The organism is Burkholderia thailandensis E264, assembly GCF_000012365.1.
GTDB lineage: Bacteria > Pseudomonadota > Gammaproteobacteria > Burkholderiales > Burkholderiaceae > Burkholderia > Burkholderia thailandensis.
Window position 1 is genome coordinate 2,695,842 of the sequence record NC_007650.1, and the last position, 57,028, is coordinate 2,752,869.

The following is a 57,028-nucleotide window of genomic DNA, read 5'->3' on the forward strand; positions in this document are numbered from 1 at the left end:
GCCGAGTCGACGGAAAACCGGCGCGCGCGTTCGCCTCGGACGCGGCCGGCCGTCGGCCGTGCCGGCCGCGTCGCCGCCGCTACGCCTTCCGCGCGTATGCGATCCGCTCGATCGGCATGCACACCAGCGTGCGGCCCGTCGGCGCGATGTAGCGCCGCGCAAGCGCGACCGGCTCGGGATGCCGCCCCAGACGCCGGGGAATCGCCGCTCCGCCTTCGCCGCCATCCCCCGATGAAATAAAGGACGGAACACCGCGCGCGCCTGCCGGATCACGGAGACGTCGGAACTTCGGCCTCGGAAACGCAACCCAAGGAATGGAAGCGTTGAAATTTCGCCGCGCATCGAACCGATGTGCGCCGCGGCAATATCGTTCGGCATGCCGGATCGGCCGAGGCAGCTTTTCATGAACCATCGTTGCGCCACGGGGCCACGTCTCCTTCCATACGCGCGCCTGCTGTGCGTCGCCGCCGGCGCGTCGCTGGCGGGCATCTCCGCATTCGTGCCTCAAACTGCGCGTGCGGAGTCCGCCGCGGCGGCCGCATCGAACGCGTTCGCGCCGGCCGGCGCCGCGTCGTCGAAATTCGCGTCCGCGGCGCAATCGCGCGACGCATCGTCGCGCATCGGGAGCGAGGCGAGCGCGCCCGCCTCGCCGGCGTCCGCCGCCTCCGCGCCGCCGCATGCATCGAACGCGCAAGCGAGCGCGCCCCGCGCGCTGGCCGCCCCTCGACTGCCGCCGCTGACCGAGGCGGAAGCGGCGGACGTGACGCGTCGCGCGCTCGCGCTGCGCACGGCGTTCGCGCAGGAAGTCACGCGGCGGCTGAACGTGCCCGCCGCCGAACGACGCGCGTACGGCGTGCGCCTGCAGCAGACGCTCGACGCGAACGACGTGGGCGAACTCGCGCGTGAATACGTCGTGCTCGTCGACCGCGCGCCGAACGTGCAGGCGGCATTCATCTACTTCCGCACGACGCGCGACAACGCATGGCGGATGATCGGCGCATCGCCCGTCGCGACCGGCCTGCCCGGCCAATACGATCACTTCGTGACCCCGCTCGGCGTGTTCGAACACACGCCGGAGAACATGGATTTCCGCGCGGAAGGCACGATCAACGAGAACGGCATTCGCGGCTACGGCCAGCGCGACATGCGCATCTACGATTTCGGCTGGACCGATGCCACGCGCGGCTGGGGCAAGGGCGGCGTTTCGCAGATGCGCTTCCAGATGCATGCGACCGATCCCGACTATCTCGAGCCGCTGCTCGGCATTCGCCATTCGAAGGGATGCGTGCGGATTCCGGCGTCGCTGAACGTGTTCCTGGATCAGCACGGAATCCTCGACGCCGAATACGAAGCGCGCGCGGCCGCCGGCGATCCGCCGTGGGTGTTGCGCGTGCACCGGCAAGTCACGCCGTGGGCGGGCCGCTATCTCGTCGTCGTCGATTCGCAGCGCAAGACGCGCCCCGCATGGTCGCCCGCGCCGGGCAAGAAGGCGAGGGCGAAGTTGCCCAAGGGCGGCGACACGGCGGATTGAGCCGTGCATGCGCCGACGGCGATCGGCAAGACCGGCGCGCAACCGAAAGCGGCGGCAAGCGCCCGCTCCGCGCAGCGGCACGGCGCAACGCGGCGCAATGAGGCACGACGCGACGCCGCGCGAAACCCAGCGCAAGCCGCCCCAACCCGACGCAACCGAATGCGACGGACAACGCGTCGCGCGGACGCCGCGCCCCGGCGCGCGCTAGAATGACCGCTCCGGCCCAGTCCTTCCGCTGTCCGCCCGCCATGTCCGTCACCGGTCTCGATCACTACAATCTGCGCGCGCCCGGCCCGCTTCTCGATACGCTGCGCGACTTCTACGTCGACGTCGTCGGCTTGCGGCTCGGCGAACGTCCGCCGTTCCGCAGCCACGGCTATTGGCTGTACGCGGGCGCGCAGGCCGTGCTGCATCTGTCGCAGGCCGGCCCCGACGAGTCGCGCGTCGCGAACGTCGCGAACACGTTCGATCACGTCGCGTTCTCGTGCGACGATCTGCCGGGCACGATCGCGCGCCTGCGGCAATTCGGCGTCCGGTACTCGAGCGCCGAGGTGCCGCTGACCCGCCAGCGCCAACTGTTCTTCGACGATCCGGCGGGCAACGGCATCGAATTGAATTTCGCGGCGAACGCCGAGGGCTGAAGCGCGCAAGCGCGAGCGGCGGACGAACGCGCACGCCGCCCGAGCGGTGCATGCGCGCCCAAAGCGCATATCGCGCGCAGGCGGCTGCCCTCCATCGCCGCACGATCGCGCACGCCGCCCCGGCGTCTGTCTTGTTCGGGAATATGCTTGTCATCAAACAAGCTAAAAGCGCGCGACATCGGCTTCTATAATCGGCCGACACCTTCACGAAGTCACGAAAGCAAACCGACCGGAGACCCATCATGACCGAACCTGCATCCGCATCCGCCGACTGGCGCCTCGAAACCCTCGCCGTGCACGGCGGCTATCGCCCCGATCCGACGACGCGCGCCGCCGCGGTGCCGATCTATCAGACAGTCGCGTTCGCGTTCGACGACACGCAGCACGGCGCGGACCTGTTCGATCTGAAGGTCCAGGGCAACATCTATTCGCGGATCATGAATCCGACCAACGACGTGCTGGAGCAGCGCGTCGCGGCGCTCGAAGGCGGCGTCGGCGCGCTCGCGCTCGCGTCGGGCCAGGCGGCCGTCACCTATTCGATCCTGACGATCGCCGAGGCGGGCGACAACATCGTGTCGTCGAGCACGCTGTACGGCGGCACCTACAACCTGTTCGCGCACACGCTGCCGCAATACGGGATCTCGACGCGCTTCGCCGATCCGCGCGATCCGGCCGCGTTCGATGCGCTGATCGATGCGCGCACGAAGGCGATCTTCGCGGAATCGGTCGGCAATCCGCTCGGCAACATCACCGACATCGCCGCGCTCGCCGACGTCGCGCATCGCCACGGCCTGCCGCTCATCGTCGACAACACCGTGCCGACGCCTTACCTGCTGCGCCCGTTCGAGCACGGCGCGGACATCGTCGTTCATTCGCTGACGAAGTATCTCGGCGGGCACGGCACGAGCCTCGGCGGCGCGATCGTCGATTCGGGCAAGTTCCCGTGGGCGCGGCACGCCGACCGCTTCCGGCGGCTGAACGAGCCCGACGTCAGCTATCACGGCGTCGTCTACACCGAGGCGTTCGGCGACGCCGCGTACATCGGCCGCGCGCGCGTCGTCCCGCTGCGCAACACGGGCGCGGCGATCTCGCCGTTCAACGCGTTCCAGATCCTGCTGGGCATCGAGACGCTCGCGCTGCGCATCGATCGCATCAGCGAGAACGCGCTGAAGATCGCGCAACATCTCGCGCGGCACGAAAAGGTCGAATGGGTCGATTATTCCGGACTGCAGAATCATCCGGATCACGCACTTGTCGAGCGCTACCTGTCGGGCCGCGCGCCGGGCATCCTGACGTTCGGCGTGAAAGGCGGGCGCGCGGCGGGCGCCGCGTTCCAGGACGCGCTGCAGCTTTTCACGCGGCTCGTCAACATCGGCGACGCGAAGTCGCTCGCGACGCACCCCGCTTCGACGACGCACCGCCAACTGTCGCCGGAAGAGCTCGCGAAAGCGGGCGTGAAGGAAGAGACGGTGCGGCTGTCGATCGGCATCGAGCACATCGACGATCTGCTCGCCGATCTCGATCAGGCACTCGCGAAAGTCTGAACGGCATCGTGATCGGGTGATCGGGCGCCCGATCACGGCGCGGTGCGCACAGCGAATCGTCGAATCGTCGCGCCGCACTCCCGCGACGCATCGCCGACGCGCGCATCACGCGGCCCGCATCACGTGAAGCGAGCACAAGGCCGTGCGTCGCGAACCGCCGGCGTGCGGCTGCTTTCACCGCCTTCGGGCCGCCAACTTCGCGCAGCCAACCCCGACGCGCGGCCTTCGAGCCGCCGTCAGTCACTCTGCATCCTGAACGCCTGGCGATACCGCTTCGGCGACGTGCCGACGATTCGCGCGAAGCGCTCGCGAAACGCGCTCGCCGAACCGAACCCCGCCTCGGTCGCGATCTGCTCGACGGATAGCGACGTCGTCTCGAGCAATTGCTGCGCACGCCTCACGCGCGCGGTCTGCAGCCACTGCAACGGCGACGTGCCGGTCTGTTCCTGGAAACGGCGCGTGAGCGTGCGAACGCTCATCGCGCTCTGCCGCGCGATCGCGTCGAGCGTCAACGGCTCGCGCAAATTGCGTTGCAGCCATTCCATCAATGCGCGCAGCGTCGACGTGTGCTGCGGCGGCTCGCCCGCGATGAACTGCGCCTGCCCGCCGTCGCGCACGAGCGGCGTCACCGCGAGCCGCGCGGCGTCGGCCGCCACCGCGGCGCCGTAGTCGCACCGGATCATGTGCAGACAAAGATCGAGCCCGGCGGACGCGCCGGCCGACGTCAGCACTTGCCCGTTGTCGATGAACAGCACGTTCGCATCGACCGACACGTGCGGATGGCGGCGCGCGAGCTCGGCCGCGCCCAGCCAGTGCGTGGTCGCGCGCAGACCGTCGAGCAGCCCTGCTTGCGCGAGCACGAACGCGCCGCTGCAAATCGACGCGATCCGGCAACCGCGCGACGCCGCCTCGCGCAGCGCCGCGATGACGCGCGGCGAAACCGGCGCGAGCGGATCGGCGACGCCGGGCACGACGACCGTATCGGCGTCCCGCAGCCCGTCGAGACCGAACGCAGTGCGCACGTCGAACAGATCGCCGCGGGCGCACCGCCGCTCGCCGCACACCCGCACGCGATAGGGCGCGTCGACGTTCGGCACGCGCACGCGCGCGAAGGTATCGCACGCGACGCCGAGATCGAACGGCACGACGCCGTTCAGCACAAGCACGCCGACGCTATGCATGATGATTTCCGCTGGCCGGAATCCGTTGAAAGATGGCATTCTAGCCAATGGCTCCGGTCGCATCCACTCGCGACAATAGGCGCTCTTCGGTTGGAGATCGACATGACGATGGATGACGACACATCATTGCGCGTATTACAGGTTCTTTCGGTTCTCGAAGCGACGACGCTCGTCGCGCTCGTCTGCATCGCAGTGCCGCTCAAGCATCTGGCCGGCTATCCGATTGCGGTATCGATCATGGGGCCGTTGCACGGCGTCGCGTTCGTGCTGTATCTGTGGGCGGTCATCGCCACGACGTCGAGCGGACTCTGGCGCGCGGCCGATGCATGGCGCCTCGTCGCGACGGCGATGGTGCCGTTCGCCGGCTTCGCCAATTCGGGGTGGATCGCACGCAAGCGGAGCGCGCGATGATCTATCTGCTGCTGAAGGCGGTGCACGTCGCGTCGATCACCGTGTTCGTCGGCGGGTTGCTGGTGTTGGCGATCGGCATCCGCATCCCGAATCTCGTCGTCCAGCGCGCCGTTCTGCAATGGGACCGGCGCGCGACGCTGCCGGCGCTCGCGCTCGTCTGGGCGAGCGGCGTCACGATCGCGCTGCTCGGCCACTGGTTCGGCGACGCGTGGCTCTCGGCGAAGCTCGTGCTCGTCGCGGCGCTCTCCGCGTTGCACGGCATCCTCGCGGGCAGGCTGCGGCGCATGGCGCGCGACGGCTCGACCGTCGCGCCCGTGTGGCTGCATACGGGAATCGGCGCGGGCATCGTCGCGACGGCGGCCGCGGCGATCGCGCTCGTCGTGATCAAGCCATTTTGAAGAAAGCCGGCGCGCTGCCGTGCGCCCGGATATCGATTCGACATTCGCGATGGGCAGGCGGCAAAACGCTGCGCGAAGCGCGTCGGCGATAGGTCGGTTCGCGCAGCCGCGTGCAAGCGCAGGCCGCGTTGCGCGAAGAGCGGCAAGGCGCTCGCCGATCCGGCTCGCCGCCGACCGCCGGCCGCGCGGCGGCGTCACGCCGCCACGTCACGCCGCCGCGCGCGTGGTCTGCCGCTGCTCGCCCAGGCCCGCCACCCCGCAGCGCACCGTCTGCCCCGGCTTCAGATAGACGGGCAGCGGCTTCACGCCCATCCCGACGCCGGGCGGCGTGCCGGTCGAGATCACGTCGCCGGGCTGCAGGCTCATGCAGCGCGACAAATACGCGATCAACTGCGCGACCGTGAACACCATCGTGCGCGTGTTGCCGCTCTGATAGCGCCGGCCGTCCACGTCGAGCCACAGATCGAGCGCCTGCGGATCGGCGATTTCGTCGCGCGTGACGAGCCATGGGCCGATCGGCCCGAACGTGTCGAAGCCCTTGCCCTTGTCCCACTGGCCGCCGCGTTCGATCTGCCATTCGCGCTCGGACACGTCATTGACGACGCAATAGCCGGCGACGTGCGACAGCGCGTCGGCCTCGTCGACGTTCTTGCACGCGCGGCCGATCACGACGCCAAGCTCGACTTCCCAGTCGGTCTTCACCGAGCCGCGCGGAATCTCGATGCCGTCGTGCGGGCCGCTCACCGCGCTCGTCCACTTGCCGAACACGACGGGCTCGGTCGGCACCGCGAGCCCCGCCTCCGCCGCGTGGTCCGCGTAGTTCAGGCCGATGCAGACGAACTTGCCGATCCGGCCCACGCACGCGCCGATCCTCGGCTCGCCCGCGACGAGCGGCAGCGACGCGGGATCGACGGCGGCGAGCCGCGCGAGACTCGCGTCCGACAGCGCGTCGCCCGCGACGTCGTCGATCAGCGACGACAGATCGCGGATGCAACCGGCCGCGTCGAGCAACCCAGGCTTTTCGTGGCCCACGGGGCCGTAACGAAGCAGTTTCATGACAGGCGACCTCTTCGATTCAGGACAAACGAGCCTCCGGCGCGCTCGATCGAGCCGGCGCGACGGCGCCGGGCGCGGGCCCGTTGCGGAGTTTGTACCATCCGCCGTGCGCGATGAGACGCTGCATCGCGGATAACGACTATTGAAGCAGACGCTGGCGATGCATCGAAGCCCGGCGGCGGCAACCGCGTCCGCCGGCCCCCGCCGCCGAGCGAAAACCCGCTGAGACCCGCTGCGCCCCGCCTCCCGCGCGCCGCCGCGCGCGCCCGAACGGCGGCGTCCCGCTGCGAACGCCCGCTTGCAGCCCCGCAAGCGCCCCCGCTTACTCCACCACGCCGGTTTTGGCCAGCCGCCTCGACGCATACTTTGCCCACATCGACAAACAGCCAACCTCGTTTATTCAATAATTGTCGACAAAATCATTATTGATTTCAAATTCGTTGATTATCATTGCTGTTGGAGCAGTTACTTAATTTACATACGAATCAACGATCCATCGATGCACTCGGCGCTGCCGCGAGGCACGCGCCGCCCGGCGTTCGATGCGTCGCGTCCGAGACAACCGATCCACCGATGAAACCCAGGAAAGACGTGCCCGCCGGCGCCGCGCGAGAGCCGCAGGATTGCGAAGAAGTCGAGCGCTATCGCGCGCCCGCGCTCGACAAGGGGCTCGACATCCTCGAGCTTCTCGCCGAGCAGAAGGAAGGCCTCACGCGCACCGAGATCACGAAGGAGCTCGGCCGCAATGCGAGCGAGATCTACCGGATGCTGGAGCGGCTCGTCGCCCGCCAATACGTGATCCGCTCGCCGGGCGGCGACCGTTACACGCTGAGCCTGAAGCTCTATTCGCTCGCCCACCGCCATCCGCCGCTCAAGCGGCTGATCGCCGAGGCGCTGCCGCCGATGCAGCGCTTCGCCGATGCGGCCGAGCAGTCGTGCCACCTGTGCGTGTACGACCGCGGCAACCTGCTCGTGATCGCGCAGGTCGACGGGCCGGGCGCATGGGGCATCTCGGTGCGGCTCGGCTCGCGCGTCGGGCTCGTCGACACCGCGTCCGGCCCCGTGTTGCTCGCGTTCCAGGCGCCCGAGCAACGCGCGCGCATGCTCGCCGAGCATACGAAGGTGGAAGGCGAAATCGCGCTCGACGTGCACGCGTTCGACGCGCTGCTGCGCGACATTCGCGCGACTGGCCGGCTCAGGCAGGAAAGCCGCCAGGCGTTCGGCGTCACCGACATCGCGTATCCGATTCTCGGGCCGTCCGGCCATGCGATCGCCGCAATTACATGCCCATACGTCCGCCGGATCGACGCGCACGTCGCGCCGCTCGTCGACGACGTCGACGCGCAACTGCGCGCGACGGCCGGGCGTCTTTCGATGCTGAAGGAAGCGGCCGCGTGACATTCTCGATCCGTCTGACGAGAAGGTGAAATCACCGAGGAGCTGTTCACGCTCATAACGGGCTTGGGAACGTGCGCTTGCGCCCGCAGCACGAGGCAGCGCGGAGAAGACACGATAGCCGTCGCCATTGCAACGGCGAACGACGCGGTCATGCCGGCGCAAAGGCGCGCTCTCCAACTGGGCAAGCACGACGACTGCAAGGTGGCGGCGCCTGCCGGTGGGATATCGACTTCATCTGCCTCGGGAATGGAGCGATGATTCGGCACGACGACAGAAAGCCGGCGCGCCCGAGGAAATTGAACGTGCGACCAAGCCGCAGATTGCGCCCATGCCGTTGCGCGAAGCACGGCAAAGCGGCGCGCCTGACGGCGTGGTCCTGGCCGATGCGGGTTCGGAACGGACACGGCGTTTCGCGGAGCGGTCAGCGAGCTCGGTTTGCAGCATGCGGTCGATATTCAACCGGTCATCCGCGCAGGAGCGCCGAACACGGCTCCGCTGCCGCCCGAGACCTCCGCGGGCAAGTCTGGCCGGCCTTGCAGCGCATCGCGCCGCACGCTCCGACATGAGCCGTTGAAACTCGATGCGTCGCGGTATCGCACGGTGACATCGCGTGAAGGCATATGCGCCGCGCTCGGTTCGCGCTTTGCTGCCGTGCGCGTGCGCGCTTCACACCGCGATTAGTGGCGGTTCACGCTGCGCGATGAGGAATGGGGCGGATCGAACGGCCCGAAGGCGATGTCGAGCCGCTCAAGTGTTGGCTTTCGTTGGCTTTCGACTGTGCCCCAGGACACGATGCGCGAACGTCTGGTTCATGTAGCCGGGATACGCTCGCGTATCGAGCGCGACTATCAGGATCTCAAGCAGGAATTTGGCCTGTGACACTTCGAAGGACGAGGCTGGCGAGGATTCCATCACCATGCATCATCGTGTATTGCTGCGCACGGGTTTCTTGTCGCTCAACGCCTCATTCGAGGGGGGCGGCAGAAAACTCCGCGATCCGCGCGCATCTGCCGTACCCTCGGATCAGCTGCCATGCGGCTCCCCAGCGCGCGCAGCGCCACGCGGCTGACTCTATTACCATGCTGCACTGACGTATCGCTGCCTACATCGCGCGCCGGCTCAAGCGGTGTCCATTGTGCTCCGCCGGCAAAGGCAATTTATCGGCACGGGAAGACGAGGGCGCGTCGCTCCGGTCGAATCGATAACGCGCGCCGCGCGTCGCGGCGTGCTGCACAAGGAGACAGGCCAATGACGTCACATCGAGAAACCTACGTCCGCTCCGCAAGCGTGCGGGCAGTCGCGGATGCCGTGAACGGCGGACGAGCGCGCGCGCTCGAGCACGCCGAGGCGGCGCTCGAGCGGCTCGCGCTCGCCGAGCCGCTCGCTGCAATGACGCACATCGCGCCGGAGATCGCGCGCCAAGCCGCCGCGAACGTCGACGCGCAGATCGCGAGCGGCCGCAGGCTGCCGCTCGCGGGCGTGCCGTTCGTCATCAAGGACAACCTCTTCACGTCCGACATGCCGACGCGCGGAGCGAGCCCGGCACTGCTCGGCTTCGGCGCGACGTGCAACGCGACGGCCGTCCAGCAGTTGCTCGACGCGGGCGCCGTGCCGCTCGGCAAGGCGAACATGCACGAACTCGCCTTCGGCATCACGAGCGCGAACGGCCACTTCGGCGCGGTCCGCAATCCGCACGATCCGGCGCGGATCGCGGGCGGCTCGAGCGGCGGCACGGCATCCGCGGTCGCGGCGGGCATTCCGTTTGGCCTGGGCACCGACACGGGCGGTTCGGTGCGAATCCCGGCCGCGTTCTGCGGCGTCGCCGGACTGCGGCCGACGCCGCGCCGCTACTCGACGCACGGCGTGCTCGCACTGTCGCCCACGCGCGATACGGTCGGCACGATCGCGCACAGCATCGACGATCTGCTGCTGCTCGACGCGGTGCTGACTGGCGACGCCACCGAACCCGCGCCGGTCGCGCTCGCCGGATTGCGGATCGGCGTGCCGGACGCGCCCTACTTCGACGGACTCGATCCGGCCGTCGCGGAGATGACCGAACGCGCGCTCGCCGCGCTGACGAACGCGGGCGCGCGGCTGATTCCGCTCGCCGCCCGCGCGCTGCACGAAGCGGATGAAGCGTGCGGCTTCCCGATCGCGGGTTTCGAGGCGCTCGCGTACTGGCAGCGCTTCAGCGCCGAGCGGCTCGATCTGCCGTTCGCCGAATTCGTCGCCCGGCTCGGCAGCGACGATGTTCGGCACATTTTCCGCACGCTGATCGACGCGCCGCCGTCGAGCGATGCCTATGCGGCCGCGATCGACGTGCTGCGGAGCATCGTGCGCTGGTACGACCAGGCGTTCCACCGCACGGGCGTCGATTGCATCGCGCTGCCGACCGTTCAATGCGAAGCGCCGCTCGTCGCCGCCAGCGGGCACGATCTACCGCCCGACGCCGCCTACGCGCTGTTCGCGCGCGTGATCCGCCAGACCGGGCCGGCGACGCTCGGCGGCGTGCCGTCGGTATCGGTCCCGGCGGGATTGTCGAAGCACACCGGCGTGCCCGTGGGCTTGATGCTCGAAGGGCCGGCCGGCAACGACCGACGCCTGCTCGCGATCGCGCGCGAGGTGGAACGGCTGCTCGCGCATGCGCGGTGACGCGCGCGAGCGTATTCCCGGCACATGCCGAATCGGCCGCGCGCGCGGCGCTACGCTAAAATAGCGCCCCCTTCAAAACACCGCCTGCCGTCTTCGCCGACGGCGGGCGCCTCATGGACGTCATGGCCAAACTTCTGACCGATCTCGAATTCCAACGTTTCTCCGAACTTCAGCAGAAGCAGGCAAGCTTCACGATCACGCCCGAAGAAGCCGACGAGCTGCGCGACATCGTCGCGCGCGCGCAGAAGAAGCGCGACGATCGCGCATCCGCGATGCAGGCGATCGAAGAGTACATCGCGCAGTTCGACATCACGCCTGACGAGCTTTTCTCCCCCGAGCAGATCGGCGAAGCCGCGCGCACGTACGGCCTGATCGCGGCGGGCAAGAAGGAGCGCTCGCTGCCGCCTTCGCTGACGTTCAACGGCAAGCCGTATCAATGGACGAAGACGCTGCCGGACGAAGTGCGGTTGCCGCTCTTCGATGCGTTCAAGGCCGGCGAATCGATCAAGCGCTTCATCGCGATGCCGAAGGACACCGCGCGCTGCGCGCTGACGGTCGCGCGCCTCGAACGCGAGACGGGCGCGGTCTATGCGGACACGCTGCTCGACGAGCTGGCGATCTCGCGCAAGCACGTCGACGAGGCTGCGGCGAAGCTCGCTGCGTGATTCGCTCGGGGGCGGCGGATCTGCGGATCGGCAGGCACATGTTCGCGGTGCCGACCGATACGTCACCGCCTCGACGCGATCGGCAACAAGCCACTCGCGCTGCGATTCGTTCCGCTGGGTCGCCCCCGCAAAGTCTCACCCTTTTCCGAATTCGCTTCCCGTAAAGCCTCACCGTTTGACCTCGGCGTTGATCGCAATGATGGCGATGAACGCCGGGACATCAAGGTCGTTGGAGGCCGGAGGTCAGCAGCCAGCGATGTCGACGCCTTCAACGCCTTCCGCGCTTCTTTCTCCGAAGCGCCGGCGACACGCGACGCGTCGGATTTCGAATTGCCGGCCCCATCGACCACGCGCCACGGCGGCCACCCGCCTCTTGCGCCAACCGGACGCGTCCGTCGCTCGACGCCACGGCGCCGTCTCACGGCTGCAGCTTCAACCGGAACGCGACCACCCCCGGCTCTTCGGTCGATGACACCATAAAGCCGCTGTCTTTCGCGAGCGAGATCATCGCCGTGTTCTCGCGCAGCGCCTCGCCGATCATCCACGCCGTTCCGCGCGAGCGCGCGTATTCGATGATGCGCGTCATCAGCATTCGCCCAAGTCCCTTGCCCTTTTGATCGGGCCGCACCGCGATCGCAAACTCGGTGGCTTCGTTGTCCGGATCGGTTACCGCCCGCACCGCGCCCAGCGTATGCGCGTGGCCGTCGGCATCGTCGCGCGTCGCGATCAGCGCCATCTCGCGGTCGTAATCGATCTGCGTCATTCGCGCGATCTGTGAATGGTCGAAGTTGCGTACCGCACCGAAGAAACGCATCCGCAAATCGTCCGGCGTCATCGCACTCAGCAGCTCGCGATGCGCGGCCTCGTCCTCGGGGCGAATCGGCCGCACGGTGATGCGCTCCCCGTGCCAGTCGAGCTTCTGCTCGAGATAGCGCGGATACGGAACAATCGCGAGCCGGCTGCGTCCCGTCGCGAGCCTGATGCGAGGCTCGAGCGCGACGACGCGCGTGGGACGCACGCGCAGCACGAGCGACATCTCGACGATTTCGCGTACCTCGCACACCGCCTGCGAAAGCGCCGTCAGTGCGTGCAGCAGCGGCTCGGGCGGCGCGCGGCGCGCATACGGCGACCGCGCGACGACTGCACGCGCGAGCACCGTATTGAAAGGCGGCAGCCCGTAGACGACGAACGGCGCGGAAACACCGTCCGCTGGCGGCACCGAATAACGGAACACCGGCCCGAAGTTCTGGTCGTCGTACATCCGGACCGTGATGTCGACGATCGCATCGCCGCCGTCGACGTCCGCGTCGGTCGAGCGCTCGATGCCGAAGCCGGCCAGCCATTCGAGCGCCGCCTCGCCTTCGAACCCGTCACGCCCCTGTGCGAGCGCTGCGCGCGCCGCGTGCTGCGCGGCCGAGATCGACGCCACCGGTTGCGGCGGCGTGCCCTCCGGCGTCTGCATCAACAGTTCTCGGCCCAATTGATAATCGACGAGACGCGCATGCGCGCGCGCGAGACGCTGTGGCGTCGTGTGCACGGGGATGCCGTGCTCGTGCAGCGCGTCGCGCGTCGCGGCATCGACGCCGCCGAAGAAGCACGCGAGCATGCCGCGGCGCGCGAACTTGCGCGATTCGATCAGCACGCGCGCGACGTCGCCTGCGGGCGCGCTATGCGACGTCGCATGAACCACGAACACGGTGCCTGTCGGAGGATGCTGCGCGAGCGCCTTCAGCACCGCGCCGAAATACTCGGGACGCGCGTCGTCGCCGAGCAGCAGCGGATTGCCTGCGGCGATTCCCGCGGGCAGCGCGCCGCCGACCTCGTCGACAGCCGCCTGCGGCCATTGCGCGAGCGTTTCCCCCGCCGCCGCGAGCGCATCGACGGCAAGCTTCGCGACGCCTCTGTCGCTCGTCACGAGCGTCGCCGCACCGCTCGCCGCCACTGCCCGACCGACGCCGAGCGTCTCGATCTCATCGAGGAGATCGTCGAGCGCGTCCACTCGCACCATCCCAGCACGCTGAAACGCGGCCGTATAGAGCAGATCGCCCGAATCACCGCGCCCCACGCGCAACGCGAGCACCGGCTTGTTGCGCGCCGCCGCGCGTGCGGCCGACATGAACTTGCGCGCCGATTTCACCGTGTCGAGTTCGAGCAGGATCGCGCGCGTCGAGGCGTCGCTCGCGAGGTAGTCGAGCACGTCGGCCGCGTCGACGTCCGCTTCGCCGCCGAGCGCGACCGCATGAGAAAAGCCGAGCCCGCGCGCATGCGCCCATCCAAGCACCGCGTTCGTCAGCGCATTCGATTGCGACACCCACGCGACGCCGCCCGCCTTGACGATGCATGCCGGCGCACCGAAATGCGCATTCAGCGCGGGCGATACGACACCCAGGCTGCCGGGCCCGACGACGCGCAGCAGATACGGCTTCGCCGCGGCGAGCGCCCGTTCGAGCGCGGCCCGATCAGCGCTCGTGCGGGCTTCGCCGACGATGATCGCCGCGCGCGCGCCCAGGCCGCCCAGCTTGCGCACGATGCCGGGCCACGTCGCGGGCGGCGTGCACACGAGTGCGACCGACGGCGCGCTCGGCAACTGGTCGACATATGGGTAAGCCTTGTGGCCGTTCAGTTCGCCGTACTTCGGGTTGACGGGCCAGATCGCACCGCCGAACCGCCCGTCGAGCACGCACGCCCAAACCATCGCGCCGACGCTGCCCGGACGCGGCGAAGCGCCGACGACGGCAACGGACGTCGGATGGAACATAGCATCGAGATTGCGAACGGTCACGGCAACTCCGCTGAAAGGATTGAGCGACGGCGATCGAAGCGCGGCCCTGCCGGACCGAGCCCGAGTGCCCATAGGATAGGCGAAGCATCGGGCGCCGCCTATATGCCTTTCGGCCGAATCGCCGAGCTGCGCAAGCATCGGCATCATCGACGCAAACACTTCGCCGCCGCCCGCGGGAAACGCGCTTCGCGGCCGGATGCGTCATACGGCGCGAGCCGTCTTTTTCGAAACGGAGCAGGACGAGATGAACGAATGGACCGAGCAAGCCGCACACCTGGATGCGTCGAGACCCGTCTTCCGCCGGGCAACGAGCCGTTCGCGGCTCGGCAGCGCAAATGCGGGCACGCGCCGCACGAAGCGAATTTCCGCCGCCTTCACGATTCCGCTTGCAACGGGTCGAGCCGCGACGCGCACCGCCGCGGCTAGACCGAGCGGACACGAACACGCCGAGGCCAATTGCGGCGTCCGCTTCCGGACACGGCCACGCGTCGATATCAAGCCCCACGGATCGAAGCGTCTCGCCGCGCGACATGCGAAGTCCGGCACGCCCGCCCTGAAACGGCCGTCTCGAAGATTCTGCCCAGTCGGATCGAATATCGAAAAAGCCGGGCCGTCAGATTCGATGCATTGCCGAATAGCGGACAATTCCCGCGCATCGCCGAGCACCGTCGTGCAATCAATCGAACGACACGGCCCGCCATTCGAGTCGAATCGAATTCAATGCTTGATTCCACCGCGTCCACCGCATCCACCGCGCGATCGCAGTCAAATGCGAAAACAGCGGGGCCGCCTGTCGCAGGCGTCGAGCGAACCCGCGATCGCGGTGGCGCAGCGGCGCGCCGCTCGCGATCCGTTTGCGGCCGCGCTTCACGACGAACGTCGAAATACGCGAGCCGGCATTGCACGCGGCCGGGAAACGCTGTGCCGGAGCACAACAGTCGTTTTTCATTCATGCCGGCTGCAGTGCGGCATGATTCGCTCGCCGCTCGAATGAGCAAGCTGTCTCGGAAATATCGTCTACGCGAACCCGCCGCCCGAACATTACCCATATCCGTCTACGGATAGGCGGATCGGAATGGACGAACAGCGCCGTCTCGCCTTATCTGCACGTTGCCGCTTCCCCCATATCGCGGTTGAAATGCGCCGCCGTCACTCGGATCGCAGGCAGGGCGACATGCCAAAGGCATCGATGCGGCACGCGCTTCGCGCCGCCAAAGGTGAGCGTTTTCGGGAGTCGAGGTGAGAATATTCGGGATTGGGTATCGAGCCGCGGCGAAATCGCGAAGCGAAATCGACAATACCGCACAGGGCATCCCGTATGCACGAGACGATGTGAAACAACTTTATCGATGCGACAAGTTCGAAGCGACAGCTAAATCACGCAATATCCGCCCGAGTGCACGCGTTTCATCGCCGAATCGGCGCGTAACCCTCTGCGTCGCGAAATCGCGCAGTCGGCGTGAAACACGGCGGCGCAAACAGTCCAGTCGCCGAAAACAAAACGGTGCGACTGGCAAACCTGCCACTCGCACCGTCGTTCAAGGCGCCAAAGGTGAGGGTTTTCGGGATCAGTCCTTGATCAGGAAGCGGTTGCGATTCTTGCCGAGCCACGCCGGCGCGCGGCCACGGCCGCTCCAGGTTTCACCCGTTTTCGGATTGAGGTACTTCGGCGGCAGCGCGCGCTTCGGCTTCGCCGCCGCCTTGATGCTTCTGAACCCCAACTCTTCCGGCGTGATGTCGTATTCCTCGATCTTCGCCTTGATGTCGGCAATGGCGTCCGCGATCGCTTTTTCGCGTTCCTTGTCGATTTTCTGCTGAAGTTTTTCGAGCTGTGCGGTCAGTTGCCTATAGGTCGCCATATGGATGAAGCTCCGTCTCGTTATTTATACAAAGAAGTATATGAATCAATTCAGGATCAATCGAACATTTTTCGCATTGCTTTCATATCCCGCAAGCGAAGCTCAGAGGCCATTTCTAGCCTTGCATGCGAAGAGAAGGTTTCGCACGCCGTTATCGACCGATTGCCTGATCGTATCGAAATCGCCGCCGCACATGCCGCGCGCATTCTGAATGCAGGTGTCCCACGGACCGCCTTCCGGGCACTGGACCATCGTGGTCGCGCGTCCGTCCGGCGTAAACAGCGGCGCGCTCCCCCCGCAGCCGGAAAGCCCCGTTATTAAAGCAATCAAAAATCCCGTCCGCAAGAACGCGCCGCATTGCCCCGGCGCTGGCGCACCCGTCTGTTTCATGAATCTGCCTATCGCTCCGCTTTCTTCTTGGACGACGCGAGTATATGCCAACGTAAGCGGCAAAGGGTCAATCGGGTGCAACGAGTGTCTTGTAAGGCGCATGTCCGCGCGGATCGTCGGTAAGCCGAATGAATACGCGTTCGACGTCCGGCAGCGCCTCGAGCCGGCGCCGCAACGCGTCGCGATCGAACGATGCGGGTGCGCATCCTTCGGCATAAACGAAGCGGCGTTGAATCGTGATCCAGATGCTCGTGCCGGCCAATGCCGGATCGCCGTCGGCGAATCGCCTTTTCAGTTCTTCGGCAATCGGCTTGTCATATAAATAGGAATTCGGTTTGCTGCAGCGATGCGCAAGCCAGCAAGTCGTTCCTCGCTCGACGCGGTAATGCGCATCGTCCTCCATTTGCGCGCGTGTCATCAGCGGACCGAGCGGCGTCGGACATTCGGCAATCGAATGCGACAATGCAAAAAAAGGATCGTCGTACCAATTGCGTCGCTCGATCGGAGCGGGCGATGCCGAAAACGCGGGCGATGCCGGCACCGCCACCGAAGCGGGCAAAGCGGACGAAGCCGCCGATGTCGGCATGAATGTCGATGCAATGAACGGCGACTCCGCATTCGATACCGACGACGAAGTCGACACGGACGATGCGGGTAATGCGGGTAATGCGGGTAATGCGGGTAATGCGGGTAATGCGGGTAATGCGGGTAATGCGGACCATGCTGGCGCTACCGGCGACACGACCGACGCCCCGCCCTGCACGAACGCGAACGCATCCGCGGCGGCAGCGGCAGTGACGGCGAACACCACGCACGACGCGGCGAATCCGATGCGTTTCATCGCACGCCTCCTGAAAATGCGCCCGGCGATGCGCGAGCGTCGACACGTCAGTTGCGAATGCGTCCCACGCGTTATGCGAGCCGGCGGTTACGTATCGATGCCGAGCGACGCGAGCTTCTTGTAGAACGTAGCGCGCCCGATGCCGATGCACGCGGCCGCGTCCGTCACCTTGCCGCCGGACGCGGCAAGCGCGTCGAGCAGGAACTGGCGCTCCCATGCGGCGAACGCGTCCGCATACGATGAAGCCGCCGCGCGCATGTCAGGCGCGGCCGCCGACGCCGCGACCGCGGCCAGGCCGGAGCCGCCCGCACCATCCATCGCCCCCGCTGCGGCTGCGCCGGCTGCTGTGCCCGCCTCAACGCCGGAACCCGCCCCCGCTCCATGCGCCGGCCCAATGAACGGCGCGAGCGCGCGCGCATCGATCAACGCGCGATCGGAGAGCATCAGCGCACGCTCGAGCGTGTTGCGCAGTTCGCGCACGTTGCCGGGCCACGGATGGGCGCACAGCAGGCGCAGCGCGTCGTCGGTCAGTTCGCAGTGTTCGGCAAGTCCGTGCTGTGCGGCGAGTTCCTCGAGCATCGTGTAGACGAGCGCCTCGATGTCCGATGCGCGCTCGCGCAACGGCGGCGCATGGATCGTCAGCACGTTCAGCCGGTAATAGAGATCCGCGCGAAAGCGCCCTTGCGCAACGAGCGCCGGCAGCTCGGCCGACGTCGCCGCGATGATCCGCACGTTCGCGCGCACGATCCGGTTCGAGCCGACGGGCTCGAACTCCTTGTCCTGCAGCACGCGCAGCAGCTTGCCCTGCAGCGGCAGCGGCATGTCGCCGATTTCGTCGAGAAAGAGCGTGCCGCCGTCGGCAAGCTCGAACTTGCCGACGCGCCCCTTGCGATCCGCGCCCGTGTACGCGCCCGGCGCCGCGCCGAAGAACTCGGTTTCGAGCAGCGCATCGGGAATCGCCGCGACGTTGACGGTCACGAGCGGCTTGAGCGCACGCGCGGACGCCGCATGAATCGCGTGCGCGAGCAACTCCTTGCCGGTGCCCGTCTCGCCGAGCAGCAGCACGGGCGAATCGACCTGCGCGGCGCGCCGCCCCTGCCGCTTCGTCTCGAGGCTCACCGCACTCGTGCCGACAAAGCTCGCGAACGTGTATTTCGCCCGCCGCGCCTGCGCAAGCGAGCGCTGCGTCGCGATCAGCTCCTGCTGGACCTGCATGTAGCGGGAAAAGAGCGGCGTCAGCGTCTTCAACTCGTCGAACAGCGCGAAGCCGATCGCGCCGACGGTCTCGCCCGCGTCGTCCGTCAGCGGCAGGCGCGTGACGATGAGCGGCTCGCGGCCCGTCTCCATGATGTCGAGCAGTATCGGGCGGCCGGTCGCGACCACCTCGCGCATCAGGCTGTGCGGAATCACCGCTTCGCAATCGCGGCCGATCGCCTGCTGCGGATCGGCGAACCCGAAGCGCGCCGCATAGCGCTGATTGATCCAGACGACGCGCGCATCCTTGTCGACGATCAGCGTGCCGACGCTCGAATGCTCGAAGGTCTTGAACAGGGACTCCGCCGCGCGCCGCAGCACGTCGCCGTAATCGGCGGGCAACCGGACCCAGCCGCCCGAAACTTGTGCGTTCGTCTCCACCTTCTCTTTCTTGTCCACAAATCGAGACGGATTATCTCATGCAAGAGACATCCGGCAAACACCCGCCATAAAAGGCTCTGCCTCGATCCGGGGACCATCGCCTCGCTGCTTTCGTCTACATAAAGAGACGTTTTCTGTAGAATCGGACGCAGCCGGCGCGCCCGTCGCCACGCGCGGCCCTTCGCGTGGCCGCCGCGCCGCGCCGCATAGCGGATGGCACGAATCCTGCGGAAACGCGTGCCGCAGCGTCGCGCGGTCCGCCGGGCCCGCCCATGCGCACAACAACCAAGATTTAGGAGACTCTCTTGTCATTCGTGATCGTCCTCGCCGCGCTGGCGTTCCTGATGTTCGCCGCCTATCGCGGCTACAGCGTGATCCTGTTCGCGCCCGTCGCCGCGCTCGGCGCGGTGCTGCTGACCGATCCCGCCGCCGTCGCCCCCGTCTTCTCCGGCATCTTCATGGAAAAGATGGTCGGCTTCGTGAAGCTCTACTTCCCGGTGTTCCTGCTCGGCGCCGTGTTCGGCAAGGTGATCGAGCTGTCCGGCTTCTCCGAGGCGATCGTCGCCGCCGCGATCCGCTATATCGGCCGCTCGCGCGCGAATGCGGTGATCGTCGCGGTGTGCGCGCTCCTCACCTACGGCGGCGTGTCGCTGTTCGTCGTCGTGTTCGCTGTCTATCCGTTCGCGGCCGAGCTCTATCGCCAGAGCAACATTCCGAAGCGCCTGATGCCGGGCGCGATCGCACTCGGCGCGTTCTCGTTCACGATGGATTCGCTGCCCGGCACGCCGCAGATCCAGAACATCATCCCGACGACGTTCTTCAAGACCACCGCGTGGGCCGCGCCCGCGCTCGGCACGATCGGATCGGTGTTCATCATCATCGTCGGCCTGTCGTATCTCGAATGGCGCCGCCGCTCGGCACTCGCGCGCGGCGAAGGCTACGGCACGTCGCTCATCAACGAGCCGGAACGCGTCGAGACGAAGTCGTTGCCGAATCCGATGCTCGCGGTGTCGCCACTCGTGCTCGTCGGCGTCGCGAACTTCGCGCTGACGAAACTGATCCCGGTGTGGTACGGCGGCGCATCGTACACGGTGCCGCCCGACGTGCTGCCGGGCGTCCATACGCCGATCACGACGCCGATCAAGACGGTCGTCGCGATCTGGTCGGTGGAGGCGGCGCTGCTGCTCGGCATCCTGCTCGTCGTCATCACCGCGTTCAAGCGCGTGCACGAGCGCTTCGCGACGGGCACCAAGGCCGCCGTCGGCGGCGCGCTGCTCGCCGCGATGAACACCGCGTCCGAATACGGCTTCGGCGGCGTGATCGCCGCGCTGCCGGGCTTCATCGTCGTCGGCGACGCGCTGAAGAACATTCCGAATCCGCTCGTCAACGCGGCCGTGTCGGTCAGCTCGCTCGCGGGGATCACGGGCTCCGCGTCGGGCGGGATGAGCATCGCGCTCGCGGCGATGTCCGATCTCTTCATCAAGGGCGCGCAGGCCGCGCAGATCCCGATGGACGTGCTGCACCGGGTCGTCGCGATGGCGAGCGGCGGCATGGACACGCTGCCGCACAACGGCGCGGTGATCACGCTGCTCGCGGTGACGGGCCTCACGCACCGCGAATCGTACCGGGACATCTTCGCCGTGACCGTCATCAAGACGCTCGCGGTGTTCTTCGTGATCGCCGTCTATTATCTGACGGGACTCGTCTGACCCGGCGGCGGGCGCGACACGCCCGCCTCGCGGCGCCCGCGCATGCCGCTGCCCGCCGTATCGGCCCGGCGCGCCCCCTCGGCGGCGCACCGGGCCGATCTCGTCTTCGCTCATACTTTTCACCGTGACGCGCCGCCGCAACATGCGGGTTTGCGCGAACGCCGAACGGCCGCCGCGCAACGCGCTACGATGCGTCGGCAGGCCGCCCGCCCGCACCGCCCGAGCGCCTCGCGAAATTCTCATTGCCGCCGTCCGGTTCGGTTAAACTGCGTTGAAGCAGTCCGCAAAGCAACATTTCCTACTTCACGACACGAGGACACGTTCAATGCGCACGACCGGTTCTTCCGGGGCCATGACCCTGCTGACCGAATTCGATCAGGCCGACGGCCGCGAGCTTCGCTCGCTGCGTCTCGCGGCCACCGAAGACGGTAAAAGCGTACTGCTCATCGAAGTCGACGAACGCAAGCCCGGCATCCATCGGGAAGTACGCTACGAAATCACCCCCGCCGAGTTGATCGCCGCGATTCGTTCGCACGGCGCGGAACTGCCCGGCGAAACGCACGGCGCCGTCCCGCTCGCCCGCACCACGACGCCCTGATCCCGCCACGGTGAGGCCGCGCCCGCTCGCGCTCTCACCGTTCTCTCCGCGCGCCCGTCCGCGGCGCGATCTCGTTTCCGAAAATAGCCGATAATCGGCGCATTCACGCGCTCCATGCCGCGCGCGCTTCGCGGCGACCGTCCATCGTTTCGTCATGCTTCATGATCTCGTCGCCCGCTTCGGGCCGCTCATCGTGTTCGTCAACGTGCTTGCCGCGGCGATCGGCCTGCCGGTGCCGGCGATGCCGACGCTCGTGCTGTTCGGCGCGATGGCGACGCTGCATCCGGGCGCGATCGGCGCGCAGCTCGCGCCCGTGCTCGCGCTCGCGGTGCTCGCGGCGCTGATCGGCGACACCGTGTGGTACGTCGCCGGCCGGCATTTCGGCGGCCGCGCGCTGAAAACCTTATGCAAGCTTTCGCTGTCGCGCGACAGCTGCGTGAAGAAAACCGAGCGCTTCTTCGGCCGCTGGGGCGTGCGCGTGCTCGCGGTCGCGCGCTTCATTCCGGGGCTGTCGCTGATCTCGGTGCCGATGGCGGGCGCGCTCGGCACGCGCTACCGCATCTTCGTCGGCTACGACGGTCTCGGCGCACTGCTGTGGGCGGGCTGCGGCGTCGCGATCGGATTCGTGTTCGCGAAACAGATCGACTGGCTGTTTGCGGGCGCGAACCAGCTCGGCCGCACGGTGCTCGTCGTGATCGTCGCGCTGCTCGCGGCCTACACGGCCGTGCGCTGGATGCGCCGGCGCGCGCTGATTCGTCAGCTCGCAAACGCGCGAATCGACGTCGACGAACTCGACCGCCTGCTGCAAGCCGATCCCACGCCCGTCGTCTTCGACGCGCGCTCGCCCGAGCACCGCAAGCTCGATCCGTACGCAATCCCCGGCGCGCAATTCGCCGACGAGCGCGATCTGCGCGACATCGTCGCGCACTATCCGGCGACGCAGAAATTCGTGATCTATTGCTCGTGTCCGAACGAGGTGTCGGCGGCGGTGATGGCGCGGCGCCTCAAGCAGGCGGGCTTCGCCGATGCTCTCGCGCTGCGCGGCGGCCTCGACGCATGGCGCGACGCGGGCCGGCGCTTGATCGAGCTCGACCCGCAGCCGGGAGGCGAAGCGCCGGTGCGCGCGCCAGCGCCGAAGACCGCCTGATTCACGCGACCGGACGGCGCGGCGCCGGCCCGATTGATCGGATCAAGTCCTATTTGGCTCGATCGGCCTGATTCGTCCGATCGAACGGCCGCGCGGCCACGCATGCATTGCGAATGTGCAGGCATCGCGCCGAACGTTGCCGGGCGGCGACGGCCGACTCCCCGCCGCGCCCGGTTCGCTTCGGCTTCGTCAGAACACCTTCACCGGCACGTTCACGACCAGCCGGTATTCCTGATTGGTGCTGTCCGAGTAGTGCGCCGAGCCGACGTGCCACATCGCGATGAACGTGATCTTCGTGTCCTTGAGCTTGCCGCTCTGGATCGTGTACGACGGGATGAAACCGAACTCGTGATGGCGGCCCTGCACGGGCGCGCCGTCCTTCCAGTAGATGCTCGAGCGCGTCGGATCGAGCGCCGCGCTCGCGGAGCCGTCCGCGCCCCAGCCCGTCACGCCCCACACCATCGCCTTGAAGCCGGGCAGTCCCGCGTCCTTGCCGTGGAACGTGTAGCGCAACTGCAGCGATTTCTCGTGCGGCGCGTTGTAGTCCACGTCCATCGAATCGACGAGGAAGATGCCGTTCGTTTCGTTCAGGTAATCGAAGAACTGATCGCCGAGCACCTGCTGATAGCCGAGCAGCAGTTCGTGCGGGCCGTGCTGCGCGGCGAGCGACAGGCTGTACGCGTTGTTGTCGATCTTGCCCTGGCGCGCGTCGCCCGTGTCGTGCGTCGAATAGAAATTGCCGAAGCCCGTCCACTTGACCGTCTGCGGCGAGCCGTAGCTCTGCTTGACCGAGCCGTAGTACTGGCGCCAGACGTCGTCGGCCTGGCCCGCGTAGAACGACGCCGAGCCCGTCGGCGAATAATCCCACGTGCCGCCGACATACGTGAAGCGGTCGACGCGCGTGCCGCCGTATTGCGTCGTCAGGTTCGTGAGCGTCGTATGGCCACGCGCGTCGGTCTTCGTGAAGCTGCCCGCTTCGAGCATCACGTTCTTGAATTCGTTGCTGACGATCGTCGCGCCGAGGAACGTCGGCGGCAGCGCGCGGTTGTCGTGCTGCTCCATGAACGGATTGTCGACCGCCTGCAGACCGTACTTGATCACCGTGTTCGAGATGCGCGCCTTCACGTCGTAGATGCCGGGAAACGCCCACGCGAGCTGGTTCGAGCCGCCGCCGCCCTTCGCGACGTGCACCATGTTGCCGCCGCCCGCGCCGCCGTCGAGCTTCAGCGCCGCATAGATCGACGCGTCCACGCCAAAGCCGATCAGCCCGCCCGTATAGCCGGACTCGAAGTTCGCCATCACGCCCTGTATCCATGCGCGGCGATGCGGCCCGCCCTTCGCATCGAGCACGTCCGCGTAGTTGCGCAGCAGCACGTCGAAATGGCTGTCGGCAATGAAACCTTTCGACTTCGCCTGGCTCGACACCGGCGCGGGCGGCATCACCGCCTGCGTGGCGTCCGCGCTGACGACAGCGTTCGGCGTCGCCGCCTGCTGCGCGAGCGTCGCGGCGGACGGCGCTAGAGCCGGCGCGGCAGGCGCCGCGTCGTCCGCGCGCGCGGCGCCCGAAATCGACACGCCGGCGAGCATCGGCAGTCCCCACGCGAGCACGACCGCCCGCGCGACCCTCTTCATCGATCGATGTTGTGTCATTGCGCTTCTCTTTTTATGTTGACTACCCACTCGCCGGCCGCGCATCGCGGCCGGCGACACCCCGACGCGCCGCCGTAACGACACGCCTTCCCGCGGCGCGAGGATCTTTCGCGCCGTCCACACCCCTGTTGGCTTGTTGTCTCTTTGTCGGTCCTGCTCAGCTCGGCGCGCCGCCCGTGCCCGCCCGGATGCACGCGACGCGCGCGGCCGTCGCGCCGCGCACCTCGGGCTGCGGCACCTCGCGCGCGCACGCGTCGATCGCGTCCGGGCAGCGCGTGCGAAACGCGCAGCCCGACGGCGGATCGAGCGGCGAAGGCATTTCGCTTGCGAGCAGCAGCGGCCGCCGCGCGCGCTCGCGCGCGGGCTCCGGCGTCGGCGCGGCGGCAAGCAGCGCGCGCGTATAGGGATGCTGCGGCGCGCCGTACACGTCGCGCCGCGAGCCGAACTCCATCACGCGGCCGAGATACATCACGAGCACGCGCTGGCTGATCGCCTTGACGACGGCAAGATCGTGCGCGACGAACAAATAGGAAAGCGAAAGCTCGCGCTGCAGGTCGCGCAGCAGATTGACGATCTGCGCCTGAATCGACACATCGAGCGCGGATACGGGCTCGTCGCAAATCACGAGATGCGGCTCGCCGATCAACGCGCGCGCGATGCCGATACGCTGGCACTGCCCGCCGGAAAATTCGTGCGGATAACGAAGCAGATGGTGGGCGCTCAAGCCGACGCGCTCGAGCATCGTCAACACGCGGCTGCGCACTTCGCCGCGGCCGATGCCCGGCCGATGCGTGACGAGCGGCTCGGCGACGACCTGCTCGATCGTCATGCGCGGATCGAGCGACGCGAGCGGGTCCTGAAAAATCATCTGCATCTCGCGGCGGATCTTGCGCGCATCGCGGCGCGCGTCGCTCACGATCGGCGCGCCGCGCCACTGCACGGTGCCCGCCGTCACCGGCGCGAGGCCGATCAGCGCGCGGGCGAGCGTCGACTTTCCGCAGCCCGATTCGCCGACGAGCCCAACCGTCTCGCCGCGCTTCACGTCGAACGACACGCCGTCGACCGCGCGCAGCGTGCCCTTCGGCGACCACGGGTAGCCGCCGAGCGGCACGCGGAAATGTACCTTGAGATCGCGTACCGACAACAGCGCGCCGGCGTCCGGCGATGCGCCGACGCTTCGCGCATCGGCGCCCGGTGCCTCGACGCCGGAGGCTTCGCCGTTCGAGGCGCCCGCCGATGCCGATACGAACGACGAAGTGGAAGAAATGAGATCGGTCGCGGCGTTCATCGCAGCCCTCCCGTGATTTCTGCAATGGGCCGATGGCACGCGCGCAAGGCGCCCGCGTCCGAATAGCGAATCAGATCGGGGCGCTCGGCGCCGCACCGATCCGAGGCGTGAGAACAGCGCTTCGCGAACGCGCAGCCGGACAGCCCCTGGCCGGGCAGCGGCGGATTGCCGGGAATCGCGACGAGCGGTGCGTCGTCGGGCGCGTCGAGGCGCGGCAGTGCGTTCAGCAGGCCGATCGTATACGGATGCGACGGCGCGCAGAAGATCGCGTCGGCGCTCGCGTATTCGACCGTGCGGCCCGCGTACATCACCATCACGTCGTCGGCAAGCCCCGCGACGACGCCCATGTCGTGCGTGATCAGCACGATCGACGTGCCGCGCTCGCGGTTCAGCTCGCGCAGCAGCTCGATGATCTGCGCCTGCACGGTGACGTCGAGCGCGGTGGTCGGCTCGTCGGCGATCAGGATCTCCGGCTCGAGCAGCAGCGCCATCGCGATCATCACGCGCTGGCGCATGCCGCCCGAGAACTCGTGCGGATACATTCTGATCCGGCGCGCGGCATCGGGAATCCTGACTGATTCGAGCGCCTCGACCGCACGTCTGAGCGCGTCCTTGCGCGACATCTTCCGATGAAGCTGCAGACTCTCGGTCATCTGCCGCTCGATCGTCAGGAACGGATTGAGCGACGTCATCGGGTCCTGAAAGATCATCCCGATCCGGTCGCCGCGCACCGCGTTCAACTGCCGCGTGTTCATCCGCAGCAGGTTCTCGCCGTCGAACAGCGCCTCGCCCGACGTCGATCCGTTGCCCGCGAGCAGCCCGAGCAGCGCCATCACCGTCTGGCTCTTGCCGGAGCCCGATTCGCCGACGATGCCGAGCGTCCTGCCCGCATCGAGCGAGAACGACACGCCCGACACCGCGTCCACGGGCTCGCCTTCCCTTCGCGTGAAGCGCACGCCGAGATTCTTGACTTCGAGTAGCGCCATCTCAGCGGTCCTTCGGATCGAGTGCGTCGCGCAGGCCGTCGCCGACGAAGTTCACGCAGTAAAGCGTCACGCACAGCATCACGGCGGGCGCGAGCAGCAGCCACGGCATCGCCTCGAGCTTCTGCGCGCCGTCCTGGATCAGCACGCCCCAGCTCGTCATCGGCTCCTGCACGCCGAGCCCGAGAAACGACAGCACCGATTCGGTCAGCACGATCGCCGGCACGCTGACGGTCGCGTAGACCACCACGACGCCGAGCAGGTTCGGCACGATGTGGCGCCGCACGATCGCGGCCGGCGCGACGCCGATCGCGCGCGCCGCGTCGACGAACTCGCGCGTGCGCAGCGACAGCGTCTGGCCTCGCACGACGCGCGCCATGTCGAGCCACGAGAACGCGCTGATCGTCAGAACGACGAGGATGAACGAACGCCCGAACAGCGTCATCATCAGGATCGCGATCAGCAGATACGGAATCGCATACATCATGTCGACGACCCGCATCATCGTCGCGTCGACGCGGCCGCCGGCGAAGCCCGCGATCGCGCCCCACGCGACGCCGAAGAGCCCCGACACGAACGTGCCGAGCAGGCCGACCTCGAGCGACACGCGCCCGCCGATCAGCGTGCGCACGAGCAGATCGCGGCCGAGCTCGTCGGTGCCGAACCAGTGCGCGTTCGCGAGCGTCGGCGCGAGACTGATCGACGACCAGTCGCTCGCGGCCGGATCGTTGGGCAACAGCAGCGGCCCGATGAAGCACGCGAGCGCGATCAGCGCGAGCACCGCGAGGCTCGCGAGCGCCGCGCGGTTGCGCACGAAGCGCCGCGCGGCGAGCTCGAACGGCGTGCGCGAGCGCGGCGGCGCGTCGGCCGGCTTCGGCAGATCGATCGAAGAAGTAACAGGCGTCATCGCGTCACCCTCTCAATAGCGGATGCGCGGATCGAGCCACGCATACGCGAGGTCGACCAGCAGGTTGAACAGCACCGCGCAGACGGTCGTCAGCACGACGAGGCCGAGCACGAGCGTGTAGTCGCGATTGATCGCGCCGTTGACGACGAGCTGCCCCAGGCCCGGCAGCGCGAACACCGATTCCGTCACGACGGCCGCGGTGATCGACGAGATGCAGACCGTGCCGAACAGCGAGACGACGGGCATCAGCGCGGGCTTGAGCGCGTGGCGCAGCACGATCGTATGGCCGGGCAGGCCCTTCGCGCGCGCGGTGCGGATGTAGTTGCTCGACAGCGTCTCGATCATCGAGCCGCGCATCACGCGCGCGAGCAGCGACACGTTGATCAGCGTGAGCAGCGTGACGGGCAGCACGCGGTAGCGCCAGCCGCCGTCGCCCCAGCCGCCCGCGGGCAGCCAGCCCGCGCCCTCCGAGGTCTTCAGCGCGATCGCGAAGATCAGCACGAGCACCGGGCCGAGCACGAACGGCGGAATCACGTTGCCGAAGTTGCCGATCAGCATCACGAAGCGATCGACGAAGCTGTCGCGCCGCACCGCGGCGATCGTGCCGAGCAGCACGCCGAGCACGATCGAAAGCGGAATCGATACGCCACCGACGCCCAGGCTCACCGGAAACGCCTTGCGCACCAGATCGTTGACGGACCAGTCCGTATAGCGGAACGACGGGCCGAGATCGCCATGCAGCAGCGAGCCGAGATACATCAGGTACTGCTTCCACAGCGGCTCGTCGAGGTGATACTTCGCGTTCAGGTTCGCGAGCGTCGCGGCGGACAGCTGCTTCTCGCTGTCGAACGGCCCGCCGGGCGTGAAATGCAGCAGCAGGTAGCAGACGGTGACGACGGCGAGGATCGTCGGCACCGCCCACAGCGTGCGCCGCAATGCGTAGGCCAGCATGATCGGCTCCGCTTCAGTGCTTGGCCAGGTACATGTCCTGCGACGCGCGCATGTCGATGTAGTTCGTCAGCGTGTAGCCGCCGACGTAGGACTTCACGAGGCGGTCCGCCGAATACTGGAAGAGCGACACCATCGGATAGTCGTTCATCGCGAGATCGTGCGCCTGAGTGAGGAGCGCCGAGCGCGCGCCGTCGTCGAGCTTCTGGTTCGCTTCGGCGACGAGCGCATCCACCTTCGGGTTGCAGTAGCCGACCGTGTTCTGCGAGCTGCCGCAGCGGATCAGGTCGAAGAACGTCATCGCGTCGTTGTAGTCGGCGAACCAGCCGTCGCGCGCGACCTGCACCTTGCCGTCGTGGCGCTGCTTCATCAGAACCTTGAACTCGACGTTCTCGAGCTTCGCCGTCACGCCGAGCTTCGTGCGCCACTCGGACGCCGCGAACAGCGCGACCTTCTTGTGCAGATCGTTCGTGTTGTAGGTCAGCGTGAACGTGAGCGGATGCGCGTCACTGTAGCCCGCCTGCTTCAGCAAGTTCTTCGCGTAATCGACGCGCTTGGCCATCGGCCACGACGCCCAATCCGGCGTGAACGGACGCTGCACGCCCTTCACGCCCTTGGGCATCAGCCCGTACATCGGCACTTCGCCCGCCTGCGTGATCTTCGAGGTGAGAATGTCGCGATCGAGCACCATCGCCAGCGCCTCGCGCACGCGCTTGTCCTTCAGCGCCGGATCGCTGTTCTTCAGGTAGTAGTAGTACGTCGCGAGCTGCAGCCCCGGCCGCAACTCCTTGCCGAACTGCTTGCTGATCTGGCCGAAGCCGCCCGCGGGAATCGAATACGTGTAGTCGATCTGCCCCGCCTGGTACATCCGCAGCGCGGTCTCGTCGTTCTCGATCGGCAGGTAGGTCACCTTGCGGATCACGACGTTGCGCGCATTCCAGTACTTGTCGCTCTTCGCCATCACGATCCGGTTGTTCGGCTGCCAGTCGACGAGCGAGTACGGGCCGTTGCCCACGATGTTCTTCGGGCGCGTCCACGCATCGCCGAACTTCGCGACCGTGTCCTTGTTGACGGGCGCGAGCGGCGCCATCGCGGTGAGCTCGGGGAAGTACGACACCGGCACCTCGGTCGTCACCTCGATCGTGTACGGATCGATCGCGCGGATGCCGAGACTGCCCGGCGGCTGCTTGCCCGCGATGATCGCCGACGCGTTCTTCACGAACTCGACGAGAATCGTGTATTTCGAGCCCGTCTTCGGATCGGCGAGACGCTGCCACGAATACACGAAATCCGCGGCCGTCACGGGCTGCCCGTTGCTCCACTTCGCGTCGCGGCGCAGCTTGAAGATCCAGGTATCCGGCGTCTTGTGCTCCCACGATTGCGCGACGCCCGGCACCACTGCCCCGCTCGCGTCGATGCGCGCGAGCCCTTCGAACAGATCGAGACCGATCGTGTTGCCCGTCCACGATTCGATGTGCGCGGGATCGAGCGATTCGACCTCGGCGGGCACCTGCCGCGTGAGGTCCTGCTGATCGGCGAGGGTGACATTCGAGGGAACGGTGACGGCCGAGGCGGATTGCGCGATCGTCAGGGCGAGCGAGGCCAGCACGGCCGCGAAGGCATGCGTGTGTTTCATCGTGTGCGATTGATAGTGGTAGCGGAATGGCAACGCGCGACGCAAGGCCGTGCGCGACGGCGCGAAGAACGCTTAGGGCTGCGGAGAAAGGGGAGGCCCCTGGTGCCTGTATCTCATGTTAGTCATCCTTACATTCCTTTCGACAGACACCCCATCGAACACACGAAGGAATGCCCCGCCTTAGAACAACCTCGGCGTTCCCACCCAGACCACCACCGACTCGATCTTCGCGGTGTTGACCCAGCTATGCGGGACCGTCGACTGGTAATGCGCGCTGTCGCCGGCATGCAGCGCGAACGACTTGCCTTCCAGCGTCAACGCCACTTCACCCTCGATCACATACAGGAATTCCTCGCCTGCATGCGTCGTTACCTCGGAGCGCTTTTGTCCCGGCGGCATTCGCACGAGAATCGCCTCGAGCTGACGCCCCTCCGGCACGTTCGTCAGCCGCGCGAACAGGTTCGCCGAATCGGCGAAGCTGAAAAAGCGCAACTGATCCCCGCGGCAGACCGAACGCTCTTCGCTCGGCGTCTCGACGAAGTACTGCACCGTGACGCCCAGCGCGTGCGCGATGCCGGCCAGCGACGTGATGGACGGCGACGCGAGCCCGCGTTCGACCTGCGACAAAAACGGCTTGGAAATACCCGCGGCGGTCGCTGTTTCGTCGAGCGTGCGTTTCAGCCTCTGCCGCAACGCCCGAATCTTGCTCCCGAGCGCGACGCCAGCATTGGCAGGCCGCGTGTTTTCAGTGGAAGGAACCATAGCAGGCCGAAATCTTATCGTCAAAAAATGTTTGATGGAAAATAACGAAGTTTGATAGATATGACTTACTCTTCGTCGTCCCGAGCTGCGCCGCCGCCTCGACGCGGACGCCGCGAACGGCGGCGGCAAGATCGGGGCGGCACGCTATCTTGCCAGACTCGCCGCCTTCACAGGCAAGCTGCACGCGGGTTTGCGCGTGTTGCGACAGATCACGACAAACGGCTTTCAATCAGCCCACGGCCATGAGCAGCAAAGAAGACAGCCCTCTTTTTCGGGGATTACCCTGAGTGACGAAGAACCGACACGCCGCGAGAATCGCGGCCGCCTCGCGGGCCGCGACGATCTCGCCGCCCGCCCGTTTCTCACCGGCGACGTCGCGCGGCCCATCCGCCGCGCGCCGCGCTTCGTCTTGCGCCCGATCCGGGCGCTTGCCCGCTTGACGACATGACGATCCCTTGCACTTTCCGGCGCGCCGCGCGCGCATGCTTGACCACCTCGCCACCTCCACCGCTCGATCCCCGGACAGGCGCCGATCCGCCCGGCCGCGCACGCCGCCGCGTCGCGGCCGGCGTCTCGCCCGCCATCCGTCGCGCCGTCGCGCGCGGCGTTTCGTCTGTTCAATCCAGAGGTGCACAATGAATACTCGCGTCTCCCAGACCCGCTCGTTCACGACGGTCTTCCTGATCGAAATGTGGGAGCGTTTCGGCTACTACGGGATGGCGGCCCTGCTCGTCCTGTTCATGGTCGACAAGCTCGGCTTCACCGACGGCCAGGCAAACCTCACCTGGGGCGCGTTCACCGCGCTCGTCTACGCGTCCCCGTCGATCGGCGGCTGGATCGGCGACAAGGTGCTCGGCGCGCGCCGCTCGATGATCATCGGCGCCGTCGTGCTGTGCGCAGGCTACCTGATGCTTGCGATTCCGAACGATCATCTCGGATTCATGTACGCGTCGCTCGGCGTGATCGTCGTCGGCAACGGGCTGTTCAAGTCGAACGCCGCGAACCTCGTGCGCCGCATCTACGAAGGCGACGACGCGCGCATCGACAGTGCGTTCACGATCTACTACATGGCCGTCAACATCGGCTCCACCGCGTCGATGCTCGCCACGCCGTGGATCAAGGATCACTGGGGCTGGCACACGGCGTTCGCCGTCTGCTGCGCGGGGATGGTGCTCGGCATCCTCAACTTCGTGCTGATGCATCGCACGCTCGCGCACATCGGCTCGCAGCCCGATACGCAGCCCGTCCATTGGCGGCGCCTCGCCGCGGTCGCGGCGGGCGGCGTCGCGCTCGGCCTCACGACGATGTACGTGCTCGGGCACAAGCAGTTGGCGGTCGCGAGCGTGTGGGCCGCGGCGTTCGCGATTCTCGCGATCTTCGCGTACATGATCGCGAAATCGAACCGCGCCGAGCGCTCGGGCCTCATCGCCGCGCTACTCCTGATCGCGCAGGTGATCCTGTTCTTCATCTTCTATGTGCAGATGCAGACCTCGCTCACGCTGTTCGCGCTGCGCAACGTCGATCCGCGCTTCACGCTGTTCGGCACGACGCTCTTCACGTGGAGCCCCGCTCAGTTCCAGGCGCTCAATCCGATCTGGATCATGCTGCTGAGCCCCGTGCTCGTCGCGGTATACAACGGCCTCGGCAAGCGCGGCCGCGATCTGCCCGTCGCCGGCAAGTACGCGCTCGGCTTCGGCGTCGTCGCGCTCGGCTATCTCGCGTTCGCGATCAGCGGGCGCTTCGCGGTCGACGGCCGCGTGTCGTCGTGGTTCATGGTCGCGGGCTACGGCTTCTACTCGCTCGGCGAGCTGCTCGTGAGCGGCCTCGGCCTCGCGATGATCGCGCGCTACGTGCCGGCCCGCATGGGCGGCTTCATGATGGGCGCGTACTTCGTCGCGACGGGCGTATCTCAATATCTCGGCAGCGTCGTCGCGAACTTCGCGCAGATGCCGTCGAACGATCTGCCCGCGACCGCGTCGCTGCCGCTCTACATCGAACTGTTCACGGGCCTCGGCTGGCTCGCGGCGGCCGGCATGGCGATCGGCCTGCTGATGCTGCCGTTGATGAACAGGCTCTCGCGCGAGCATCACCGCTGCGAAGCGCAGCGCCGCGAAGCGCAGGCCGCCGCCGCGCACTAGTGAAATCCCTCGACATGTGACTTGCGCGCCACATTCTCCCTACGGTTCGCGCGCAAGCGTCCTACACTGAAACCAATTCGCCGGCACGGGCGACATCGGCAGGGAGAGTGCGATGAAATCCAAGACGACGAGGCTCTGGCGAATGCTGTCGGACATCCGCCGCGCGCAGCGCTGCACGGCGCTGCGCGCGGCGGCGGCGGCGGCCGACGTGGACGCGCTGCTGACGGAGCGCGACGACGAGCCCCGCGACGCGGACGATGCGGCGCAGGACGACGCATCGAACGCGAAGCGCGCAAGAACCGATCTGCGCCACTGATGGCGCCGCGCCGCACGCGCAACTGATGCGCGCGCGGCTTCTTCGTCAGCCCGGCAACGGCCTCGGCGTGTCGCCGGCGCCCCGCTCGCCCGTCACATCAGACGGATGGCCTGACCGTCTTTCCGCCGATCACCAAGTTGCTCGAACCGCCGCCGTCCTGAGTGACGGCCAACGCGGCGCCGAGCCACGCCATCCCCGCCGCCGTCTCCGGAACGCTCGCGCCGACGCCCGGCACGGGCTGCCGGCCATCGATCCCGACGAGCAGGACCGTGCCGTCAGCCGCGACGCCGACCGCGGTGCGCCCGTTACGCGCGACGTGCGGGCCGTTGTACCGGTTGCCGTTCGCGGCGCCGCTTTCGCCAGCGTCGACGCCCACCGTCGGCGCGAAGCCCTCCTGCGCCGCGCATGGCGCGAGGTTCGCCGCGTCGGCTTGCGTCGCGCAAAAGCCGGTGTTGACAGTCCAGAAATCGCCCGCACCCGGCGCACCGCGCTCGATCTGGTAATCGACGGCGCCCTTGGCGACCGGCTGCGCCGACACGCTCTGCCCGAGGCCTTGCGGTCGGAGCGGCATCTCGGTTTCGGGCATCGCCCGGCGGGCGTCGGACCGTCGCCGCAGCTGCACGCGAGCACGAGCACGAGCACGAGCACGAGCACAATGGCGGACGGCAGCCTCGCCACGCAGATTCCGGAAGCATTCGTAGTCCGCAAGATTTTTCCTCGGTCGACGGCGTCCGCCGCGAGGCAACGCACGGCGGGGACCAAGTATGCGAACCGCCCGTGACGGCGCGGTTAAACGCGAATCGGCACGGAACGGCCGCCGTGAATGCGCGTGCGCAGCGCACGCGGAGCGATCCGGGGCGCGCGACTGCAGGCGCGTGAAATGCGAGCGATGCGATCCGCGCACACGGCGCGTGGCGCGTGGCGCGCGACATGCGCCGGTCAACCCATCGCGCTCGCCTCTTCGAGCACGCTGCGCTGCTGGATCGCGTCGACAACGTCCGCGATGCAGCTGCGCAGCCATTCGTGCGCGACGCTGTTGTCGTAGCGCCGATGCCAGTACAGCGACCACGTGACCGGCTCGAGATCCAGCGGCAGCTCGCGAATCGCGAGGCGCGGGTCGCCTAGGCTCAGCGCGTGCCGCTCGGACATGATGACGGCGAGGGGCAGCGCGTCGAGCATGCTCGGCACGACGAGCCAGTGCGGCACGTTGAACGCGATGCGGCGCGTGAAGCGCATGTCCGCGAGCATCGTGTCGATCAGGCTGCTGTCGACGGGATTGATCGATACGTTGAGAAAGTCGAGCGCCGCGAAGCGCTCGAGCGTGAGCGGCCTGTTCGCGTCCGGATGGCGGCGGCTCAGCACGCAGACGAGCCGGTCCTGAAACAGCACCTGCGACGAAATCGCGCCCGGGTGATCGAGCCCCGCGCAGACCGCCATGTCGAGCCGGCCGGAATCGAGCGCCTCCACGGTCTTGTCCGCATTCAGGTGCATCACGTTCATCCGGATGTGCGGAGCCATACCCCGAATGTTGCGCAACAGCGGCGGCAACAGCAGCAATTCGGTCAGGTCCGACATTCTGAGCGTAAAACGGCGATCCGACGTAATTGAATCGAATTGATTTTCGGGAGCGAATAATTCTTCGATCTGTTGCAAAATTTGACGAATCGGGCAGGCGAGCGCTTTCGCCCGGGGCGTGAGCTCCATGCCGAGCGGCGTGCGCACCAGGATCTCGTCCTTGAACACGTAGCGCAGCCGGCCGAGCGCGTTGCTGACGGCCGGCTGCGTCAAGCCGATCCTTTGTCCGGCGCGGGTCACCTGCCGCTCCGCGAGCAGCGCATCCAGTATGACGAGCAGATTCAGGTCGATCGAGCGTAGATTCATGATTGCGCCGTTCCTTTTCCGAAATTGGCCGCCAAATCATCGGCCTTCGGAATTTTCAAAATACAAATCAAAATTGAATCTAGTAATTCGACGAAAAAGAATAGCCCAATTATTTAAATACCTTACCGCAATTAGAATAAGAGCACGGTTTCCGCCGCGAATCGGAATGGATCGTTATTTTTGTAAGCATTCCGTATTCGGGCGCGGCGGCGCACGCAAAAAAAACGCGCGGCGGCCGAAGCCGCCGCGCGCGCCCTCTCGGGTTGTCGCGAATCAGACCGTCGCGACCGGATTGACGGGCGAGCCCACCAGCCCGCGAATGTGCAGCGGCGGCGCCGTCAGCAGAAACCGGCTGCGCCCTTCCCTTCGCAGCCACTGCGCCAGCGGCGTCAGCCTCCACAGCTCGCCGAGATGTATGCCCAGCTTGAACAGACACAGCTCGTGCAACGGCATCAGCGCACCCGGCCTCTCCCTCGACTTCAACACCCCAGGCCGCTCCTCCACCGCGTGATTGTCCGCCGCCAGCACCGACAGCCCGCTCTCGTCCACCCACTTCAGCAGCCGCCCGTCCTCTCCGTCCAGCACGCAGCCCCCCGTCAACGACCCAGCCTCCTCTCCCAGCAATCGCTCCGCGAACCCCGTGTGCACGCACACCATGTCCCCACGCTCCACTTCCACGCGATCCGCCTCCAGCACCCGCATCAGCGCCTCGTAGCCCACCTTGCGACGTTCGTCTCCGTAGTGGTGCCGCAAGTCGATCAGCACCCCGCGACCCTGCACCCCCGTCTGCGCCATCACCTCTATCCCCAGCGCGTGCGCGCCTCCCTCGCTGTCCCCCTCCTTCGGCACCACCACGTGCTCGCCCAACCGGTAGCCGTTGTAGAACACCACCTCCGCATGACCGTCGTCGTCCGCGTCGAACACCCCGCCCACGTGCGACAGCGCATCCCACTGCGTCGAGTATTGCGAGTGCACGCAGAACGCGTCGTCGCACACCACGTCCGTCGCGTTGCGCGCCGACTCGTCCGCCCGGTAGCCGAAATACGGCCGGCCGCCCAGTTGCGCCGCCATCACCCGCGGCGGCTGCCGCCGAGCGTTCAGCCCACCCCCACGCGGAACATCCAGCGGCAGGCTCAGCGAAAACACCTTCCCCGCCTTCACCTCCGCCAGCCCCTCCAGAACCTTGCGCTCCGTCAGCCAGTTCAGCCTGCCCTTCTCGTCCTCATCCCCGAACTCGCCCCAGTTCGACCCCGCCGGGCGCCGTCTCCACCGTCGTTCAGTCAAGTGAGCCTCCCGTATCCGTCCCCGACGCGCCGGCCCCGCCGGACGTCAGCTCGATGAGCGGCGCGAGCGGCCCGCCGTCGACGAGCGCCGACACCGCATCGCGCAGCGCGAGCGCCGCCGGCATGCCAAGCGTCGCGCCCGCGGCCAGCATGAACTTCGCCGTCAGCTCCTGCTCGGTCAGCGGCCGCGCATTGGTGCCCTTGCTCGATTCGATGCGCGCCTCGCGCGCGTGCCCGTCCACGGTCGTCACGCGCATCACCGCCGGCAGCCCCGCCGGAAAGCGCGCGTCGCACCACGGATCGGCGACGCAACGCACCTTCGCGGCGAGCGCGCGCCGCGCGGCGTCGTGCACGTGGGCATCGTCGAAGTCGTCGAACCAGACGCCGAGCCCGCCGCCGCCGAGCAGCGCGGCCGCGACCGTATACGGCCCCGAGAACGCGGCCGCATAGCCGTTCGGCGGGCGCATCTTGATTTCGGCGGGCTCGCCGATCGTGCGCAGCGTCGGGCTCGCGACGCTCAGCTCGATCGACGCCACGTCGTCCGCGCGCAGGCCCTCGGCCTTCAGCTGCAGCGCGGCGTCGATGCCCGGGTGCGTGAAGTGGTTGCACGGATATGGCTTGAAGATGATCTGGCTCGTCTCCCATTCGTCGCCGAGATGGCTCAGCACCGCGTTCGGATCGGCGAGATCGCCGCACCACGCGTGGAAGAAGCCGAACCGGCCTTCGAGCGCGGTCGGCGGCGCGGTGACGCCCGCCGCCGCGAATTCCGCCGCGCTCACGCCCGCATGCGCGGCCCAGCCGCAATGAACGCGCTTGACCGAGCCGCCCGTGCGGTTCGCTTCGAGCAGGCCCGCGCCCATGCTCGCGGCGATGCCGAGCGCCGACGCGATCCCCGCCGCATCGAGCCCGTACAGCATCGCCGCGGCCGCCGCGGCGCCGAGCGTGCCGCAGATCGACGTCGCGTGCTGGCCGCGATCGAAGAACACCGAGTTGCCGAGCCGCTCGTTGTACGCGGCGACGCCGAGCCGGATGCAGATTTCGGTGCCGACCGTGATCGCGTCGAGGAGCGCCGCGCCCGACGCGTTCGTCGTCTCGGCGACGGCGAGCGCCGCGGGAATCACCGACGCGCTCGGATGCAGCACCGACAGCATGTGCGAATCGTCGAAGTCCATCGCATGCGCGAGCGTGCCGTTGACGAGCGCGGCGCCCGCGGCGGGCAGCCTGTCGCGCGCGCCGACGACGCCCGCCGGGCCGCGCGCCGCCCAGCCGCGCACGACGCGCAGCACCGCGTGCGCGACGGGCTCGCGATGCGCAATCAGGCTGTTGCCGAGCAGATCGAGCACGCGCGCGGCGGCTTCCTCGCGCAATTGCAGTTCGAGCCCGTCGATGCGCACCGCGGCCGCGAAGCGGCCGAGCGCGCCGACGATGCCGTCGGCGGGCGGCGTGGCGACGGGCCCGGCGCGGCGTGCGGCGGCCCGTGTGATGGTCAGATCGGCTGCGCTCATGACAGGGCTCCGTTCGAACGCGGGTTGCCCGCAAGCGCGAGCGTGACGCGCGCGTTCGCGATCAGCGGCGGCGCGACCACGCGCCCGTCGGGCAGCACGAACACCGACGACGCGGACGATGCGCCCGCGGCGGCGTCGACCGCGTCGAGAATCCGCTCGGCCGCCTCGATCTCGTCGGCCGACGGCGTGAACACCTCGTTGATCACCGGCACCTGCGACGGATGGATCGCGAAGCGGCCGACGAAGCCCATCGATTTCGCCCGCAGCGTCGATTCGCGCAGCCCGTCGAGATCAGTCAGCGTGTGATAGACGGTCTGGATCGGCCCCGCGAGCCCCGCCGCGCGCGCGGCGACGACGCAGCGCGCGCGGCACACTTCGAGCGTGAAGTTGTCGACGCCGATCTGCAAGTCGGCGCGCAGGTCGCTCTCGCCGAGCCCGATCCGCTCGAGCCGCGGCGAAGCGGTCGCGAGCTGATACGCGGTCTCGACGCCGTACGCGGATTCGATCAGGATCTGGATGCCGGCCGCGCAGCCGAGCGCGTCGAGCCACGAGGCCACTTCGCGAATCTCGCGCGGCTCGTCGCACTTCGGCAGGCGCAGCGCCTTCAGCGCGGGCAGCGCGATCGCCGCGACGTCGTCACGGCACCACGGGCTCGAATACGGATTGACCCGCACGTAAGTCGGCTTCGCCGGCCCCGCCGCGAGAATCCCGGCCGCCGCTTCGCGCGCGGCGACCTTGTGAGCCGCAGGCACCGCATCCTCGAGGTCGAGGACGATCGCATCGGCGTCGCTCGCGTACGCCTTCGCGACGACGGCCGCCTTGTGCGCCGGCACGTACAGGTAACTGCGGTAATTCGCGCTGCTCGTCATAGTGCGCCTCGTTCGGTCAAATCGGCGAGTTCGCCGGCATCGATGCCGAGCGCGCCGAACACTTCGTTGTTGTGCGCGCCGCGCCGCGGCCCGCCCCAGCGGATCGCGCCCGGCGTGTCGGACAGCCTGAACGGCACGTTGTGCGTGCGGAACGCGCCGAGCTCCTCGTCGTGCACCGTCACGATCGAGCCGAGCGCCGCGTACTGCGGATCGCGCAGCACGTCGGCCACGTCGTGGATCGGCGCGATCGCGGCCTCGGCGCGCTCGAATTCGGCGATCGCCTCGTCGCGCGTGCGCTGCGCGATCCAGCCGCCCACCGCCGCATCGAGTTCGTCCGCGTGGCGCGCGCGGCCCGCGCCCGTCGCGAACCACGGCTCGTCGACGAGATCCGCGCGGCCGACGAGCCGCATCACGCGTTCCGCGATGCTCTGCGCGGACGTCGACAGCGCGACCCATTTTCCGTCCGCGCTCCGGTAGACGCCGCGCGGCGAGTTGTTCGACGAGCGGTTGCCGGTGCGCGGCGGCACGACGCCCGTCTGGTCGTAGCTCGCGATCTGCGCGCCGAGCGCGGCGAGCATCGTCTCGATGATCGCGAGATCGACGACCTGGCCGCGCCCCGTGCGCTCGCGCGCCTTGAGCGCCGTGAGCGTCGCGAACGCTGCGTTCAGCCCCGCGATCGTGTCGGCAAGCGGAAACGACGGCAGCAGCGGCGCGCCGCCCGCCTCGCCCGTGACCGACGCAAGCCCGCTCATCGCCTCGGCGAGCGTGCCGAAGCCCGGCCGGTTCGCATACGGGCCGAACTGCCCGAAGCCCGTCACGCGCACGAGCACGAGGCGCGGGTTGAGCGCCGACAGCACGTCGTAGCCGAGCCCCCAGCGCTCGAGCGTGCCCGGCCGGAAGTTCTCGATGACGACGTCCGCCGTCGCCGCGAGCTCGCGAAACAGCCGCTGCCCGTCGGCATGGCCGAGATTGAGCGTCACCGAGCGCTTGTTGCGCGCGATCACCTTCCACCAGAGCGGCACGTCGTCGCGCCGCGCGCCGTACTTGCGGGCCGGATCGCCCGCAGGATGCTCGACCTTGATCACGTCGGCGCCGTAATCGGCGAGCATCGTCGCCGCGAGCGGGCCGGCGAACAGCGTCGCCGCGTCGATCACGCGAATGCCGTCGAGCGGCGGCGCATCGTGCGCGCGCGCTTGCGTCCCGGCTTGCAGCTCGTCGAGGTCCACGTTCGTCATCGTGTTCTCCAATCGGCTCGTCGGCCGGAGCGTTTCGCGCGATCCGGCCAATTCATTTGGATGACTAATCGTCGTCCGATGCGCATCGCCCCGGACGACGCCGGTTCGTCAGACGGGATTGACCTGATACAGCGGGAAATACGTCTTGATCTTCCCGTTGACGTAGTCGGACGCGAGCGCCGGCACGTCGTCGAAGCCGTATATCTCGGTCGGCTCCGGCCCGACCCAGTCGGACGATTCCTGGAAGTCGCGGATCGCCTCGCTATCGTCGTATCGCCATGCGTGCGTGTGAATGTGCAGCCGGCGGTTGATGCACTCGGTCGCGCGCAGGTTCCAGAGCCGCATGCCGGTTTTCCAGCCGACCGTCGCGACGATCCCGGTGCGGCCGATCACGCGCATCGTCGCGCGATAGAGCGCGCCGCCGAGGTTGTCGAGGAAAATCGCGACACCACGCCCGCCGCTCAGCTCGCCGATGATCTCGGCGAATGCGCTCTCCGACGCGCGGTAGTGAGCCTGATATTCCGGATCGCTGCGGTAGCGTTCCTCGTCGTACGCGAGATGCGGGAAACGGCGCCGGTCGACGGGCGTGATGCCGAGCTTCTCGATGTCGGCGAGGCGCTTGTCGCCGCTCGCCGTCATCGCGACGCGAAAGCCCTCGCGCTTGGCCAGTTGCAACTCCGCGAGCGTCGTGCCGCCGCCCCATCCGAACACCAGATAGTCGGCCGGATCGACGTCCGGCAATTGCGCGCGCCAGCACTTCGACGCGACTTTCCAGTTGTCCCACGCGGTGAAGTAGCGGCCGTAGGTCGCCCATTGCAGCAGCGAATGGCGGCTGCCCTTCGGCACCGGCACGAGATTGTCCGCGCGGATCTTCGTGCGCCGCGCCATCACGCCGATCGTTCCCGGCGCGTCGTATGCGTAGACGAGCTCCGCGAAGCCGTATTGATCGCGCTTGCCGAACGGCATCACCATGCAGATCTCGCCGATCTCCGGGTGCTTTGCGCCGCGGCCGCGATCGACGACGCGCACGAGCGCGCCGTTGCCGAGCACGATCTTCTCTTCGCCGCGCTGGCGGCAGATGTCGACCGGGTTGCGCGACAGCGCGTGATCGAGATTCGCCTCCCACGAGCCGTACAGCGGCTCGACGAGCGCTTCGTCATCCTCAAGACCGGCGAACTGGAACGTCTCCCGGCGCAGCTCGCCGGGCACCGGCGCGTGCTTCTTCGTCTGTTCGGGGCCGGCATACAGCACCCATGCTTCAGTCGTGATCATCACTTGTCCTCGATGGATGGCAAACGTTGGGGAATGCGCGTTGCGCGGGCTCGCCGCTTCAGCGCGTCTGCTGCGTCTCCAGTGCCGCCTCGACGTCGGCCGCCGTCGCCACCTGCCCGAGCTTCGGGAAGATCTGCGTGAGCGCGAAGGTCTGCGCGTCGGTCGACCACGTGCTGACCGCGTCGCTGACGACGACGACGTTGTAGTTGTTTTCGTAAGCCTCGCGTGCGGTCGACTCGACGCCGATGTTCGTCGCGATGCCGGTCAGCACGATGTCGGTGATCCCGCGGCGGCGCAACTGCACGTCGAGATCGGTGCCCGTGAACGCGCCCCACTGATGCTTCGTGACGACGACGTCGAGCGGCTGCACGCCGAGCGCCGGCGCGAACGCGCTCCATTCGGGATCGAGGTTCGGCGGCGAAGGCGGCACGTCGGTCTTCACCTTCAGCGCGACCGCGCCGTCCGGCTGATAGCTCGTGTGCACGAAAATCACCGGCAGCTTGCGCGCGCGGAACGCGTTCGCGAGCTCCGCCGTCTTCGCAACCACGTCGCCGCCCGATTGGGGCACCACGGGCAGCACAACGATGCCGTTCTGCAGGTCGATCGCCACAAGAGCGACAGTCGGATTGAGCGTAGGAATGGACATGTCAATCGATCTCACTTCTGTTGGGGAATGGGTTGGGGGGCGGCGTCGACGTGCGGGCTCGACGCCGCGTTGAACAGCAGCAGCGCGCTCACGGCGAGCAGCGCGATCGCGAGCGCGTGCAGCCCTCGATCGCTCGCCGCATGGCCGAACGCAATGCCCACGAGCGCGAACGACAGACCGCCGCCGACGTACTGCGCGGTCCGGTAGAGGCCCGCCGCCGCGCCGATCCGCTCGCCCGGCGCGCTCCGGTAGAGCGTCGCCTGGTTGCCGAGATTGTTGAATCCGTTCGGAATCCCGAACACGATCGACAGCGGGACGATCGCCCACACCGGCATGTCGGCCGACATCAGTGCCATCACGCCGCAGCCGACGCACAGCATCGCGGAGCCGAACACCAGCACCGGGCGCGATCCGCGGCGATGCGTGAGCCGCGTCGCGACGAGCGTCGTGATCGTGCCGAACGCGGAGATCGGCAGCATCACGAGGCCGGCGTCGCGCGCGGCAAGGTGCTTCACGTCCTGAAGCCACATCGGCAGCGAATAGAAGATCGCGTAGAACACCATGTACGTGCCGATGCAGCGCAGATACGTCGCGACAAGCGGGCGATTGCCGGCCAGCATCCGGACGTCGACGAGCGGCTGGGCGACGCGGCGCTCGTGGCCGACGAGCAGCGCGCCGCATGCGACACACGCGCCGAGCAGCACCCAGTCGGGCGCGCCGAACGCGGTTTGCAGGAACGACAGCAGGCTCGCGAGCGTCGCGACGAACAGCGCGGCGCCGAGCCAGTCCTGCTCGCGCAGGCTCGCGCGGCGGCGCTCCGCGCGCGGGGCGTCGGCCGGCAGCCACGTCGTGCCGAGCGCGAACGCGACGACGACGAGCGGCACGTTGACCCAGAACACGCCGCGCCAGCCGGCGTACTGCACGAGCAGGCCGCCGAGCGGCGGGCCGAATGCGACGGCCACCTGCGCGGCGATCGAGATCGCGCCGAGGCTGCTTGTCGGCGTCGCGCCCTGCGCATGCCGCTGCGACCATGCGCGGATCATCGCGATGCCGGCCGGATACGCGGCCGACGTGCCGATGCCGAGCATCACGCGCGCCGCGACGAGCCAACCGAGCGACGGCGCCCACGGCGCGAGCGCGGCGGCGGCCAGCACGATCGCGAGCCCGGCGAGAAAGATCCGCTTCGCGCCGAAACTGTCCGCGAGCCGGCCCATCATCGGCTGGCCGACCGCGGTCGCGAGATAGAGGCCCGACACGAGCCACATGACGTCGACGTTGCCGCCGCCGGCGAACGCGCGCCGGATGTCGACGAGCGCGACCGCGATCATCGACGAATTCAGCGCGTTGAGCAGCGTGCCTAGCACGATCGGCAGCACGAGCGTGCGCGACAGCGAGCGTGCGCGCTTGCCCGGCGCGCCGCCGTGCGCATCGGTCAGGGTGTCGTTTCGGTCCAGCTTCATGGTGGCTTCGCGTGGCGCCGCTTCGGACGCGATCGGAGTTGAACGTGGCGTTCACGATAGCGATTCGCATGCGTCATTTGAAATGGATTGTTGCGATGCACACATTCATGCGGGGAATGTGCGTTCCGCGCGCAGCGGGCGCCGCACCCGGTTTAGTGCGTTTTTGGAATGGGCTTGCCAGGCCGTGCTGGCGCGCCGCAGCACCGCATGCCGATAGAGAATGCGCGGCATGGACGCGCGTGATGAGCGGGGGTGTTCCCGCGCCGGAACGCATGCCGGAAACGGAACCGGTACGCGCAGGCGTTACGCGAACGCTTCATCTATCGATTGCGCCATCTCGCGTTTGTGCGCACTGCTCAGGCATCGTTTCCGCGCATGACGATCGGCAGGCCGGCCGCTGATAATTCCGGGCGACGCCGTGCAACGAACGGCTGGCGGCCGCGCTTCGCGCAGCATCGCTGCGTCGTGCTGTTTCGCTGCGCGCACCGATGCATTGCACATCGATGCGCGATGAAGCCCCCATCCGCAGGCCCGGCCGGAGCATCAGCCAATCGTCTGCCGCGCATCGCCCGACGCCGCTCGACACGCGCCGCTCGCGGCGGGCCCGTCCGCGCGGCCGACGATGTCCTCCAGCGAACGATGGTTCGTCCTCGGACCGAACGCGCCGATCGACAGCATCACGATCGCCATGCTCGCGCCGATCAGCACGAACACCGCCGCTACGCCCGCATGCTCGATCAGCAGCGCGACGAGAAAGCTGCTCGCGATGCCGGTGAGCCGCCCGATCGAATGCACGAAGCCGAGCGCGCGGCTGCGGATTCGGGTGGGGAACACCTCGGACTGGTACGCGGTCGCATTGCTCGCAAGCACTGTGTTGCACAGCGTGACGAGCACGCCGAACGCGATCACCGCGGCGGGATGCGCGGACATCGCAAAGCCGGTGCCGAACAGCGCGACGCCGAACGCGGCCGCGACGATCAGCCATTTGCGCTCGATCCGATCCGCGAGCGCTGCGGCGGCAAACGGCGAAACCGGATACGCGAACGCGATCACGAACGCATACCAGAGGCTCTTCATCACCGACGCGCCCTGCGCGGCGAGCAGCGTCGGCAGCCATTGGCTGAAGCCGAAGAAGCCGATGCTCAGGAATGCGTTGAATACGATCAGCATCGCCGTGCGGCCGCGGTTGTCGGGGTCCCACATCGACGCGCGACGCGGCGATGCAACCGCATGGCGCGGCGTGTCGACGGGCGGCAGCGGCCGGCCGGCCTCGCGCTCGACGGCCGCTTCGAGCCGGCTCAGGATCGCATCGGCCTGCGCGGCTCGGCCGCGCTCCGCAAGCCAGCGCGGCGACTCGGGCAGGCGCGACTGCAGCCACCAGACGACGAGCGCGCCGCTGCCGCCGAGCGCCACCACCCAGCGCCATCCCGATATGCCGAGCGGCGCGCGTGGCACCCACAGCCACGACACGAACGCGAGCACCGGCATCGCGAGATAGCCGATCGCGAAGCACACCGCGAACGCGCGGCCGCGCACGGCTTTCGGCACGAGCTCCGACAGGAACGCGCCGATCGTGATCAGCTCCGCGCCGACGCCGCAGCTCGCGACGAATCGGCACGCGAGAACGCCGAGCGCGCTCGACTGCACGCACATCGCGACGCTCGCGGCCGTATAGAGCAGCAGCGAGCCCGTGAACAACGCGCGGCGCCCGAAGCGGTCGGCGAGGCGCGACACGAACATCTCGCCGATGAACAGGCCCGCGAACGTCACCGCGCCGAGCGCGCCCTGATCCGAGATGCCGAACGCGCCGCGCGCGCCCGCGTGAAAGATGCCGTCGCGGATCATGCCGGCAGGCAGATAAGTCATCTGGAACAGGTCGTACACCTCGAAGAAGCCGCCGATGCTCAGCACCCAGACGAGCTTCCAGATCGTCGCGGTCGCGGGCAGGCGATCGATGCGCGCCGCGAGCGATGCAGCTTGGACATCCGACATGGCGTCTCCTCCATGATCCGGCGTCGTCAGGCGCGCCGGCTATTCGAAATTGAGTTGGAATGCTGACGATTCAAGCCGATGGCCGATGCCTCGAAGTCAAACCGTCGCGACCGGATTGACGGGCGAGCCCACCAGCCCGCGAATGTGCAGCGGCGGCGCCGTCAGCAGAAACCGGCTGCGCCCTTCCCTTCGCAGCCACTGCGCCAGCGGCGTCAGCCTCCACAGCTCGCCGAGATGTATGCCCAGCTTGAACAGACACAGCTCATGCAACGGCATCAGCGCACCCGGCCTCTCCCTCGACTTCAACACCCCAGGCCGCTCCTCCACCGCGTGATTGTCCGCCGCCAGCACCGACAGCCCGCTCTCGTCCACCCACTTCAGCAGCCGCCCGTCCTCTCCGTCCAGCACGCAGCCCCCCGTCAACGACCCAGCCTCCTCTCCCAGCAATCGCTCCGCGAACCCCGTGTGCACGCACACCATGTCCCCACGCTCCACTTCCACGCGATCCGCCTCCAGCACCCGCATCAGCGCCTCGTAGCCCACCTTGCGACGTTCGTCTCCGTAGTGGTGCCACAAGTCGATCAGCACCCCGCGACCCTGCACCCCCGTCTGCGCCATCACCTCTATCCCCAGCGCGTGCGCGCCTCCCTCGCTGTCCCCCTCCTTCGGCACCACCATGTGCTCGCCCAACCGGTAGCCGTTGTAGAACACCACCTCCGCATGACCGTCGTCGTCCGCGTCGAACACCCCGCCCACGTGCGACAGCGCATCCCACTGCGTCGAGTATTGCGAGTGCACGCAGAACGCGTCGTCGCACACCACGTCCGTCGCGTTGCGCGCCGACTCGTCCGCCCGGTAGCCGAAATACGGCCGGCCGCCCAGTTGCGCCGCCATCACCCGCGGCGGCTGCCGCCGAGCGTTCAGCCCACCCCCACGCGGAACATCCAGCGGCAGGCTCAGCGAAAACACCTTCCCCGCCTTCACCTCCGCCAGCCCCTCCAGAACCTTGCGCTCCGTCAGCCAGTTCAGCCTGCCCTTCTCGTCCTCATCCCCGAACTCGCCCCAGTTCGACCCCGCCGGGCGCCGTCTCCACCGTCGTTCCATCGATGCGTCTCCTCGATCGCGCTGCATCGCGCCGCGTGCTCGGCGCGATGCGCGACTGGCGGCCTCACTCGGGCCGAATCACGCCGTTGCGGGCGAGCCGCGCGTACTCGTGCGCGCCGAGCAACGGCAGCAGAATCTCGCGGTTGTGCTCGCCAAGCCTCGGCGCGGCACGCCTGAATCCGCCCGGCGTGCCGGACAGGCGCGGCACGACGCCGTGCATCGGCAAGCTGCCAACGTCATCGTCGGGCAGCTCGACGAGCGCCTCGCGTTCAATCACGTAGCGATCCTGAACGATCTGCGCGATGTCGAGTATCGGCCCGACCGTCACGCCGCTCTTCTCGAAGAACGCGAGGTTGTCGGCGAGATCGCGTTCGGCGACGAACGCGCCGACGATCGCATCGAGCTCGCCCGCGTGCTGCACGCGCTGCACGTTCGTCGCGTAGCGCGGATCGTCGATCAGGTCCGCGCGGCCGATCGCGCGAAACAGCCGCTCGGCCATGCCCTGCGTCGAGCTCGACAGACACAGCCACTTGTCGTCGCGCGTGCGGTACGCGTTGCGCGGCGCGGTGTTCGACGAACGGCTGCCGGTGCGCTCCTTCACGCGCCCCGTCAGCACGTAGTTCGCGGCGGCCGGCCCGAGAATCGAGAACAGCGGCTCGAACAGCGATACGTCGATCACCTGCCCCGTCGCGCCGTCGCGGCATGCGTGCAGCGCGACCAGCACCGCGATCGCGCCGGACAGCCCGGCCGTCATGTCGCCGAGAAACATCGGCGGCAGCACCGGCTCGCGATCCGCGAAGCCGTTGATCGACGCGAAGCCCGCGTAACCTTCGGCCAGCGTGCCGAAGCCCGGCTTGTGCCGATACGGGCCCGTCTGTCCCCAGCCGGAAATGCGCGCGATCACGAGCGACGGGCGCAGCGCGAGCAGCACGTCCGGCCCGAGGCCCATCTGCTCGAGCACGCCCGGCTTGAAGCTCTCGACGAACACGTCGGCGTCGCGCACGAGCCGCTTGACGATGTCGATGCCGTCGGCCGAGCGCAAATCGACGCACACGCTGCGCTTGTTGCGCCCGTACACCTTCCAGTTCGTGCTGACGCCGCCCGCGCCGACCGCGCGCAGCGTGTCGCCGCGCTCGTTCTCCACCTTCACGACGTCGGCGCCGAAATCCGCTAGCTGCAGGCTCAACATGTTGCCCGCCATCAGCCGCGACAGATCGACGACGCGCACGCCCGCAAGCGGGCCGCGCGCGTCGGCGTCGAAGCGCTTCGCATGAATCGGCCCCGTGTTTGCGCGGCGGCGCGGCGACGCGCGCTCCTCGACCTGCGTTTGTCGAACATCCATCGTTGCCTCCGATTCGAGTCCGGTCCGTCACCGGCCGCACGCCGGCCGCCGCCGTCCTCAGGTCATTCGTGCGCCGCGCCGAACAGATCGACGACCTGCGCGACGCCCGCCGCCGGCGGCAGATCGCCGCCGAGCACATGCGTGAGCGCGTCCGCGGCGGCCTGCACGCGCGGCAGGTAATCGGCCTGCACCTTCTTGTTGAAGCGAAAGCGCGGCACGCCGAGCGACAGCGCGCCGATCAGCGCGCGCCCGACGCCGAACACCGGGCACGCGATCGCCGCACTGTCCGGATCACGCTCGCCGAGCGACACCGCATAGCCCTGCGCGGCCGTCTTGTCGAAGCCGCCGCCGCGCGCGCCGGAAAACGCGAGCAGCACGCGTCCCGCGGCGCCGACGTCGAGCGGATAGCGATCGCCCTCGCGCAGATAGGTCCGTACCGCGCGCTGCGGATGCACTCGGAACAGGCACACGCGCTGGTCGCCCTCGCGCACGTAAAATGCGGTCGTCTCGCCCGTCTCCGCGCCGAGCGCGTCGAGCACGGGCACGACGTGCTCGCGCAACTGGAACGACTCGCGATACATCATCCCGAGCTGGAACACCGCCGGCCCGAGCACGTAGCGGCCGTCGTTGAGCCGCTTGATGAAGCGAAACCGCTCGAGCGACTCGAACATCCGCAGCAGCGTGCTCATGTTGACGCCCGACGCTTCGCTGACCTGAGCGAGCGTCAAGCCGCCCGGCGCTTCGCCGAACGCGACGAGCGCCGCCAGCGCCCGATTGACCGCGGCTACGCCGCCATCCGTCTGATTCGTCATGTCTGCCTCGTCGTCACGGCCGTCTCGCACCGCAAATCAGCCGCGATCACATTTTTGAAAGTCACTTTCATTATACAAACGAAGCCGTTGAAAACAACAGATTGAGCTGGATAAGCACGTCGTTGTTTACCCGAGAAGCCTATTTCTCAGGGTTAACGACAGACTTGACGTTACGCCACAATCGACAAAAATGAAAGTGACTTTCATTTTTTATTATCGATTATGAAAACACCGAACGAGCCGGTCTGGCGCTCACTGCTCTACGTGCCCGCTCACGTGCCGCGCTTCGTCGCGAAGGCGGCCGGCTGCGACGCCGACGCATTGATCCTCGATCTCGAAGACAGCGTGCCGCCCGAGTGGAAAGCGCCTGCGCGCGACGGTCTCGCCGACACGGCGGCCGGCCTCGCCGCCGCCGGGCACGAGGTGCTCGTGCGTGTGAACGGGCCGCTCGAGCCGCTCGTCGCGGACCTGCGTTCCGCGCTCGCGGCAGGCGTGCGCGGCGTCGTGTTGCCGAAGGTGCGCGGCGCGTCGCACGTCGACGCGATCGACGAACTGCTCGGCGCGCTCGAAGCCGAGCACGGCATCGCGGCAGGCCGCACGCGGATCGTCGCGATCATCGAAACTCCCCGCGCATTCCAGGCGATGGAGCGGATTGCGCGCGCGTCGCCGCGCATCGCCGCGATGATGCTCGGCGGCGGCGATTTCGCGCTGCATTGCGGCGCCGAGGCGCGCGCGGACGTGCTGCGCGTGCCGAAGCAACTGCTCGTGATCGCCGCGCGCGCGGCGGGCGTGCAGCCTCTTGGGCTCGTCGGCGGGCTCGACGAGATTCGCGACCTCGATACGTTCGAGCGGCTCGCGCGCGAATCGGCGGACCTCGGCTACGCCGGCGCGACGTGCATCCATCCGGCGCAGGTCGACGCGCTCAACCGCGCGTTTCGGCCGTCCGACTCCGCGGTCCGCAACGCGCGCGAGATCGTCGCCGCTTACGACGGCGCGCGCGCGAACGGCCGCGGCGCGCTGCGCGTCGGCGACAGGATGGTCGATGCACCGGGCGTCGCGCACGCGCGCAACGTGCTCGCGCGCGCCGACGCGATCGCGCGCCGCGCGCGACGAAGCGCGGCGGCGTGAACCACGCCGCCCTCCGATACGCGCGACACGCCCGTTCGGGCGACACACGCGACCGATCCGCCCCGGTGTTCGGGAAACGCCGCGCCGCCGCTCAAGCGCCGCGGGCCGGGTTCGACTCAGACATGCGGCACGCGATCGATCGCAGCGGCAACGCCAAACGCGGCTAGCGCGAAGACGGCATGGGCCGCGAACCGAAATAGCAGCGGCAAGAGCAGCGACAGCAGCAGCGAAAGCAAACACGACGAAGAACGATTTCGAAGAAGAAGCGGGACATAGGTGGAGACAACGATGGACAAGCGACTGTCCGCGCTTTGCGGACTCGGCCTCGTTTCGGCCGGCGCATGCGCGCAAACGAGCGTCACGCTTTACGGCGTCGCGGACGCGTACATCGAGTACGCGACGAACCAGACGAGTGCGAATGGCGAGCCCGCCGCGCTCGCGCGGATGGGATCGGGCGGCAAGAGCGGCTCGCGCTGGGGCATCAAGGGTACGGAGGCGCTCGGCGACGGCTGGCGCGCCACGTTCCGGCTCGAGAGCGGCACCAACCTGAACAACGGCGCCGGCACGGGCGCCGGCGGCTTCGACCGCTCCGCATGGATCGCGCTCGAGCACCCGCGCTGGGGCACGCTGCGCTTCGGCCGCCAGTACACGACACTGTTCGACATCATGGAGCACTACTCGCCGACGGGCGCCTATTCGACGCTGTACGAACCGGATGGCGCGATCGTCGGCATCAACTTCCGCGAAAACAACGTCGTCAAGTATCTGGCGACGGCCGGCCCGCTGACGTTCGAGGCGCACTACGCGTTCAGCAACGCGCCGGGCGCATTCCAGGCGAGCGCCGCGCACGGCGCGGGCATCGAGTACACGGGCGGCGCGCTGTCGTTCGCGTTCGCGTACGACGACGTGCACACGCCGCAAGCCGGCAGCTTCGCGCATTTCCGCCGCTACGCGGCCGCCGCGATGCTGACCGTCGAGGCGACGCAGTTGATCGCGGGCGTCGCGCACGGGCAGGGAGGCGTCGCGACGCCGTCGGTCGTCACGCGCTACGCGTTCTGGTGGATCGGCGTGCGCGAGGCGATCACGCCGGTCGTTCAACTGGTCGGCGCGCTATACGCGCAGCGCGTGCTCGCGCAAAACCCGGCGAGCGCGCCGACGGCGCGGCACGCATCGGGCACGCCGCAACAGGCGACGCTGCAGCTCAACTACTTCGTGTCGAAAACGACGACGCTGTACGCGGCGGCCGGCTACGCGCGCCACGCGGCGCTCGACTTCGACGACTACAACTACGGCTTCCTCCATTACTCGCTTGCCGGCGGCCGCTGCGGCAGCGCGGGCGTCGCCGTCGGCGTGCGCAAGCTGTTCTGAGCCTCGCGCGCCACGATCCCTTCATCACAGGAGCCTCACCACCATGAATCGACGTCATTTCCTCGCCGCCGCAGGCGGCCTGCCGCTCGCCGCAACGCTCGCCCCGCTCGACGCGCGCGCGCGGCCGAACGCGGCCCCGACGCCGCCCACGCTCGCGCGGCAGCTCGCCGAATACGCGGCCGGATTGCGCTACGAGGATCTCGACGCCGCGACGATCGACACCGTCAAGTCGCATCTGATCGACGCGCTCGGCTGCACGCTTGCCGCGCTGGACGAGCCGCCCGTGCGCATCGCGCGCGACGCGGCGCGCAGCATCGGCGGCGGACCGTCGACGGTCATCGGGACCGCCGAGCGAACGAGCCCCGATCTCGCGACGTTCGCCACCGGCACCGCACTGCGCTACTTCGACTTCAACGACGCATACGCGGGCCGCGAAATCGGCCATCCGAGCGACAACATCGCCGCGTGCGTCGCGGTGGCCGAAGCGCAGCACGCGAGCGGCCGCGACCTGATCCTGTCGATCGCGCTCGCCTACGAGATCGCGTGCCGGCTGATGGACGCGGCCGCGATCAGCCCACGCGGCTGGGACCACACGTGCTACTCGCTGCCTGCCGCCGCACTCGCGGCGGGCAAGCTGATGCGCATGCCAGTCGAATCGCTCACGCAGGCCGTGAATTTGTCGCTCAACAGCCATCTCGCGCTGAACCAGACGCGCGTGCAGGAACTGTCGAACTGGAAGGCGCTCGCCGATGCGGACGCCGCTCGCAACGCGGTGTTCTCGACACTGCTCGCGCGCGCGGGGCTCACCGGACCGTCGCCGATCTTCGAGGGCGAGGCGGGTTTCTTCCGGCAGGTGTCGGGGCCGTTCGAGCTCGACACGCACCGCTTCGGCGGACGCGGCGAGCCGTTCAGGATCGCGCGCTGCTTCGTCAAGTACTACCCGGCGCAGGGCTTCACGCAAACCGCGATTCCGGCCGCGCTCGACGTCGCGTCGCAAGCGGGCGACCCGAGCCGAATCCGCCGCATTGACGTGCACACGACGCACGTCGGCTACGTGACGGCCGGCAGCGAGCCGGAGAAATGGAATCCGTCGACGCGCGAGACCGCCGACCACAGCCTGCCGTATGTCGTCGCGCGCGCGATGCTCGACGGCGACATCAGGACCACGAGCTTCTCGGACGCCGCGCTGCACGATCCGGCGCTGCGCGCGCTGATCGCGAAAATCCGCGTCGAGGAAGATCCGGCGCTGACGGCGGGCTACCCGGCGCGCGCGGCCAATCGCGTGACCGCGTATTGCCGCGACGGCGCGGTCTATGCGAAGCAGGTCGACGATCTGCCTGGCTCGCCGACGCGGCCGATGCGTCGTGAGGATTTCGAAGCGAAATTCGTGAAGAACGGCGGCGCGCGCCTGAGCGCACGGCGGATGCGCGCGGCGCTCGACCAGATTTGGCGGCTCGACGCGCTTAGCGACGTCGCGACGCTGCCGCCGCTCTTCGTCGCCGGCTGAGCGACGCGCGCAACGCGGGCGACGAACGCGCGCGAAACGGGCTCGCGACGCGTCACGTCCGCCCACTTCACGCGGCGACGCTCCGGCGCTTGCGCCGGAACAGCGGACCGGAGTGCGCGACGGTCAGCATCAGCGCGAGCGCGCACGCGTCTGCGGCAAGGCCCATGCCGAGCTGCGGCAGGCGCGCGTTGCCACGCACGCCGTGCAGCACCGAATCGAGCGTCAGCGAGATCGCCGCGCCGGCGACGAAGCACGGCATCCCGCGCTGTCCGACCGCGACCACCGGCTGCGCCGCTCGCGCGACCCGCGCGATCCAGCCGTAGCGAACGAGTTCGGCCATCAGCCACGCGAACGCGACGAAATTCATCACGCGCGGCCATGCGAGATGGCGCTTGAGCTCGCCCTCCGGCAACGGCAGCCCCGCGCACAGCTTGTAGTACGCGCACGCGAGCACGATCGCGAACGCAATGGCCGTGATCGCCGCGCCGCCCGGCCGCGTCGCGACGTCGCGATGCAGCGGCCAGCAGCGCATCAGCGCGCCGAGCACGAACATCAGTTGCCACGCGAACGGATTGAAGCTCCAGCGAAACGAATCGGTGTCGAGCAGCTCGGCCGCGAGCCACGGCGCGCACCCCCACATCAGCACGCTGCCGAACAGCAGCCACCACGGCTTCGCGCGCGCGAGCGGCACGATCGCGGGCGTCGCGAGCGCGAACAGCACGTACATCGGCAGCACCGATGCGAGATACGGCTGCCGCTTGAACGTCAGCAGCTCGACGAGCCCGGTGAGCGGCGACGCGAGCAGCACGCTGATGTCGTCGAGCGCCATGTTCGGCGCGTCGATCCCGTAGTGATCGAGCACGGCCGATACGACGAGCATCAGCGTCGACGTCGCGAGAAACGCGCGGTAGATCTGCGCGGCGCGGCGCACGAAGCGCCGCCGCGCCGCGCCCGGGCCGTGACGCGCGCTGACGGCGAGAAACGCGCTCGCGGTCGCGAAGCCGCCCAGGAACACGAACACCTCGGCCGCGTCGCACAGCGCGAATGCATGCAGCGTCACGCGCGACAGCACGCTCGCGCCGATGTGATCGACGACGATCGTGAGCAGCACGAGGCCGCGAAAGAAGTCCACCTCGATCGAGCGTGCGGCGGGCGCCTGTGAAGACATCGCGGACCCGCTCATCGCGCGGCGGGGCCAATGCGCGCGGCGCACGCCGGGCAGTCGGCGGAAAACCGGGTACTCGGGATCGCGAACCGTTCGGCTACGACGAAGTGCGGTTGCCGGCGAAATGCGCGGCGATGCGCCGACGTAAGGGCGCAGCGCCCCTGCGACGTGAAGACATGACCGTTCATGGGCGGGCCGGTGGGCGAAAGAAGAAGCGAAGGAAACCGTCTGAAAATTCTAATCGCCGCCCAGGGCATGCCCTAAGTAACAAAATGCAACGAAATCTTCATGCGGATTACAGCGCTGCGTCGGGCAGCATCGCCGCGCGCGGACATGCGGCGCGCCCGCCGCGACGGCGGCGGCTCGAGATCGGGCACCGGTCATCCGGCGCGCCGCACACGCTGCATTGCTTCGCGACGTCCGCCGAAGAAGCAGCCGCGCCGCCAATCGCGACGCGAACCGAATGTCCCCTACCTTCGCGCCATCAGAAAACCGTGCCACGCGGTCAGCGCGACGGCCACCCAGATCGGCGCGTATGTCGCGAGCTGCTGCCACGACAGCGCCTCGTCGAGCACCAGCACGGCGACTGCGACGAGCAGCACCGGCTCGACGTAGCCGAGAATTCCGAAGAGCGCCATCGGCAGCATGCGGCTCGCCTTCAGATAGCTCGCGAGCGCGAGCGTGCTGATCGCGCCGAGGCCCGGCAGCAGCAACGCCCACAGCAACGGCCGGTCGGCGACGCTCGTGCCGCCCGCCGCGAGCGTCGCGGCCGCGACGGGCAGCAGCGCGAGCATCTCGACGGCGAACAGCGCGAGCGAATCCGCGTTCACGCGGCGCCTGAGCACGAAGTAAGGCGGATAGCCGAGCGCGACGACGAGCGTCGGCCACGCGAACGCGCGCGTCGCCCAAAGCTCATGCGCGACGCCCGTCGCCGCGCACGCGAGGGCGAGCCATTGCAGCCCGCTCAAGCGTTCGTGATAGTGGAAGCGCCCGACGAGCACCATCGTCAGCGGCAACAGGAAATAGCCGAGCGACACCTCGAGCATCCGGCCATGCAGCGGCGCCCACAGAAACAGCCACAGTTGCAGGCCGAGCAGCCCGGCGCTCGCCGCGAGCGACAGCGCGAACCGCGCGCTCGCGAATGCGCGCGAGAGCAACTCGCGCAACGCGGGCCAGCGGCCGCGCAGCACGACGATCGCGATCGCGCCGGGCGCGGTCCACACGATCCGCCATGCGAAGATGTCGAGGCCAGTCAGCGGCGCGAGCAGCTTCGCGTACGCGGACAGCAGCGCGAACAGCGCCGACGCCGCGACCGACAGCGCGATCCCGCGCCCCGCCCGCGGATAATCGGCCGCGGCGCTCAATGCTGCTGGAAGCGCTCGAAACGCTTGTCGGTCGGACGCTCCTCGAACGTCACCTCGGTCACGTGCGCGGTGCTCGGGCCATGCCGCAGCCACGCGAGCATCCGGTCGATCTGCGGCGCGGGGCCCTGCAGCATCGCCTCGACCGAGCCGTCGTCGAGATTCGCAACCCAGCCGCGCAGCTTCAGCGCATGCGCCTCGCGCACGGTCGCGTGCCGGAAGCCCACGCCTTGCACCACGCCGCGCACCCGCACGTAATAGGTTTCGATCCGCTCGTCCAGATCGTCGCCGCTCATCGCATCCCCCGTGTCATCCAGTCGATCCAAGCCCGGCATTGTAGTCGCGCGGCGCAAACGATGCTCGACGAAGCCGCACGCCGCGCATCCGGGGCGACCACGTACAATCTCGCACGACGTACAACACGCCGCGCCGCACGGCCGCGCGGCCATGAGGACCATGACTGACATACAACGCGATCTCGTTCTGGTGACCGGCGCATCCGGTTTTGTCGGCTCCGCCGTCGCGCGCGCCGCGCGGCAGCAAGGCCATCGGGTGCGCGTGCTCGTGCGGCCGACGAGCCCGCGCACGAACGTCGCGGATCTCGACGCCGAGATCGCGACGGGCGACATGCGCGACGAGGCATCGATGCGCGCCGCGCTGCGCGGCGTGCGCTACCTGCTGCACGTCGCGGCCGACTACCGGCTATGGGCGCCCGATCCGCTCGAGATCGAGCGCGCGAACCTCGAGGGCGCGGTCGCGACGATGCGCGCGGCGCTCGCCGAGGGCGTCGAGCGGATCGTCTACACGAGCAGCGTCGCGACGCTGAAGGTCACGCCGTCCGGCGCCTCGGCCGACGAATCGTCGCCGCTCACGGCCGAGCAGGCGATCGGCGTGTACAAGCGCAGCAAGGTGCTCGCCGAGCGCGCGGTCGAACGGATGATCGCCGACGACAGGCTGCCCGCGGTGATCGTCAACCCGTCGACGCCGATCGGCCCGCGCGACGTGAAGCCGACGCCGACCGGCCGGATCATCGTCGAAGCCGCACTCGGCAAGATTCCGGCGTTCGTCGACACGGGCCTGAACCTCGTGCACGTCGACGACGTCGCGCTTGGCCACCTGCTCGCGCTCGAGCACGGACGGATCGGCGAGCGCTACATCCTCGGCGGCGAGAACCTGCCGCTGCAGTCGATGCTCGCGGACATCGCGCAATTGACGGGCCGCAAGCCGCCGACGATCGCGCTGCCGCGCTGGCCGCTGTACCCGATCGCGCTCGGCGCGGAGGCGGTCGCGAAGCTGACGAAGCGTGAGCCGTTCGTGACGGTCGACGGGCTCAAGATGTCGAAGAACAAGATGTACTTCACGTCGGCGAAGGCCGAGCGCGAACTCGGCTATCGCGCGCGGCCGTACCGCGAAGGCATTCGCGACGCGCTCGACTGGTTCCGGCAGGCGGGATACCTGCGCTGAGCGAAACGCGAGCGGATGCGCTCACGCGCGAGCGGGCGCGAGCGCGCGGCGTCGAACCGGCCTGTCCGCGCGGGCCGACGCCTCACCGATGCCCGCGCGGACGCCTCGCCGATCGTCGCGCGCCGCATCGCCGGCACATCGCGAGCATTTTGTTACATGCGACGCTCGAACCTGCACGAGGCCTGCGGGTAAAATCGCGGGTCTTACGTAGAGAATGCACGCATGAACCTGAACGATCAGATCGATACGCTCGACAGCCGCTTCGATCAGCTCATCCACACGGTGTGCGACGTCGCGAGCGCTGCCCGGGAAGCCGCCGCAACCGCCATCGCGGACAAGGCCGCCGCACTGGCCGCCGTCGAGGAAGCCGCCGCGAAACACGCGCAAGCCGCTCAAATGTCCGTCGAGCAAGCAACGCTCGAAGCCCTCGCCGCTCAAGCGGCCGCCGACAAGGAAGCCGCCGACGCGCTCGCCAAGCAGGCCGTCGCCGTCCAGGCGGCGGCCGAAGCAGTCGCCGCGCAGGCGGTCACCGACAAGACCGCGGCCGAAGCCCTCGCCGAGCACGCGG

General features: G+C 68.1%; 52 protein-coding genes and 3 pseudogenes (1 of these 55 running past the window's edge). 23 read left to right on the forward strand and 32 right to left on the reverse strand.

Annotation, left to right across the window (positions count from 1 at the left end):
- The first annotated feature begins 349 nt into the window (after nt 1–349).
- From BTH_RS11245 to BTH_RS11255, 3 genes are all read left to right on the forward strand, one after another.
- Nucleotides 350–1,531, forward strand: a complete 1,182-nt coding sequence (locus BTH_RS11245) for a L,D-transpeptidase (protein WP_009894180.1) — start codon at nt 350–352, stop codon at nt 1,529–1,531.
- A 248-nt stretch (nt 1,532–1,779) separates the two neighbouring features.
- A complete protein-coding gene (locus BTH_RS11250; protein ID WP_009894181.1) occupies nt 1,780–2,172 on the forward strand; it encodes a VOC family protein in 393 nt (130 codons plus the stop codon).
- Between the two features lie 242 nt (nt 2,173–2,414).
- Nucleotides 2,415–3,716 carry an O-acetylhomoserine aminocarboxypropyltransferase/cysteine synthase family protein gene (locus BTH_RS11255; protein ID WP_009894182.1) on the forward strand — a complete coding sequence of 434 codons (1,302 nt, stop codon included), beginning with the start codon at nt 2,415–2,417 and terminating at the stop codon, nt 3,714–3,716.
- A 236-nt stretch (nt 3,717–3,952) separates the two neighbouring features.
- Here the strand turns inward: BTH_RS11255 and BTH_RS11260 are convergent, their stop codons facing one another.
- Nucleotides 3,953–4,897 (reverse strand): GlxA family transcriptional regulator, encoded by a 945-nt coding sequence (locus BTH_RS11260; protein ID WP_009894184.1) that lies wholly within the window; start codon nt 4,895–4,897, stop codon nt 3,953–3,955.
- Between the two features lie 102 nt (nt 4,898–4,999).
- On the opposite strand from BTH_RS11260, the gene BTH_RS11265 reads away from it, so the two are divergent.
- On the forward strand, nt 5,000–5,308 hold the full coding sequence (locus tag BTH_RS11265; protein WP_009894185.1) for a DUF3817 domain-containing protein: 309 nt from the start codon (nt 5,000–5,002) through the stop codon (nt 5,306–5,308).
- On the forward strand, nt 5,305–5,706 hold the full coding sequence (locus BTH_RS11270) for a CopD family protein (RefSeq protein WP_011401549.1): 402 nt from the start codon (nt 5,305–5,307) through the stop codon (nt 5,704–5,706). Before BTH_RS11265 ends, BTH_RS11270 begins: the two co-directional genes overlap by 4 nt.
- A gap of 207 nt (nt 5,707–5,913) precedes the next feature.
- Here BTH_RS11270 and BTH_RS11275 read toward each other — a convergent pair whose 3' ends face one another.
- Complete coding sequence (locus BTH_RS11275) at nt 5,914–6,762, reverse strand: ureidoglycolate lyase (protein ID WP_009894188.1); 849 nt, start codon at nt 6,760–6,762, stop codon at nt 5,914–5,916.
- A gap of 573 nt (nt 6,763–7,335) precedes the next feature.
- Here BTH_RS11275 and BTH_RS11280 point away from each other — a divergent pair.
- From BTH_RS11280 to BTH_RS11290, 4 genes and pseudogenes are all read left to right on the forward strand, one after another.
- Nucleotides 7,336–8,160 (forward strand): IclR family transcriptional regulator, encoded by an 825-nt coding sequence (locus BTH_RS11280; protein WP_025369996.1) that lies wholly within the window; start codon nt 7,336–7,338, stop codon nt 8,158–8,160.
- Nucleotides 8,161–8,334: 174 nt separating this feature from the next.
- Nucleotides 8,335–9,229 (forward strand): annotated as a pseudogene (locus tag BTH_RS35110) (IS701 family transposase); the annotation flags it as partial.
- A gap of 179 nt (nt 9,230–9,408) precedes the next feature.
- A complete protein-coding gene (iaaH, locus tag BTH_RS11285) occupies nt 9,409–10,812 on the forward strand; it encodes an indoleacetamide hydrolase (RefSeq protein ID WP_011401552.1) in 1,404 nt (467 codons plus the stop codon).
- Between the two features lie 113 nt (nt 10,813–10,925).
- Nucleotides 10,926–11,477 (forward strand): hypothetical protein, encoded by a 552-nt coding sequence (locus tag BTH_RS11290; RefSeq protein WP_009894193.1) that lies wholly within the window; start codon nt 10,926–10,928, stop codon nt 11,475–11,477.
- A 418-nt stretch (nt 11,478–11,895) separates the two neighbouring features.
- Here the strand turns inward: BTH_RS11290 and BTH_RS11295 are convergent, their stop codons facing one another.
- On the reverse strand, nt 11,896–14,259 hold the full coding sequence (locus BTH_RS11295; RefSeq protein ID WP_025369997.1) for a GNAT family N-acetyltransferase: 2,364 nt from the start codon (nt 14,257–14,259) through the stop codon (nt 11,896–11,898).
- A gap of 244 nt (nt 14,260–14,503) precedes the next feature.
- Between BTH_RS11295 and BTH_RS34445 the strand changes: the two genes are divergently transcribed.
- On the forward strand, nt 14,504–15,253 hold the full coding sequence (locus BTH_RS34445; protein ID WP_154660018.1) for a hypothetical protein: 750 nt from the start codon (nt 14,504–14,506) through the stop codon (nt 15,251–15,253).
- Nucleotides 15,254–15,827: 574 nt separating this feature from the next.
- Here BTH_RS34445 and BTH_RS11305 read toward each other — a convergent pair.
- The 3 genes from BTH_RS11305 to BTH_RS35115 all read right to left on the reverse strand — a co-directional run bounded on the left by BTH_RS11305 (nt 15,828) and on the right by BTH_RS35115 (nt 16,911).
- Nucleotides 15,828–16,118 (reverse strand): H-NS family nucleoid-associated regulatory protein, encoded by a 291-nt coding sequence (locus BTH_RS11305; protein WP_009894196.1) that lies wholly within the window; start codon nt 16,116–16,118, stop codon nt 15,828–15,830.
- Nucleotides 16,119–16,220: 102 nt separating this feature from the next.
- Nucleotides 16,221–16,520, reverse strand: a complete 300-nt coding sequence (locus BTH_RS34780; RefSeq protein WP_223297148.1) for a hypothetical protein — start codon at nt 16,518–16,520, stop codon at nt 16,221–16,223.
- Between the two features lie 55 nt (nt 16,521–16,575).
- On the reverse strand, nt 16,576–16,911 hold the full coding sequence (locus BTH_RS35115) for a BON domain-containing protein (protein WP_223297134.1): 336 nt from the start codon (nt 16,909–16,911) through the stop codon (nt 16,576–16,578).
- Between the two features lie 85 nt (nt 16,912–16,996).
- Between BTH_RS35115 and BTH_RS35120 the strand changes: the two genes are divergently transcribed.
- Nucleotides 16,997–17,473, forward strand: a complete 477-nt coding sequence (locus BTH_RS35120) for a hypothetical protein (protein WP_011401555.1) — start codon at nt 16,997–16,999, stop codon at nt 17,471–17,473.
- On the opposite strand, the gene BTH_RS11320 is transcribed toward BTH_RS35120, so the two are convergent.
- Nucleotides 17,437–19,002: a sigma-54 interaction domain-containing protein gene (locus BTH_RS11320; RefSeq protein ID WP_009894197.1), complete on the reverse strand. Its 1,566-nt coding sequence runs from the start codon at nt 19,000–19,002 to the stop codon at nt 17,437–17,439. The two genes, BTH_RS35120 and BTH_RS11320, sit on opposite strands and share 37 nt — an antisense overlap.
- 287 nt (nt 19,003–19,289) lie before the next feature.
- On the opposite strand from BTH_RS11320, the gene BTH_RS11325 reads away from it, so the two are divergent.
- The 4 genes and pseudogenes from BTH_RS11325 to BTH_RS11335 all read left to right on the forward strand — a co-directional run bounded on the left by BTH_RS11325 (nt 19,290) and on the right by BTH_RS11335 (nt 22,438).
- On the forward strand, nt 19,290–20,693 hold the full coding sequence (locus BTH_RS11325; RefSeq protein ID WP_009894198.1) for a GntP family permease: 1,404 nt from the start codon (nt 19,290–19,292) through the stop codon (nt 20,691–20,693).
- Nucleotides 20,694–20,817: 124 nt separating this feature from the next.
- Nucleotides 20,818–21,049: pseudogene (locus BTH_RS35635) on the forward strand (hypothetical protein).
- Complete coding sequence (locus BTH_RS11330) at nt 21,019–21,291, forward strand: hypothetical protein (RefSeq protein WP_009894199.1); 273 nt, start codon at nt 21,019–21,021, stop codon at nt 21,289–21,291. Before BTH_RS35635 ends, BTH_RS11330 begins: the two are co-directional and overlap by 31 nt.
- A 154-nt stretch (nt 21,292–21,445) precedes the next feature.
- Nucleotides 21,446–22,438 carry a DedA family protein/thiosulfate sulfurtransferase GlpE gene (locus BTH_RS11335; RefSeq protein WP_009894200.1) on the forward strand — a complete coding sequence of 331 codons (993 nt, stop codon included), beginning with the start codon at nt 21,446–21,448 and terminating at the stop codon, nt 22,436–22,438.
- A 189-nt stretch (nt 22,439–22,627) separates the two neighbouring features.
- Here the strand turns inward: BTH_RS11335 and BTH_RS11340 are convergent, their stop codons facing one another.
- The 8 genes from BTH_RS11340 to BTH_RS35640 form a co-directional block, all read right to left on the reverse strand.
- Nucleotides 22,628–24,088: an OprD family porin gene (locus BTH_RS11340; RefSeq protein WP_025369999.1), complete on the reverse strand. Its 1,461-nt coding sequence runs from the start codon at nt 24,086–24,088 to the stop codon at nt 22,628–22,630.
- A gap of 157 nt (nt 24,089–24,245) precedes the next feature.
- On the reverse strand, nt 24,246–25,376 hold the full coding sequence (locus tag BTH_RS11345; RefSeq protein ID WP_009894203.1) for an ABC transporter ATP-binding protein: 1,131 nt from the start codon (nt 25,374–25,376) through the stop codon (nt 24,246–24,248).
- Nucleotides 25,373–26,362, reverse strand: coding sequence for an ABC transporter ATP-binding protein (locus BTH_RS11350; RefSeq protein ID WP_009894204.1), 990 nt, complete (start codon nt 26,360–26,362; stop codon nt 25,373–25,375). The genes BTH_RS11345 and BTH_RS11350 overlap by 4 nt, the downstream gene beginning before the upstream one ends.
- Nucleotide 26,363: 1 nt before the next feature.
- Nucleotides 26,364–27,266, reverse strand: coding sequence for an ABC transporter permease (locus tag BTH_RS11355; RefSeq protein ID WP_009894205.1), 903 nt, complete (start codon nt 27,264–27,266; stop codon nt 26,364–26,366).
- A 12-nt stretch (nt 27,267–27,278) separates the two neighbouring features.
- A complete protein-coding gene (locus BTH_RS11360; RefSeq protein ID WP_009894206.1) occupies nt 27,279–28,217 on the reverse strand; it encodes an ABC transporter permease subunit in 939 nt (312 codons plus the stop codon).
- Nucleotides 28,218–28,230: 13 nt separating this feature from the next.
- Nucleotides 28,231–29,895 (reverse strand): peptide ABC transporter substrate-binding protein, encoded by a 1,665-nt coding sequence (locus BTH_RS11365; protein ID WP_009894207.1) that lies wholly within the window; start codon nt 29,893–29,895, stop codon nt 28,231–28,233.
- A gap of 135 nt (nt 29,896–30,030) precedes the next feature.
- Nucleotides 30,031–30,612 (reverse strand): cupin domain-containing protein, encoded by a 582-nt coding sequence (locus BTH_RS11370; RefSeq protein ID WP_009894208.1) that lies wholly within the window; start codon nt 30,610–30,612, stop codon nt 30,031–30,033.
- A complete protein-coding gene (locus tag BTH_RS35640) occupies nt 30,596–30,841 on the reverse strand; it encodes a hypothetical protein (RefSeq protein ID WP_009908157.1) in 246 nt (81 codons plus the stop codon). The genes BTH_RS11370 and BTH_RS35640 overlap by 17 nt, the downstream gene beginning before the upstream one ends.
- Between BTH_RS35640 and BTH_RS34785 the strand changes: the two genes are divergently transcribed.
- The 3 genes from BTH_RS34785 to BTH_RS11380 all read left to right on the forward strand — a co-directional run bounded on the left by BTH_RS34785 (nt 30,809) and on the right by BTH_RS11380 (nt 33,066).
- Nucleotides 30,809–31,060 carry a hypothetical protein gene (locus BTH_RS34785; RefSeq protein ID WP_009908158.1) on the forward strand — a complete coding sequence of 84 codons (252 nt, stop codon included), beginning with the start codon at nt 30,809–30,811 and terminating at the stop codon, nt 31,058–31,060. The genes BTH_RS35640 and BTH_RS34785 overlap by 33 nt on opposite strands.
- A gap of 187 nt (nt 31,061–31,247) precedes the next feature.
- Nucleotides 31,248–32,750 carry a peptide MFS transporter gene (locus BTH_RS11375; protein ID WP_009894211.1) on the forward strand — a complete coding sequence of 501 codons (1,503 nt, stop codon included), beginning with the start codon at nt 31,248–31,250 and terminating at the stop codon, nt 32,748–32,750.
- A 112-nt stretch (nt 32,751–32,862) separates the two neighbouring features.
- Nucleotides 32,863–33,066 carry a hypothetical protein gene (locus tag BTH_RS11380; RefSeq protein ID WP_009901452.1) on the forward strand — a complete coding sequence of 68 codons (204 nt, stop codon included), beginning with the start codon at nt 32,863–32,865 and terminating at the stop codon, nt 33,064–33,066.
- A gap of 45 nt (nt 33,067–33,111) precedes the next feature.
- Here BTH_RS11380 and BTH_RS32870 read toward each other — a convergent pair.
- From BTH_RS32870 to BTH_RS11445, 13 genes and pseudogenes are all read right to left on the reverse strand, one after another.
- A pseudogene (locus BTH_RS32870) lies at nt 33,112–33,487 on the reverse strand (phosphodiester glycosidase family protein); the annotation flags it as partial.
- A 518-nt stretch (nt 33,488–34,005) separates the two neighbouring features.
- Nucleotides 34,006–34,947, reverse strand: coding sequence for a LysR family transcriptional regulator (locus tag BTH_RS11390; RefSeq protein WP_009894214.1), 942 nt, complete (start codon nt 34,945–34,947; stop codon nt 34,006–34,008).
- A gap of 273 nt (nt 34,948–35,220) precedes the next feature.
- Nucleotides 35,221–36,231 carry a cyclase family protein gene (locus BTH_RS11395; protein WP_009894215.1) on the reverse strand — a complete coding sequence of 337 codons (1,011 nt, stop codon included), beginning with the start codon at nt 36,229–36,231 and terminating at the stop codon, nt 35,221–35,223.
- On the reverse strand, nt 36,224–37,735 hold the full coding sequence (locus tag BTH_RS11400) for an MmgE/PrpD family protein (protein ID WP_011401562.1): 1,512 nt from the start codon (nt 37,733–37,735) through the stop codon (nt 36,224–36,226). Before BTH_RS11400 ends, BTH_RS11395 begins: the two co-directional genes overlap by 8 nt.
- The gene (locus tag BTH_RS11405; RefSeq protein ID WP_009908161.1) at nt 37,732–38,604 is read right to left on the reverse strand and encodes an HpcH/HpaI aldolase/citrate lyase family protein; all 873 of its coding nucleotides are present in this window, start codon (nt 38,602–38,604) and stop codon (nt 37,732–37,734) included. The genes BTH_RS11400 and BTH_RS11405 overlap by 4 nt, the downstream gene beginning before the upstream one ends.
- Nucleotides 38,601–39,839: a CaiB/BaiF CoA transferase family protein gene (locus tag BTH_RS11410; RefSeq protein ID WP_011401563.1), complete on the reverse strand. Its 1,239-nt coding sequence runs from the start codon at nt 39,837–39,839 to the stop codon at nt 38,601–38,603. The genes BTH_RS11405 and BTH_RS11410 overlap by 4 nt, the downstream gene beginning before the upstream one ends.
- Nucleotides 39,840–39,947: 108 nt before the next feature.
- Nucleotides 39,948–41,111: a zinc-binding dehydrogenase gene (locus BTH_RS11415; RefSeq protein WP_009894221.1), complete on the reverse strand. Its 1,164-nt coding sequence runs from the start codon at nt 41,109–41,111 to the stop codon at nt 39,948–39,950.
- A gap of 58 nt (nt 41,112–41,169) precedes the next feature.
- Nucleotides 41,170–41,757 carry an isochorismatase family protein gene (locus BTH_RS11420; protein ID WP_011401564.1) on the reverse strand — a complete coding sequence of 196 codons (588 nt, stop codon included), beginning with the start codon at nt 41,755–41,757 and terminating at the stop codon, nt 41,170–41,172.
- A gap of 11 nt (nt 41,758–41,768) precedes the next feature.
- Nucleotides 41,769–43,217, reverse strand: coding sequence for an MFS transporter (locus BTH_RS11425; protein ID WP_009908162.1), 1,449 nt, complete (start codon nt 43,215–43,217; stop codon nt 41,769–41,771).
- Between the two features lie 543 nt (nt 43,218–43,760).
- Nucleotides 43,761–45,209 carry an MFS transporter gene (locus BTH_RS11430; protein WP_009894224.1) on the reverse strand — a complete coding sequence of 483 codons (1,449 nt, stop codon included), beginning with the start codon at nt 45,207–45,209 and terminating at the stop codon, nt 43,761–43,763.
- A gap of 96 nt (nt 45,210–45,305) precedes the next feature.
- A complete protein-coding gene (locus BTH_RS11435) occupies nt 45,306–46,313 on the reverse strand; it encodes a cyclase family protein (protein WP_011401565.1) in 1,008 nt (335 codons plus the stop codon).
- A gap of 64 nt (nt 46,314–46,377) precedes the next feature.
- Nucleotides 46,378–47,655, reverse strand: coding sequence for a CaiB/BaiF CoA transferase family protein (locus BTH_RS11440; RefSeq protein WP_009894225.1), 1,278 nt, complete (start codon nt 47,653–47,655; stop codon nt 46,378–46,380).
- A 62-nt stretch (nt 47,656–47,717) separates the two neighbouring features.
- Nucleotides 47,718–48,467: an IclR family transcriptional regulator gene (locus BTH_RS11445; RefSeq protein ID WP_009894228.1), complete on the reverse strand. Its 750-nt coding sequence runs from the start codon at nt 48,465–48,467 to the stop codon at nt 47,718–47,720.
- Between the two features lie 222 nt (nt 48,468–48,689).
- On the opposite strand from BTH_RS11445, the gene BTH_RS11450 reads away from it, so the two are divergent.
- Nucleotides 48,690–49,595: an HpcH/HpaI aldolase/citrate lyase family protein gene (locus BTH_RS11450; protein ID WP_009894230.1), complete on the forward strand. Its 906-nt coding sequence runs from the start codon at nt 48,690–48,692 to the stop codon at nt 49,593–49,595.
- Between the two features lie 116 nt (nt 49,596–49,711).
- Here BTH_RS11450 and BTH_RS33505 read toward each other — a convergent pair whose 3' ends face one another.
- Nucleotides 49,712–49,891, reverse strand: coding sequence for a hypothetical protein (locus tag BTH_RS33505; RefSeq protein WP_127446344.1), 180 nt, complete (start codon nt 49,889–49,891; stop codon nt 49,712–49,714).
- Between BTH_RS33505 and BTH_RS11455 the strand changes: the two genes are divergently transcribed.
- Together BTH_RS11455 and BTH_RS11460 are read left to right on the forward strand one after the other, a co-directional pair.
- Nucleotides 49,884–50,963 (forward strand): porin, encoded by a 1,080-nt coding sequence (locus BTH_RS11455; RefSeq protein WP_009894232.1) that lies wholly within the window; start codon nt 49,884–49,886, stop codon nt 50,961–50,963. The genes BTH_RS33505 and BTH_RS11455 overlap by 8 nt on opposite strands.
- A 43-nt stretch (nt 50,964–51,006) precedes the next feature.
- Nucleotides 51,007–52,470 (forward strand): MmgE/PrpD family protein, encoded by a 1,464-nt coding sequence (locus tag BTH_RS11460; protein WP_009894233.1) that lies wholly within the window; start codon nt 51,007–51,009, stop codon nt 52,468–52,470.
- Between the two features lie 67 nt (nt 52,471–52,537).
- Here BTH_RS11460 and BTH_RS11465 read toward each other — a convergent pair whose 3' ends face one another.
- The 3 genes from BTH_RS11465 to BTH_RS11475 form a co-directional block, all read right to left on the reverse strand.
- A complete protein-coding gene (locus BTH_RS11465) occupies nt 52,538–53,653 on the reverse strand; it encodes an OpgC domain-containing protein (RefSeq protein WP_009894234.1) in 1,116 nt (371 codons plus the stop codon).
- 452 nt (nt 53,654–54,105) lie between these two features.
- Nucleotides 54,106–54,999: an EamA family transporter RarD gene (rarD, locus tag BTH_RS11470; protein ID WP_009894235.1), complete on the reverse strand. Its 894-nt coding sequence runs from the start codon at nt 54,997–54,999 to the stop codon at nt 54,106–54,108.
- On the reverse strand, nt 54,996–55,292 hold the full coding sequence (locus tag BTH_RS11475; protein ID WP_009894237.1) for an acylphosphatase: 297 nt from the start codon (nt 55,290–55,292) through the stop codon (nt 54,996–54,998). The genes rarD and BTH_RS11475 overlap by 4 nt, the downstream gene beginning before the upstream one ends.
- Before the next feature lie 160 nt (nt 55,293–55,452).
- On the opposite strand from BTH_RS11475, the gene hpnA reads away from it, so the two are divergent.
- Nucleotides 55,453–56,460, forward strand: coding sequence for a hopanoid-associated sugar epimerase (gene hpnA / locus BTH_RS11480; RefSeq protein WP_009894238.1), 1,008 nt, complete (start codon nt 55,453–55,455; stop codon nt 56,458–56,460).
- Between the two features lie 222 nt (nt 56,461–56,682).
- On the forward strand, nt 56,683–57,028 hold the 5' portion of the coding sequence (locus BTH_RS11485) for a hypothetical protein (RefSeq protein ID WP_009894242.1). Its footprint extends 965 nt past the window's final position; only the first 346 of its 1,311 coding nucleotides appear in the window; it begins with the start codon at nt 56,683–56,685; its stop codon lies off the right edge, out of view.

Excerpts from the sequence above, each read along its gene's own strand:
- BTH_RS11245 (WP_009894180.1), top strand. The coding sequence starts at position 350 with ATGTGCGCCGCGGCAATATCGTTCGGCATGCCGGATCGGCCGAGGCAG.
- BTH_RS11250 (WP_009894181.1), top strand. The coding sequence starts at position 1,780 with ATGTCCGTCACCGGTCTCGATCACTACAATCTGCGCGCGCCCGGCCCG.
- BTH_RS11255 (WP_009894182.1), top strand. The coding sequence starts at position 2,415 with ATGACCGAACCTGCATCCGCATCCGCCGACTGGCGCCTCGAAACCCTC.
- BTH_RS11260 (WP_009894184.1), bottom strand. The coding sequence starts at position 4,897 with ATGCATAGCGTCGGCGTGCTTGTGCTGAACGGCGTCGTGCCGTTCGAT.
- BTH_RS11265 (WP_009894185.1), top strand. The coding sequence starts at position 5,000 with ATGACGATGGATGACGACACATCATTGCGCGTATTACAGGTTCTTTCG.
- BTH_RS11270 (WP_011401549.1), top strand. The coding sequence starts at position 5,305 with ATGATCTATCTGCTGCTGAAGGCGGTGCACGTCGCGTCGATCACCGTG.
- BTH_RS11275 (WP_009894188.1), bottom strand. The coding sequence starts at position 6,762 with ATGAAACTGCTTCGTTACGGCCCCGTGGGCCACGAAAAGCCTGGGTTG.
- BTH_RS11280 (WP_025369996.1), top strand. The coding sequence starts at position 7,336 with ATGAAACCCAGGAAAGACGTGCCCGCCGGCGCCGCGCGAGAGCCGCAG.
- iaaH (WP_011401552.1), top strand. The coding sequence starts at position 9,409 with ATGACGTCACATCGAGAAACCTACGTCCGCTCCGCAAGCGTGCGGGCA.
- BTH_RS11290 (WP_009894193.1), top strand. The coding sequence starts at position 10,926 with ATGGACGTCATGGCCAAACTTCTGACCGATCTCGAATTCCAACGTTTC.
- BTH_RS34445 (WP_154660018.1), top strand. The coding sequence starts at position 14,504 with ATGAACGAATGGACCGAGCAAGCCGCACACCTGGATGCGTCGAGACCC.
- BTH_RS11305 (WP_009894196.1), bottom strand. The coding sequence starts at position 16,118 with ATGGCGACCTATAGGCAACTGACCGCACAGCTCGAAAAACTTCAGCAG.
- BTH_RS35115 (WP_223297134.1), bottom strand. The coding sequence starts at position 16,911 with ATGGAGGACGATGCGCATTACCGCGTCGAGCGAGGAACGACTTGCTGG.
- BTH_RS11330 (WP_009894199.1), top strand. The coding sequence starts at position 21,019 with ATGCGCACGACCGGTTCTTCCGGGGCCATGACCCTGCTGACCGAATTC.
- BTH_RS11335 (WP_009894200.1), top strand. The coding sequence starts at position 21,446 with ATGCTTCATGATCTCGTCGCCCGCTTCGGGCCGCTCATCGTGTTCGTC.
- BTH_RS11340 (WP_025369999.1), bottom strand. The coding sequence starts at position 24,088 with ATGACACAACATCGATCGATGAAGAGGGTCGCGCGGGCGGTCGTGCTC.
- BTH_RS11345 (WP_009894203.1), bottom strand. The coding sequence starts at position 25,376 with ATGAACGCCGCGACCGATCTCATTTCTTCCACTTCGTCGTTCGTATCG.
- BTH_RS11350 (WP_009894204.1), bottom strand. The coding sequence starts at position 26,362 with ATGGCGCTACTCGAAGTCAAGAATCTCGGCGTGCGCTTCACGCGAAGG.
- BTH_RS11355 (WP_009894205.1), bottom strand. The coding sequence starts at position 27,266 with ATGACGCCTGTTACTTCTTCGATCGATCTGCCGAAGCCGGCCGACGCG.
- BTH_RS11360 (WP_009894206.1), bottom strand. The coding sequence starts at position 28,217 with ATGCTGGCCTACGCATTGCGGCGCACGCTGTGGGCGGTGCCGACGATC.
- BTH_RS11370 (WP_009894208.1), bottom strand. The coding sequence starts at position 30,612 with ATGGTTCCTTCCACTGAAAACACGCGGCCTGCCAATGCTGGCGTCGCG.
- BTH_RS11375 (WP_009894211.1), top strand. The coding sequence starts at position 31,248 with ATGAATACTCGCGTCTCCCAGACCCGCTCGTTCACGACGGTCTTCCTG.
- BTH_RS11380 (WP_009901452.1), top strand. The coding sequence starts at position 32,863 with ATGAAATCCAAGACGACGAGGCTCTGGCGAATGCTGTCGGACATCCGC.
- BTH_RS11390 (WP_009894214.1), bottom strand. The coding sequence starts at position 34,947 with ATGAATCTACGCTCGATCGACCTGAATCTGCTCGTCATACTGGATGCG.
- BTH_RS11400 (WP_011401562.1), bottom strand. The coding sequence starts at position 37,735 with ATGAGCGCAGCCGATCTGACCATCACACGGGCCGCCGCACGCCGCGCC.
- BTH_RS11405 (WP_009908161.1), bottom strand. The coding sequence starts at position 38,604 with ATGACGAGCAGCGCGAATTACCGCAGTTACCTGTACGTGCCGGCGCAC.
- BTH_RS11410 (WP_011401563.1), bottom strand. The coding sequence starts at position 39,839 with ATGACGAACGTGGACCTCGACGAGCTGCAAGCCGGGACGCAAGCGCGC.
- BTH_RS11415 (WP_009894221.1), bottom strand. The coding sequence starts at position 41,111 with ATGATCACGACTGAAGCATGGGTGCTGTATGCCGGCCCCGAACAGACG.
- BTH_RS11420 (WP_011401564.1), bottom strand. The coding sequence starts at position 41,757 with ATGTCCATTCCTACGCTCAATCCGACTGTCGCTCTTGTGGCGATCGAC.
- BTH_RS11425 (WP_009908162.1), bottom strand. The coding sequence starts at position 43,217 with ATGAAGCTGGACCGAAACGACACCCTGACCGATGCGCACGGCGGCGCG.
- BTH_RS11430 (WP_009894224.1), bottom strand. The coding sequence starts at position 45,209 with ATGTCGGATGTCCAAGCTGCATCGCTCGCGGCGCGCATCGATCGCCTG.
- BTH_RS11435 (WP_011401565.1), bottom strand. The coding sequence starts at position 46,313 with ATGGAACGACGGTGGAGACGGCGCCCGGCGGGGTCGAACTGGGGCGAG.
- BTH_RS11440 (WP_009894225.1), bottom strand. The coding sequence starts at position 47,655 with ATGGATGTTCGACAAACGCAGGTCGAGGAGCGCGCGTCGCCGCGCCGC.
- BTH_RS11445 (WP_009894228.1), bottom strand. The coding sequence starts at position 48,467 with ATGACGAATCAGACGGATGGCGGCGTAGCCGCGGTCAATCGGGCGCTG.
- BTH_RS11450 (WP_009894230.1), top strand. The coding sequence starts at position 48,690 with ATGAAAACACCGAACGAGCCGGTCTGGCGCTCACTGCTCTACGTGCCC.
- BTH_RS11455 (WP_009894232.1), top strand. The coding sequence starts at position 49,884 with ATGGACAAGCGACTGTCCGCGCTTTGCGGACTCGGCCTCGTTTCGGCC.
- BTH_RS11460 (WP_009894233.1), top strand. The coding sequence starts at position 51,007 with ATGAATCGACGTCATTTCCTCGCCGCCGCAGGCGGCCTGCCGCTCGCC.
- BTH_RS11465 (WP_009894234.1), bottom strand. The coding sequence starts at position 53,653 with ATGAGCGGGTCCGCGATGTCTTCACAGGCGCCCGCCGCACGCTCGATC.
- BTH_RS11475 (WP_009894237.1), bottom strand. The coding sequence starts at position 55,292 with ATGAGCGGCGACGATCTGGACGAGCGGATCGAAACCTATTACGTGCGG.
- hpnA (WP_009894238.1), top strand. The coding sequence starts at position 55,453 with ATGACTGACATACAACGCGATCTCGTTCTGGTGACCGGCGCATCCGGT.